General features: G+C 62.2%; 47 protein-coding genes and 1 tRNA gene (1 of these 48 running past the window's edge). 17 read left to right on the top strand and 31 right to left on the bottom strand.

Features of this window, described 5'->3' with window-relative positions; translation table 11 throughout:
- Window positions 1-143 precede the first annotated feature (143 nt).
- The 4 genes from clpB to rocF all read right to left on the bottom strand — a co-directional run bounded on the left by clpB (window position 144) and on the right by rocF (window position 5,908).
- Entirely contained in the window at window positions 144-2,741 is a 2,598-nt protein-coding gene (gene clpB / locus ACODTZ_RS25305) for an ATP-dependent chaperone ClpB (RefSeq protein ID WP_018901595.1), read from the bottom strand.
- Between the two features lie 292 nt (window positions 2,742-3,033).
- Window positions 3,034-3,513, bottom strand: coding sequence for a chemotaxis protein CheW (locus ACODTZ_RS25310; protein WP_047508497.1), 480 nt, complete (start codon window positions 3,511-3,513; stop codon window positions 3,034-3,036).
- 232 nt (window positions 3,514-3,745) lie between these two features.
- The gene (gene rocD, locus ACODTZ_RS25315) at window positions 3,746-4,945 is read right to left on the bottom strand and encodes an ornithine--oxo-acid transaminase (RefSeq protein WP_489029064.1); all 1,200 of its coding nucleotides are present in this window, start codon (window positions 4,943-4,945) and stop codon (window positions 3,746-3,748) included.
- Window positions 4,946-4,972: 27 nt separating this feature from the next.
- Window positions 4,973-5,908: an arginase gene (gene rocF, locus ACODTZ_RS25320; RefSeq protein WP_113197349.1), complete on the bottom strand. Its 936-nt coding sequence runs from the start codon at window positions 5,906-5,908 to the stop codon at window positions 4,973-4,975.
- Window positions 5,909-6,054: 146 nt separating this feature from the next.
- Between rocF and ACODTZ_RS25325 the strand changes: the two genes are divergently transcribed.
- Complete coding sequence (locus ACODTZ_RS25325) at window positions 6,055-6,483, top strand: Lrp/AsnC family transcriptional regulator (RefSeq protein WP_047508503.1); 429 nt, start codon at window positions 6,055-6,057, stop codon at window positions 6,481-6,483.
- A 265-nt stretch (window positions 6,484-6,748) separates the two neighbouring features.
- Here the strand turns inward: ACODTZ_RS25325 and ACODTZ_RS25330 are convergent, their stop codons facing one another.
- From ACODTZ_RS25330 to ACODTZ_RS25350, 5 genes are all read right to left on the bottom strand, one after another.
- Window positions 6,749-8,398 carry an AAA family ATPase gene (locus tag ACODTZ_RS25330; protein ID WP_052214023.1) on the bottom strand — a complete coding sequence of 550 codons (1,650 nt, stop codon included), beginning with the start codon at window positions 8,396-8,398 and terminating at the stop codon, window positions 6,749-6,751.
- A 554-nt stretch (window positions 8,399-8,952) separates the two neighbouring features.
- A complete protein-coding gene (locus tag ACODTZ_RS25335) occupies window positions 8,953-10,362 on the bottom strand; it encodes a sensor domain-containing diguanylate cyclase (protein WP_489029067.1) in 1,410 nt (469 codons plus the stop codon).
- Window positions 10,363-10,515: 153 nt separating this feature from the next.
- Complete coding sequence (locus ACODTZ_RS25340; RefSeq protein ID WP_489029069.1) at window positions 10,516-16,626, bottom strand: translocation/assembly module TamB domain-containing protein; 6,111 nt, start codon at window positions 16,624-16,626, stop codon at window positions 10,516-10,518.
- Window positions 16,627-16,688: 62 nt separating this feature from the next.
- Window positions 16,689-18,617, bottom strand: coding sequence for an autotransporter assembly complex protein TamA (locus ACODTZ_RS25345; RefSeq protein ID WP_489029070.1), 1,929 nt, complete (start codon window positions 18,615-18,617; stop codon window positions 16,689-16,691).
- 172 nt (window positions 18,618-18,789) lie between these two features.
- Window positions 18,790-19,047 carry a YMGG-like glycine zipper-containing protein gene (locus ACODTZ_RS25350; protein WP_018901584.1) on the bottom strand — a complete coding sequence of 86 codons (258 nt, stop codon included), beginning with the start codon at window positions 19,045-19,047 and terminating at the stop codon, window positions 18,790-18,792.
- A gap of 348 nt (window positions 19,048-19,395) precedes the next feature.
- Here ACODTZ_RS25350 and hemA point away from each other — a divergent pair, with 348 nt between their 5' ends.
- On the top strand, window positions 19,396-20,610 hold the full coding sequence (hemA, locus tag ACODTZ_RS25355; RefSeq protein ID WP_209234319.1) for a 5-aminolevulinate synthase: 1,215 nt from the start codon (window positions 19,396-19,398) through the stop codon (window positions 20,608-20,610).
- Window positions 20,611-21,493: 883 nt separating this feature from the next.
- Here the strand turns inward: hemA and dxr are convergent.
- Window positions 21,494-22,687: a 1-deoxy-D-xylulose-5-phosphate reductoisomerase gene (dxr, locus tag ACODTZ_RS25360; protein ID WP_489029072.1), complete on the bottom strand. Its 1,194-nt coding sequence runs from the start codon at window positions 22,685-22,687 to the stop codon at window positions 21,494-21,496.
- A gap of 356 nt (window positions 22,688-23,043) precedes the next feature.
- Between dxr and ACODTZ_RS25365 the strand changes: the two genes are divergently transcribed.
- The gene (locus ACODTZ_RS25365) at window positions 23,044-23,694 is read left to right on the top strand and encodes a hypothetical protein (protein WP_489029073.1); all 651 of its coding nucleotides are present in this window, start codon (window positions 23,044-23,046) and stop codon (window positions 23,692-23,694) included.
- Between the two features lie 104 nt (window positions 23,695-23,798).
- Window positions 23,799-24,044, top strand: coding sequence for a BON domain-containing protein (locus ACODTZ_RS25370; protein ID WP_489029075.1), 246 nt, complete (start codon window positions 23,799-23,801; stop codon window positions 24,042-24,044).
- Window positions 24,045-24,048: 4 nt separating this feature from the next.
- Here ACODTZ_RS25370 and ACODTZ_RS25375 read toward each other — a convergent pair whose 3' ends face one another.
- The 6 genes from ACODTZ_RS25375 to ACODTZ_RS25400 all read right to left on the bottom strand — a co-directional run bounded on the left by ACODTZ_RS25375 (window position 24,049) and on the right by ACODTZ_RS25400 (window position 30,302).
- A complete protein-coding gene (locus ACODTZ_RS25375; RefSeq protein WP_181459346.1) occupies window positions 24,049-24,198 on the bottom strand; it encodes a hypothetical protein in 150 nt (49 codons plus the stop codon).
- 140 nt (window positions 24,199-24,338) lie between these two features.
- A complete protein-coding gene (locus tag ACODTZ_RS25380; RefSeq protein ID WP_489029077.1) occupies window positions 24,339-24,851 on the bottom strand; it encodes a DUF992 domain-containing protein in 513 nt (170 codons plus the stop codon).
- A 302-nt stretch (window positions 24,852-25,153) separates the two neighbouring features.
- Window positions 25,154-25,507, bottom strand: coding sequence for a hypothetical protein (locus tag ACODTZ_RS25385; RefSeq protein ID WP_047508517.1), 354 nt, complete (start codon window positions 25,505-25,507; stop codon window positions 25,154-25,156).
- Between the two features lie 128 nt (window positions 25,508-25,635).
- Window positions 25,636-27,069 (bottom strand): endo-1,3-1,4-beta-glycanase EglC, encoded by a 1,434-nt coding sequence (gene eglC / locus ACODTZ_RS25390; RefSeq protein WP_489029079.1) that lies wholly within the window; start codon window positions 27,067-27,069, stop codon window positions 25,636-25,638.
- 144 nt (window positions 27,070-27,213) lie between these two features.
- Entirely contained in the window at window positions 27,214-28,533 is a 1,320-nt protein-coding gene (locus tag ACODTZ_RS25395) for an HlyD family type I secretion periplasmic adaptor subunit (RefSeq protein ID WP_489029081.1), read from the bottom strand.
- Window positions 28,530-30,302: a type I secretion system permease/ATPase gene (locus ACODTZ_RS25400; protein ID WP_489029083.1), complete on the bottom strand. Its 1,773-nt coding sequence runs from the start codon at window positions 30,300-30,302 to the stop codon at window positions 28,530-28,532. The genes ACODTZ_RS25395 and ACODTZ_RS25400 overlap by 4 nt, the downstream gene beginning before the upstream one ends.
- A gap of 311 nt (window positions 30,303-30,613) precedes the next feature.
- Between ACODTZ_RS25400 and ACODTZ_RS25405 the strand changes: the two genes are divergently transcribed.
- Window positions 30,614-30,690: transfer RNA gene (locus ACODTZ_RS25405), tRNA-Arg, on the top strand.
- A 104-nt stretch (window positions 30,691-30,794) separates the two neighbouring features.
- Here ACODTZ_RS25405 and ACODTZ_RS25410 read toward each other — a convergent pair.
- On the bottom strand, window positions 30,795-31,958 hold the full coding sequence (locus tag ACODTZ_RS25410) for a M20 aminoacylase family protein (protein WP_489029085.1): 1,164 nt from the start codon (window positions 31,956-31,958) through the stop codon (window positions 30,795-30,797).
- A 154-nt stretch (window positions 31,959-32,112) separates the two neighbouring features.
- On the opposite strand from ACODTZ_RS25410, the gene ACODTZ_RS25415 reads away from it, so the two are divergent.
- Both ACODTZ_RS25415 and ACODTZ_RS25420 read left to right on the top strand, forming a co-directional pair.
- Complete coding sequence (locus ACODTZ_RS25415; RefSeq protein WP_489029087.1) at window positions 32,113-33,237, top strand: D-alanyl-D-alanine carboxypeptidase family protein; 1,125 nt, start codon at window positions 32,113-32,115, stop codon at window positions 33,235-33,237.
- A gap of 45 nt (window positions 33,238-33,282) precedes the next feature.
- On the top strand, window positions 33,283-34,470 hold the full coding sequence (locus ACODTZ_RS25420) for a CobW family GTP-binding protein (RefSeq protein ID WP_489029089.1): 1,188 nt from the start codon (window positions 33,283-33,285) through the stop codon (window positions 34,468-34,470).
- A 2-nt stretch (window positions 34,471-34,472) separates the two neighbouring features.
- On the opposite strand, the gene ACODTZ_RS25425 is transcribed toward ACODTZ_RS25420, so the two are convergent.
- The 5 genes from ACODTZ_RS25425 to ACODTZ_RS25445 form a co-directional block, all read right to left on the bottom strand.
- Window positions 34,473-34,697 (bottom strand): sulfurtransferase TusA family protein, encoded by a 225-nt coding sequence (locus ACODTZ_RS25425; protein ID WP_111564860.1) that lies wholly within the window; start codon window positions 34,695-34,697, stop codon window positions 34,473-34,475.
- 6 nt (window positions 34,698-34,703) lie between these two features.
- Window positions 34,704-35,951, bottom strand: coding sequence for a L,D-transpeptidase family protein (locus tag ACODTZ_RS25430; RefSeq protein ID WP_112943791.1), 1,248 nt, complete (start codon window positions 35,949-35,951; stop codon window positions 34,704-34,706).
- Window positions 35,952-36,158: 207 nt separating this feature from the next.
- Window positions 36,159-37,112 (bottom strand): acetyl-CoA carboxylase carboxyltransferase subunit alpha, encoded by a 954-nt coding sequence (locus ACODTZ_RS25435; protein ID WP_018901567.1) that lies wholly within the window; start codon window positions 37,110-37,112, stop codon window positions 36,159-36,161.
- A 62-nt stretch (window positions 37,113-37,174) separates the two neighbouring features.
- A complete protein-coding gene (gene xerD, locus ACODTZ_RS25440) occupies window positions 37,175-38,128 on the bottom strand; it encodes a site-specific tyrosine recombinase XerD (protein WP_489029092.1) in 954 nt (317 codons plus the stop codon).
- A gap of 4 nt (window positions 38,129-38,132) precedes the next feature.
- Window positions 38,133-38,309, bottom strand: coding sequence for a hypothetical protein (locus ACODTZ_RS25445; protein WP_018901565.1), 177 nt, complete (start codon window positions 38,307-38,309; stop codon window positions 38,133-38,135).
- 146 nt (window positions 38,310-38,455) lie between these two features.
- Between ACODTZ_RS25445 and ACODTZ_RS25450 the strand changes: the two genes are divergently transcribed.
- The 4 genes from ACODTZ_RS25450 to ACODTZ_RS25465 all read left to right on the top strand — a co-directional run bounded on the left by ACODTZ_RS25450 (window position 38,456) and on the right by ACODTZ_RS25465 (window position 42,028).
- Window positions 38,456-39,043, top strand: a complete 588-nt coding sequence (locus tag ACODTZ_RS25450) for a shikimate kinase (protein WP_018901564.1) — start codon at window positions 38,456-38,458, stop codon at window positions 39,041-39,043.
- Complete coding sequence (gene aroB, locus ACODTZ_RS25455; protein WP_489029094.1) at window positions 39,043-40,173, top strand: 3-dehydroquinate synthase; 1,131 nt, start codon at window positions 39,043-39,045, stop codon at window positions 40,171-40,173. Before ACODTZ_RS25450 ends, aroB begins: the two co-directional genes overlap by 1 nt.
- The gene (locus ACODTZ_RS25460; protein ID WP_112982375.1) at window positions 40,170-41,480 is read left to right on the top strand and encodes an HlyC/CorC family transporter; all 1,311 of its coding nucleotides are present in this window, start codon (window positions 40,170-40,172) and stop codon (window positions 41,478-41,480) included. The genes aroB and ACODTZ_RS25460 overlap by 4 nt, the downstream gene beginning before the upstream one ends.
- A gap of 74 nt (window positions 41,481-41,554) precedes the next feature.
- Window positions 41,555-42,028 (top strand): DUF2938 domain-containing protein, encoded by a 474-nt coding sequence (locus ACODTZ_RS25465; protein ID WP_018901561.1) that lies wholly within the window; start codon window positions 41,555-41,557, stop codon window positions 42,026-42,028.
- 58 nt (window positions 42,029-42,086) lie between these two features.
- On the opposite strand, the gene ACODTZ_RS25470 is transcribed toward ACODTZ_RS25465, so the two are convergent.
- A complete protein-coding gene (locus ACODTZ_RS25470) occupies window positions 42,087-42,368 on the bottom strand; it encodes a BolA family protein (protein WP_047508549.1) in 282 nt (93 codons plus the stop codon).
- Window positions 42,369-42,473: 105 nt separating this feature from the next.
- Between ACODTZ_RS25470 and ACODTZ_RS25475 the strand changes: the two genes are divergently transcribed.
- The 4 genes from ACODTZ_RS25475 to ACODTZ_RS25490 all read left to right on the top strand — a co-directional run bounded on the left by ACODTZ_RS25475 (window position 42,474) and on the right by ACODTZ_RS25490 (window position 47,365).
- Window positions 42,474-43,088: a J domain-containing protein gene (locus tag ACODTZ_RS25475; protein ID WP_489029097.1), complete on the top strand. Its 615-nt coding sequence runs from the start codon at window positions 42,474-42,476 to the stop codon at window positions 43,086-43,088.
- Between the two features lie 308 nt (window positions 43,089-43,396).
- The gene (gene cobS / locus ACODTZ_RS25480) at window positions 43,397-44,389 is read left to right on the top strand and encodes a cobaltochelatase subunit CobS (RefSeq protein WP_018901558.1); all 993 of its coding nucleotides are present in this window, start codon (window positions 43,397-43,399) and stop codon (window positions 44,387-44,389) included.
- A 12-nt stretch (window positions 44,390-44,401) separates the two neighbouring features.
- The gene (cobT, locus tag ACODTZ_RS25485) at window positions 44,402-46,303 is read left to right on the top strand and encodes a cobaltochelatase subunit CobT (RefSeq protein WP_112982377.1); all 1,902 of its coding nucleotides are present in this window, start codon (window positions 44,402-44,404) and stop codon (window positions 46,301-46,303) included.
- Between the two features lie 6 nt (window positions 46,304-46,309).
- Window positions 46,310-47,365, top strand: a complete 1,056-nt coding sequence (locus ACODTZ_RS25490) for an esterase-like activity of phytase family protein (protein ID WP_489029099.1) — start codon at window positions 46,310-46,312, stop codon at window positions 47,363-47,365.
- 9 nt (window positions 47,366-47,374) lie between these two features.
- Here ACODTZ_RS25490 and ACODTZ_RS25495 read toward each other — a convergent pair whose 3' ends face one another.
- Window positions 47,375-48,265, bottom strand: coding sequence for an SDR family oxidoreductase (locus ACODTZ_RS25495; RefSeq protein ID WP_489029101.1), 891 nt, complete (start codon window positions 48,263-48,265; stop codon window positions 47,375-47,377).
- A 126-nt stretch (window positions 48,266-48,391) separates the two neighbouring features.
- On the opposite strand from ACODTZ_RS25495, the gene ACODTZ_RS25500 reads away from it, so the two are divergent.
- Window positions 48,392-49,324, top strand: coding sequence for an AraC family transcriptional regulator (locus ACODTZ_RS25500; RefSeq protein ID WP_489029103.1), 933 nt, complete (start codon window positions 48,392-48,394; stop codon window positions 49,322-49,324).
- Between the two features lie 30 nt (window positions 49,325-49,354).
- Here ACODTZ_RS25500 and ACODTZ_RS25505 read toward each other — a convergent pair whose 3' ends face one another.
- Window positions 49,355-49,993 carry a VUT family protein gene (locus ACODTZ_RS25505; RefSeq protein WP_489029105.1) on the bottom strand — a complete coding sequence of 213 codons (639 nt, stop codon included), beginning with the start codon at window positions 49,991-49,993 and terminating at the stop codon, window positions 49,355-49,357.
- Window positions 49,994-50,107: 114 nt separating this feature from the next.
- A complete protein-coding gene (gene rpmB, locus ACODTZ_RS25510; RefSeq protein WP_026283561.1) occupies window positions 50,108-50,407 on the bottom strand; it encodes a 50S ribosomal protein L28 in 300 nt (99 codons plus the stop codon).
- 259 nt (window positions 50,408-50,666) lie between these two features.
- Here rpmB and ACODTZ_RS25515 point away from each other — a divergent pair, with 259 nt between their 5' ends.
- Window positions 50,667-51,443, top strand: coding sequence for a DUF3108 domain-containing protein (locus ACODTZ_RS25515; protein ID WP_489029107.1), 777 nt, complete (start codon window positions 50,667-50,669; stop codon window positions 51,441-51,443).
- Window positions 51,444-51,650: 207 nt separating this feature from the next.
- Here ACODTZ_RS25515 and ACODTZ_RS25520 read toward each other — a convergent pair whose 3' ends face one another.
- From ACODTZ_RS25520 to prfA, 5 genes are all read right to left on the bottom strand, one after another.
- The gene (locus ACODTZ_RS25520) at window positions 51,651-52,373 is read right to left on the bottom strand and encodes a hypothetical protein (protein ID WP_111564849.1); all 723 of its coding nucleotides are present in this window, start codon (window positions 52,371-52,373) and stop codon (window positions 51,651-51,653) included.
- A 727-nt stretch (window positions 52,374-53,100) separates the two neighbouring features.
- Window positions 53,101-54,858: a methyl-accepting chemotaxis protein gene (locus ACODTZ_RS25525; protein ID WP_489029109.1), complete on the bottom strand. Its 1,758-nt coding sequence runs from the start codon at window positions 54,856-54,858 to the stop codon at window positions 53,101-53,103.
- Between the two features lie 325 nt (window positions 54,859-55,183).
- Entirely contained in the window at window positions 55,184-56,107 is a 924-nt protein-coding gene (locus tag ACODTZ_RS25530; RefSeq protein WP_489029111.1) for a DUF4167 domain-containing protein, read from the bottom strand.
- Between the two features lie 343 nt (window positions 56,108-56,450).
- Entirely contained in the window at window positions 56,451-57,332 is an 882-nt protein-coding gene (prmC, locus tag ACODTZ_RS25535; protein ID WP_489029113.1) for a peptide chain release factor N(5)-glutamine methyltransferase, read from the bottom strand.
- Window positions 57,329-57,671, bottom strand: the final stretch of a protein-coding gene (gene prfA / locus ACODTZ_RS25540) for a peptide chain release factor 1 (protein ID WP_047508567.1). Its footprint extends 740 nt past the window's final position; the window shows 343 of its 1,083 coding nt (coding positions 741-1,083); its start codon lies off the right edge, out of view; the stop codon is at window positions 57,329-57,331. Before prfA ends, prmC begins: the two co-directional genes overlap by 4 nt.

The raw sequence follows: 57,671 nt of genomic DNA on the forward strand, positions 1-57,671 counted from the left end.
GATCTCCCCCCTTGTGGGGGAGATGTCCGGCAGGACAGAGGGGGGTGCCACACGGGACAACGCCGGCGGCAGTGTCCGGGACGACCGCGCCAAACACAAAAACGGCGGCCGAAGCCGCCGTTTCCACTCACACACCAGTCCGCTTACGCCGCTTCGCTGACACCAGCACTCCTAGTGCGGAACAGCAGCCGATCGGTCCCGCCGGTGATCTTCACCGTCGAACCATCCGGCACCTGTCCGCCGAGGATCTGTTCGGCGAGCGGGTCCTGGACGTACTTCTGGATCACCCGCTTCAGCGGCCGCGCGCCGTAGACAGGATCGTAACCCTTGTTGGCGAGCCAATGCGTGGCCTCGTCGTCGAGCTCGATGGTGATCTTGCGCTCGGCCAAGAGCTTCACCAGACGCTGCAGCTGGATGTCGACGATCGCGCCCATCTCGTCCCGCTTCAGGCGGTGGAAGAGGATGATCTCGTCGATGCGGTTCAGGAACTCCGGCCGGAAGTGGCCGCGCACCATCTCCATCACCTGCTCGCGCACCAGATCGCTGTCGTCGCCGTCCTTCAGCTGCGTCAGATATTCGGCGCCAAGGTTCGACGTCATGATGATCATCGTGTTGCGGAAATCGACGGTGCGGCCCTGGCCATCGGTCAGGCGGCCGTCGTCGAGCACCTGCAGCAGCACGTTGAAGACATCCGGATGCGCCTTTTCGATCTCGTCGAACAGCACGACCTGATAGGGCCGGCGACGCACCGCTTCCGTCAGCGAACCGCCTTCCTCATAGCCGACATAGCCGGGAGGGGCACCGATCAGCCGGGCCACGGAGTGCTTCTCCATGTACTCGGACATGTCCATGCGCACCATCGCCGTCTCGTCGTCGAAGAGGAAGCGGGCCAATGCCTTGGTCAGCTCCGTCTTGCCGACGCCGGTCGGGCCGAGGAAGATGAACGAGCCGAGCGGCCGGTTCGGATCCTGCAGGCCGGCGCGCGCACGGCGCACCGCCCGCGACACGGCCTGAACCGCGTCGCCCTGGCCGATGACAGACTTCGCCAGCTCGTCTTCCATCCGCAGCAGCTTCTCGCGATCGCCTTCCAGCATCTTCTCGACCGGAATGCCGGTCCAGCGGGAGACGACATGCGCGATGTTGTCGGGGGTCACGACCTCCTGCACCATCGCACTGCGATCATTGTCCTGCGCTTCGGCTTCCGAAAGCTTCTTTTCAAGCTCCGGAATGACGCCGTAGGTCAGTTCGCCGGCGCGCTGGAATTCGCCCTTGCGCTGGGCGATCGCCAGATCGTTGCGGGCATCGTCGAGTTCCTTCTTCAGGTCGGCGGCAAGGCCGAGCTTCTGCTTTTCCGCCTGCCAGCGGGCCGTCAGCGCGTCGGCGCTCTCCTCCAGATCGGTGAGTTCGGTCTCGAGCCGGACAAGCCGGTCGGCCGAGGCGACATCGGTTTCCTTCTTCAGCGCTTCGCGCTCGATCTTGAGCTGCATGATGCGGCGATCGAGTTCGTCCAGCTCTTCCGGCTTGGAATCGACCTGCATGCGCAGGCGCGCAGCCGCCTCGTCCATCAGGTCGATCGCTTTATCGGGGAGAAAGCGATCGGTGATGTAGCGGTTCGACAGCGTGGCGGCCGCCACAAGCGACGAGTCCGAGATGCGGACCTTGTGGTGCTGCTCGTACTTCTCTTTCAGGCCGCGCAGGATCGAGATCGTGTCCTCGACCGTCGGCTCTTCGACGACGATCGGCTGGAAGCGACGGGCGAGCGCCGGGTCCTTCTCGACATGCTTGCGGTATTCGTCGAGCGTGGTCGCGCCGACGCAATGCAGTTCGCCGCGCGCAAGCGCCGGCTTCAACAGGTTCGAGGCATCCATCGCGCCGTCACCCTTGCCGGCACCGACGAGCGTATGCATCTCGTCGATGAACAGGATGATCTCGCCGTTTTCGGCCTGCACCTCGTTGAGCACGCTCTTCAGGCGCTCTTCGAACTCGCCGCGATATTTCGCGCCGGCAATCAGAGCGCCCATGTCGAGCGCCATCAGCTTCTTGTCTTTCAGCGATTCCGGCACGTCGCCATTGACGATGCGCAACGCCAGACCTTCGGCGATCGCCGTCTTGCCGACGCCGGGTTCACCGATGAGAACGGGGTTGTTCTTGGTACGGCGCGACAGCACCTGGATCGTGCGGCGGATTTCATCATCGCGGCCGATCACGGGATCGAGCCGGCCATCGCGGGCTTCCGCCGTCAGGTCGCGGGCAAATTTCTTCAGCGCGTCAAAGCCCTGTTCGGCATTGGCGCTGTCGGCCGTGCGGCCCTTGCGGATTTCATTGATGACCTGGTTGAGCGTCACCGCCGTCACGCCGGCATTCTTCAGCGTGATCGCGGTCGACGATTCCATCGCCAGCGCCTGCAACAGACGCTCGACCGTGACGAAGCTGTCGCCGGCCTTCTTCGATGCCTCTTCGGCGGTCGAGAGAACCTTGGCGAGCGGTGCGGCGAGATAGATCTGGCCGTTGCCGCCGGAGACCTTTGGCAGCTTGGCAAGGGCGGCATCATTGGCAAGGCGGGCGGCCTTGGCGTCGCCGCCGGCGCGCTCGATGAGAGACGCGGCCATGCCCTGGTCGTCGTCGAGCAGCACTTTCAGCACATGCTCGGGCGAGAACTGCTGATGACCCTGGGCCAGCGCATAGGTCTGCGCCGACTGGATGAAACCGCGCACCCGCTCGGAGTATTTTTCAATATTCATAAATAGACCTCCTTAAATCGCCCTGCCCTCATAAGGCACAGGCCGATGACTGAGATTGAGCTCCCTCAAGAGGCGAGCCATGTCTCCTCGCCGGCGGACGAAACCGCGGCGAAGAACTTGCTCAGGATATGGTGGGAAGCCGCGAAAGTTTAAAGAGGTGGCGCGCCCAAAAAACCACGCTTGGGAGCAAGCTGCGGCCGGCCCGCGAGCGGCAACCGGCAGGCCGAAAACGAGATCGCCCCGCCGGAGCGGCTGCTCGGGCGGGGCGGGATCGAATTGTATTGGATGGCGCTTACGCGGCGACCAGATCGTCCGTCTCGTTTTCCTTGAACATCTTGGCGAGGTTCAGGAAGCAGATCATGCCGTTTTCGGACGCGATGATGCCTTCGCAGAAGGCGCGGTCGAAGGACGCGGTAACCTCGGGAACCGGCTGCACCTGATCGGCCGAAATCGTCAGGATGTCGGAGACGCGGTCTACAAGCATGCCGATGACCATGTTGTGCACTTCGGCGACGACGATGGCGCTGCGCTCATTGGCGACGGTGCTCTTCATGCCGAGCTTGAAGGCGAGGTCGATGATCGGAATGACCGAGCCGCGCAGGTTCATGACGCCGATGACGTCGGCCGGCGAATGCGGGATCGGCGTCGAAGGCGCCCAGCCGCGGATTTCGCGGATGGTCGTCGTCTTCACGCAGAATTCCTGGTCGTGCAGGCGGAAGGCAATGATCTCAAGCGTATCGCCACTGAAGCTCGGAGAATTGATCGTCGTCATTAAAAATGTCCCAACTGTCGAAAGCCAGGGCAGAAGCAACCACGCCACCATTGGCGTCGATGCACTTTGCCTTCAAGCCGCCAGTTCTCTGAATATGAAGAGTACCGTTACGGTTACTGAGGACTGTAAAGAAAGAGTGTTTCCCAAATCTAAACCGGCCGGCAGGATTTTTCGCCCGGTGAGAAGGGAAAGGCGTTGAACGGATCATGGACCCGTTCAACGCGGCCAAGTCTCAGACGATGGTCTTGTCGATCTGCTCCACCGCCCACTCGACCTGATCCTTGGTGATCACAAGCGGTGGCGCCAGGCGGATGGTGTTTTCGTGGGTGTCCTTGGCGAGAAGCCCGAGGTCCTTGAGCGCGTAGCAATACTGCCGCGCGCCGCCCGCTTCCGGCACCAGTTCGACCGCCATCATCAACCCGCGCCCACGCACCTCTTTCACGATGTTCGAGCGGATCGACCGCAGACCTTCGAGGAAGTAGTCGCCCATCCGCTCGGCATTGCCGATCATGTCTTCTTCCGTCAGCACCTTCAACGCCGCGCGCGCCACGGCGCAGGCAAGCGGATTGCCGCCGAAGGTCGAGCCGTGCTGGCCAGGCTTCAACACGCCCAGCACCTCGGAATTCGAAAGCACGGCGGACACAGGATAGAAGCCGCCCGACAGCGCCTTGCCGATCAGCGTCACATCGGCCTCGATACCCTCATGCTCCTCTGCCAGCAGCTTGCCGGTGCGGCCGAGCCCGGTCTGGATCTCGTCGAGGATGAGCGTGACCTTGTTGTCGGTGCAGAGCTGGCGCACCGTCTTGAAATAGCCCGGCTGCGGGATGATGACGCCCGCCTCGCCCTGGATCGGCTCGATCAGCGCCGCCACAGTGTTCTCGTTGATCGCTGCGGCAAAGGCTTCCGCGTCACCGAAGGGAACGGTGCGGAAGCCCGGCGTATAGGGACCGAAGCCTGAGCGCGCATCCGGATCGGTGGAGAAGCTGATGATGCTGAGCGTACGGCCATGGAAATTGTCGGAGCAGACGATGATCTCGGCCTTGCCCTCGGGCACGCCCTTCACCTCGTATCCCCATTTGCGCACCGCCTTGATCGCTGTCTCGACAGCCTCGGCGCCGGAGTTCATCGGCAGGATCTTGTGCGACCCCGTCAGCGCTGCGAGCTCCTCGTAGAGATGCGCCAGCTGGTCGTTGCGGAAGGCGCGCGAGGTCAGCGTCAGCTTGCCCGCCTGCTCGACCATGGCCGAAAGGATCTTCGGGTGGCAATGCCCCTGGTTGACGGCCGAATAGGCAGACAGGCAATCGAGATAGCGCTTGCCATCCGTATCCCAGACATAAACGCCCTCGCCGCGCGTCAGGACGACGTCGAGCGGCTTGTAGTTATGGGCGCCCAGGCGCTGCTCTGTATCGATCAATCTGGCTGAACTGCTCATGGTCGTCCCTTCTTGTTATGCGGTTTCTTATGCGGCACGCGTCGGGCGGTCGAAGATGCGGCGGCCGAACAGGCTGGCCGTCAGCTCAACGAGAACGCGCGCGCTCTTGCCGCGATCGTCGAGAAACGGGTTGAGCTCGACCAGATCGAGAGAGGAGACGAGCCCGCTGTCGCAGAGCATCTCCATGATCAGATGCGCCTCGCGGAAAGTCGCTCCCCCGGGCACCGTCGTGCCGACGCCGGGCGCGACGTCAGGATCGAGGAAATCGACATCGAGGCTGACATGAAACAGCGCGTTCGCCGCTTCGACCTTGGAGAGAATGTCGCGCATGATCGCCGCCACCCCCTGCTCGTCGATTGAGCGCATGTCGAAGACGTTGACGCCGTGCTCCTTGATCAGCTCGCGCTCCGGCGCATCGACGGAGCGTATCCCGACCTGGAAGACATTCTTCGGATCGACCAGCGGCCGGTCGCGCGGCAGGATGTCGGAGAGATCGGCCTGGCCGCAATAATAAGCGACAGGCATGCCGTGAATATTGCCCGATGGTGACGTTTCCGGCGTGTTGAAATCCGAATGCGCATCAAGCCAGAGCACGAAAAGCGGCCGCTTCTGCTTGGCGGCATAGCGCGCCATGCCCGATACCGAGCCCATCGACAGGCTGTGGTCGCCGCCGAGAATGATCGGAAAACGACCGGCATCGGCGATCTCGTAGACGCCGGCTTCGAGCGCCCGCGTGAATGCGCCGACGGTGCGCAGATTGTGCGCCTTCGGATTGTTCGGCAGGTCACGGGCCGGCACGATCTGCACGTCCCCAGCATCGGCAACGTCATGGCCGAGATCGACAAGCGCGCGGTCGACGCCGGCGATTCTCAGCGCCGTCGGCCCCATCGCGGCCCCCCTGCGGCCGGAGCCCTCTTCCAAAGGCGCACCGATAAGGGTGACCGATCGCGACTGTGCCTGCATCTTGTTCTCCTGCTCACTGCTTCGGTTGAATATCTGCCATCGCCACGGCGACAAAAAGATGAAAAAGTGCCAGTTTCACAGCATGATTTGGCAGTTTGCCAAGTCCAGCCATACAAAGTGAAACCCCGCTCCTACAAAGTAAGACCATGGACGACCTCGATCAGGAACTTCTGAGCGCCCTGCGCCACAATGCCCGCACCCCCGTCTCCTCGCTTGCCGCCATGACCGGCGCCTCACGCGCCACCGTCGCCGCGCGCATTGACAGACTGGTCGCCAACGGCACCATCGCCGCCTTCACCATCCGCACCGGCCACGAGACCCGCGCCGCCGGCGTGCGCGCCATCGTCATGATCGAGGTGCTCGGCAAGCTGGCCGACAAGGTCGCCGACCAGCTGCGCGGCCTGCCGCAGGTGCGCGCGCTCCACAGCACCAACGGCAAATGGGACTTCATCGCCGAACTCGAAGACCGCGACCTCGTCTCCTTCGACGAAACCCTGCGCCGCATAAGACTGATCGACGGCATCAACACGACTGAGACGAACATATTGCTGAAGACGCGGAAGACCAGCTTTTAAGGCGAAAGCGGGGAAGGCAACCGGGGCGTCCGCCTTGCGCCAATAGGAGACATAAACCGCTTCGAGTTTAGAGGCTGGAATGGGGGCCGGAGTTGGCTTTTTCGTTCGCCTGACGGGTCTTCAGAAACTCTCACGACCTGCCACCGGTGCCTAGATCAGCAAGCAGATCGATGGCCTTGCGGTCACCGATTGGTAACGGCGTGGGTAATCGATCGGGGAGCGTTTCAGACATAGGAAAATGTAACTCGCCTCCGCACACTGAGCGTCAACGAGGTATCCCGCGTCGTGCCTTGTCCTTGATCCATGCGGCAACCTTGTCGAGAAATGCCCAGACATCGTCATTACCGGGATGAACATAGTTGGGGGCTTTCGGGTCGCTTCCCAGCGCCTCGAAGATGTTGCGCAGCCACCTTTTGCTTCTGGGAACATTCAATCCTGTTAGCCAGTGCTCGACTTCGCCATTCCTCAGAACGAACAAGCCATATTGATCGAGGCGGTCAAAAAGGTTCTCGGCCTTTTCCTTCGGAGCGCCATTGAGCAGGGCAATTCCGCCATCCGACTTGGGTTTCTTGCCGTCTGAGATAAGGTCTGACCAGACGCCTGCGCGCTCCAATTTTATAGGATCGTGTGGCTTAGGGTAATTTGTGGCTTCCAAGAGAACTGGGAAGTTGGTTTCGGGGTTGAGTGCATCAACGTCTAGAATGACGGCCACGGGTATCCCGAGTGCCCGAAGCGGACCGACGATCTTGTTCACAGAGTCCTTTCCGTTGGCGTTAAGGAAAAGGGTGTTCGGCGCGCCTCGTCCAGATTCCTCTGCAAGAAGTCGCTCGTTGAGCTCTTGGTAGAAGGCACGGTCCGCATCCGCTTCGGTAACCACGACGCCTTCGTAAAAAACGCCCGACAATGCATTTGCAGACCGCAAAAGTGGCTCTTGCATCATCACGCGGATGTCGTCGTTCGAAAGCATGCGAGCAGTAGAACTGCCTTGCTGATAGGTCAGGCGAACGACATTGACCTTCGCGCCCGACTGGATCGCGCCCATCAGGAACTGGCTGCTATGGGTCGATACAAAAACCTGCTTGTCGCCTTGGCTCGCAGTCTGTGCGATCTCGCGGCCAAGTTTGTAGGCCAGTGTGGGGTGCAGAAAGGCTTCCGGCTCGTCGATGATCATGATCTTCGGGTCGCCTGCGCGCAGTACCAACAGCATGCCCGTAAAGGCCTTCATTCCGTCGCTCCACTGATGGATGGGACGAGCATTCCTCATCCAGTCCAGCGTGGCGTCCTCTACGGTGCGCTCATTTGGTGGGGCCGTATTCCCATATCGCAGGTGGATTGACGCGCCTTCGGAAATGTCCATGCCTAGATAAAGGCCGAAGGCATCGAAAAGGACATCCCGTAGCGACTGGCGGCGAGGATCGTCCGTTAAAAGCCTAGCAAAAGTGCTTTGCGGGTCCTTCAGATCGCCTCTACCCTGTTCCGAGGTCAGGCCAATCCTGCTTGGCCCATCAAGAATGAGCATATGATGAGCCGCGAACAGTTGAGCGAAGCCATTTATGTTTCCATCAGGATTCTCCAGAACTTGGCGGAAACCTGGGACGTGGACTTGAGCCCGCCAGGGGCCAAACTTGAGGTATACGTGATCAGGGTGATCCACTTCTCCCGCATTGCGCCTGGGGTCTGCCCAGACTTCAATAATCGCGTCGACTTCTTCGGCAGTGTGTTTACGGAATTTGAGACCAGCAAGAATTGTACGATGCGTATCTCCCCTGCTGCTGAATTCGGCGATCTCGCGCAGCACCATACTCTTCCCTGAGTTGTTTGGCCCGACGAAAATGGTAACAGCAGGCTCGTCCAACACCAGTGGGTCTGCGCCTTGGCCAGCGCCAAAGCGAAACCTTACTTCCTCAATCAGCACCGAAATCTCCTCTAAGCCCCGATTGTCAGACAGCGGAGGTCGACCATCCGTGTCGACACCGTCGCATCCCACGCGTTTGACCGCAAGGTGATGTGTATCTGCCTCGACGTTCTTCCAAATAGGGGACCGTCAGCTTCCCAACCCAGATTGGGCATCTGGATTCATAGAGCGATTGGCAGCTTTAGCGAATGCCTACAGCAGGCTGAACGACCGTGATTGAGGCGCAAAGCCGTCCGGCTGCTTTCTACCTAAAATGGCGACTTCGGGCCGAAATCAGCGGCCAACAGGCGACGCCGGGCACGAATAGCTTGTCACATCTGCGTCAACATGGCTGATGTCGCACCTAACCGTTTTGCGGTAGTGCTCCCTCACGCTTGAAAGCGTCACGCAACAGCCTGGATTATTCGAAATGTGGGATTGGTTCCCGATCATCTTCTTTCCGCTCAAGATCATCGTGCTCGGCACGGGCATGTTCTTCGCCATCAAGTGGCATCGCGATCAAGAGAAGAATAAGTAGCAAGGACGGCGGACGGTCAGCGCCCGCCGGCTATGCTCTAGCCAACCGCAAGCGCCAGATCGTTCGCGGTCGACGAAACGACGTTCCCTCGGCCAGTTCCCTTTGCCTGATAGAGCGCCTGGTCCGCGCGCCGCAAAGCCTCTTCGCAGGTTTCGCCGCCACCGCTTGTCACGTCCGCAATTCCGAAGGATGCGCCGATCACCACTTTGCCGGCCGATAATGGATACGGCTGCGATAGAATCGAGGACAGTCGGCGGCAGTGCCATTCGGCGTCGGCGAGCGAGATATGCGGCATGAGGACGGCAAATTCGTCTCCGCCCAATCGGAATACGACGTCATCTTCCTTGCATCCGCCCTGAAGGCGAGCGGCAACCTGCTGCAGCAACTCGTCACCGGCCGCATGCCCGTGTCTGTCGTTGACGGATTTAAAGCCGTCGAGATCGATGCAGACCACCGTCATCGGCCGAGCCGAACTTAGTCGTGCGAATTCGGGGGCAAGCAGCGACCTGTTCGCCAGCCCGGTCAGGAAATCATGTGTCGCGGCATGGCGCATCTGCTTCTCGGATTCCAGGATCGAGGAAATCGCCTTCCGCGAAAGCCGCAGCGAAAACAGACCACCGAAGATGAGAACCACGGTCACCACGACCGCCAACGGCAGCGATTGACGCAGCAGATCCTTGGCGGGCGTTGGCGATCTCCATGAGAGCACCTCGGTCTCACCGTCAGGTCGCGTCGCTATTTCCACGCGCGCCCGGTCGGCGCCGACCGTCTTGAGCGGACCAACGGTCGCATCGTCGAGAACGAAACGATTGCCCAGGAATTCCGGCAGGCTGCCGGCGATCGGCACGGCGGATACGAGGATCGGCGCCCGGCTCCCGCGTGGTACGGATGTCTTGAAGTCCGATTGAAAAAGGCTTGCGGTAAGCAGAACCGCATCATTGTTGACGACCTCGACCCTGCTGAAGGCGATGGGGTTGGGAATTCCCTCGGGCCGCGTCTTTGCTTCCTCGGACCTGACGCGCTCGACAAGGGTGCGAGCATCACCGACGATGACCTCGGGACCGCGCACGAAGAATGCCCGATCCTTCATCTCGTCGGCGGTTCTCGAATAGATGAGAGCGTCATCGGAGTTGAGGATCGCGGCAAAACGCGTCCTAGACGTCCCGATCAGCGACTGGCCGATGTTCCTGTCCGCCCATTCGAAATCGAATGTGTTGTCGAGTTTCGCGATTGATTCATCCCAGATCGTCCAAGCTGTCAGCGCGAACTCGAGGTCGGATGTCCAGACCGCGATGTTGCGCTTGACCAAGGTCTCCTGGCGCTGGCGGCTCTCGGCATCCAGCCGGGCAACGCCGAACGACGGGATCGCAGCCAACCCCGCAATAACGATCGCCGTGAGAATGAGAGCCGGTCCTACCAGCTTGAGATGGGTAAAGCGTGTGGTCACTTTGGCGTCCTGGTCTTTTGTCGACACAGGTAGCTTCCGCCAGTTTCGGTTGCGTTATCGCAAAGCTCTTTTTGGTGAGCGCGGTTAATATCCCGTTGCGTCGGCCGATAGTCCGGGAGTGCCGTCAGGCGCCAACCATAGGCGCCCCCACCCTCAATATTCCTTCTCGTACACCACGCCCGCCTCGCCGGCACCATTGGCGCCGGCCGCCCCGCGCAGCTTCACGCCACGCCCGACATCGAGGTTGATGATCGCCTTGGCGCCATCCTTGGTGTTCTGCTGCAGCTCGATATAGGTGCGCTCGTTGAGATAGCGGCCGACGCCGACATTGGTCTGGCCGTTGGCATCGGTGCTGATATCGAAATCATCGACGCCAAGCTGGTTGCGCAATCCCTGGAACAGCGAGGTCGAGCGACCGCCCGCAAGCTGGCTGACGGCATCGGCAAGCTGGGCGATCTGGATCGCCGAGAGTTTCGACATCGACTGCCCGAAGATCAGCTGCGCCAAAACTTCGTCCTGCGGCAGCGCCGGCGAGGAGGAGAAGGTGATGGCCGGATCGGTCGCCAGCCCCGCCACGTCGACGGTCAGCGTCGTCGTGCCCGAGGTCGAGGTCGCCGCCATCTGCAGCGCCGGCGTCAGATCGCCGGCAAAGGTGATCCGGCTCTTGTCGGAGAAATCGAGACGACGGTTGAGAATGGTGAGACGCCCGCGCCGCATGGTGAAGCCGCCGGAAACCACAGGCACGGACGCCGTGCCCCGGATCGTCACGCTGCCACCGAGCTCGGCATCGATGCCGCGTCCACGCACGAAGATCTGCGAGGGCGCATCGACCTGGATATCGAGATTGAGCGTAGTCGATTTGCCCCTCGCGCCTTCCTGCGTCGTGTCGCGGATCTGGGCGAGAACGGCCTTCGGCGCGTTCTTGTGGCGGATGTCAATCTCGCGCAGCGATGTCGGAAGCTTTTCCGGAACGGTGATCGAGGCCTTTTCGAGCGTAAGCTTGCCGTTCAGCGTCGGATTGGCAAGAAGCGGCCCACGCAGGCCGATCGTGCCGTCAACCGTGGCAACGACGAGCGTGCCGTCGACATAGACGGCCTTGTTGAGACGGACATCGATATTGGCGGGGAAGTTCGCCGCCGGCTGGATACCGACATCGCCGGTGACCGCGATATTGCCGCCGCTCGCAAGCTGCCCGGTCAGGCGCGAGATCACCGCGCGCTGCCCGTCGAAGCGGATATCGGCCGTCAGGCTGTTGATTTCCAGATTGCGCCGGACGTCGATGACCTTGGCGCCGCTGGTGGCGACCGTTCCGTTGATCACGGGCGCCGCCGCGGTCCCGCCGACCTGCAGATTGAAGTTGGCGTTGCCTTCCGCGACGAACCCTTGCGCGGCTAGCTGCGCGCCGAGAACGGCGAAGGGCAGGTTGCCGGAAAAGCGCATGTCGAGCGCCCGGTTGCCCGAGATGGCGAGGTTGCCGCCGCCTCGCAGCGACAGGCCGGCATCGCCGGTAACTGTCGTGTCGATGGTGAGCCGGCCCGAAGCGAGCTTGCCGTTCGCACCGATCGCAAGCGGCGAGACACCCGCACCGCGCGTCTGGCTGGTCGCGGCATTGCGCCAATCGAGCTTGAAGTCGACATCCGGCATCGGCAGCTTGCCGGAAGCCGCGACCGTGCCCGAGATATTGCCCTCGGCGGCGAGCCCCGGAACGAAGGCGTTGGCCAGCCCCGCCGGCAGGTTCGATATGTCGGCCTTCACGGCAAGCGATTGCGCATTGGCGCCCGCGACCACGAAGTTACCCGCCGCCTTCAGTGCCACGTTGTTGCCGGTAAGATTGGTGGTGAAGTCGAGCTTGTTGTCAGCAAGCTTGCCATTGGCATTGGCCGACAGCGAGCCGACGCCCGCAGCCCGCGTCTGCGTCGTCGCCGCGTTCTTCCAATCGAGATTGAAGTCGATGACGGGATTGGCAGGCGTTCCCGATGTCTTCGCCCGGCCCGAAATCGTGCCCTCGGCGCCAAGGCCAGGTACGAAGCCATTAGCAAGGCTCGCCGGTAGATCGGTGATGTCAGCATCGACCGAAAGCCCCTGAATATTGGTCCCAACCAACGCCGCCGTCCCCTTGGCCTGCAGCAATGTCTTGCTGTTGCTGGCCAGATTGGCGTCGAAATTGATCTTGTTGTCGGCGAACTTTCCCGTCGCGTCGAGGCTGAGCGCCGAAAGGTTGGCGCTCTTGGTCTGCCGCGTCGTCGCATTCGCCCAGTTGAGCTTGAAATCGACGGATGGCAGCGGCAGCGCGCCGGAAACGTTGGCGGTGCCCGAGATCATGCCGCCGGCATCGAGATCGGGCACGAAGCTGCTGACAAGTGCTGCCGGCAGGTTGTTGAGCGTCGCATTGGCTTCGATCGTCGTCGGCTTGGTCCCCTCGATCCCGATCTTGCCGGCCGCCTCGAGCGCCGCACCGGCCTGACCGTCCAGCTTCGTGGTGAAATCGAGCGCCTTGTCCTCAAGCGTTCCTTTGAGCGCCAGCGCCATGGCCGGCAGCTTCGCTGCCTTCGTCTGGCTGGTCGCGACATCGGCCCAAGCGAGATCGAAACTGGCCTTCGGCTGCTGCAGCGTGCCTGATGCCGAAGCCGTGCCGGAAATCGTGCCGCTGGCGCCGAGCCCATCGACGAAGCCATTGGCGAGCCCGGCCGGAACCGCGCTCAACGTCGCATCGACCTTGAGATCGCCGACCGCCGAATCTTGAAGCTTGAGATTGCCCGCCGCCTTCACCGACATGCCGCCGTTGGCCGAAACGTTGCTGTCGAAGGTGAGCGTGTTGTCCGTAAACGTCCCGTTCACCGAAGCACCGACGCCCGAAAGGCCGGCCGCCTTGAGCTGGCTGGTCGAGGCGTTCTTCCAATCCAGCTGGAACTGCGCGGCCGGCATCGGCAGCTTGCCGGATGCGCCGAAGCTTCCCGATATCATGCCCTGCGCGGCAAGATCGGGCATGAAGGCGTTGGCGAGCGCCGCCGGAATATTGGCAAGCGTCCCGTCCACCTTCAGCGTCTGCGCGTCAGTGCCGGTGACGACGAAGCTGCCATCGGCCTTGATCGCAAACCCGCCGCTGCCGCCGGCATTCGCGTTGAAATTGAGGATGTTGTTTTCCAGCTTGCCGCTCGCCGTCAGCCCGAGCGAGGAGAGCTTGGCGACCTTGGTCTGGCTGGTGGCCGCGTTCTTCCAGTTCAGCTTGAAATCGAGCGCCGGCGCCGGCAGCTTGCCCGAAGCGGTGACGCTGCCGGTGATGGCGCCTTCGGCGTTCAGCCCAGGCACAAAGGCATTGGCCAATCCGGCGGGAATATTGACGATATCGGCATCGACCTGCAGCGACTGCGCATTCGGCCCCGCCGTGACGAAATTGCCGGCAGCCTTCAGCGAAACGCCGCCCTTGCCGCTCAAATCCGTTTTGAAATCGAGCTTGTTGTCCGCGAACTTGCCATCCGCACCGATCGAAAGCGCGGAAAGCCCGGCCCCCTTCGTCTGGCTAGTCGCGGCGTTCTTCCAATCGAGCGTGAAATCGGCCACGGGTGCTGCCGGCGTACCCGTCACAGAAACCTTGCCCGAAATCGCACCCGCGGCATCGAGATCGGGCACGAAGCTGTTGGCAAGGCTCGCTGGCAATTGCTTGACCACGGCGTTGATATCGAGCGTTTCGCCGGCCGAGCCGGTTACGTTGATCGCGCCGTCGCCGGTCTTGATCTCGAGACCATCGAGCGTCACCGTGCCATCAGTAATCGACAGCTGCGACGGCGCGGCAAGATCCACCGCAATGTCATGCGGCTTGGCCGAGAAGCGGTCGAGCTGAACGAGCGTCGTGCCGGCATTGGCTTCGACACCGCCGCCCGCCACCAGCGGGTGGTTGTCGTAATAGCCGTCGAGGCTGAAATTCGTGCGGTTGCCGAGCTGCGTGAAATTCACCGCCAGGCTGTCGATCTTGTTGGTGCCGGATGCGACCTCGTCGGCCTTGATCGCTCCCGTTGCTGCTAATGCCGAGAGATCGGTGACGGTGACATCGACATTGGGGCTGACGATCGCGAAGTTGCCCTGCTTCAGGCCACTGCCCGTCGCCGCCACCTTCAGGCCGATCTTGCCGGCATCGTTGCTGATGTCGACCGACCCCTTGAGATCGCCCTCCGCCTTCTGGCCGGCCAGCGCCGCGATGAGGCTGAGATCGGGCAGGTCGAATGTCAGAGCGCCCGTCGGCGCGAAGCTTTCGGACAGCGCGACGTGACCCGTCAGGCTGTTATTACCGACATTGGCCTTGATCGACGGCAGCGTCGTCTGCCCGCCCTCGGACAACACGTCGGTGCTGATGTCGATCGCCTGGCCATCGATCTTGCCGGTCGCCTTCACCTGCGCCTTGGGCGCCTTCGGATCGGCGGTCGCGGTCAATGCCACAGCGAGATCGCTCAGCCCGCGCCCAGCCATGTCGATCGCGGGAGCGTTGAGATTGGCCGAAAGCGCCAGCGCGGAGAGATCGCCGCCGGCCTTCAGACTGTAGGTCACGGCACCCGAGGCGGTGTCGAGCAACGGCTTGATATCGGGCACGCGGCCGGCAAGCGTCGCATCGAGCGTCGTGCCGTCGAGAACGATATTGCCTGTCGCAACCGTGAGGTCCGACTTGATGCTGAGGTTCGACAGGTTGATCTTGTCGGGAATGGTGCCTGCCACTTGGCCCTCGATCGTGACAGGCGTCTTGAACCGCGCCGCGACGGCCGGCGGCATTGCCGGCGGCTCGACGGTCAGCTTGGCATTACCGGTGAGCGAATTGTCGGTGAGCTGATACGCACCATTGAGGCTGGCATTCGCCGATGCGCTCTCGATCGTCGCGCCATTGAAGCCGATCGCCGCCGGCGAAATCTGCAGCGGCAGAACGATCGTCACCGGCCCCTGAACCGCCCGGTTGATATCGGGGTTGGCAAAGGTCATGTCGCCGGCGACAAGGCGGATCTGCACGGCGCCGGAGCGGCCGCTAAGATTGAAGTTGTCGCTCTTGGCGGTCAGCTTCACATTGCCGATCGTCGCCTGCGGCAGCACGGCGGTATCGAGCGAGGCGCTGGCATTCAGCCGCGACGCCTTGGCATCCCCCGTCAGCGCCAGATTGACGCCCGTGATCATGAAGCGTGCTTCGCCTTCCGCCAGCGGCCAGCGGAAATCGACCGGGCCGGATGTCCCGAGCAGATTGGCGTTCAGGCTGTTCTTGCCCTTCGGGTCCAGCGTGCCGGAGGCGGCGATGACGACGGCGCCCGTCGCCACATTGCCGGTCTGGATATCGATCTTGCCGGCATTATCGAAATTGGCCGCGAGATCGATGTTCGTCTGTCCGGCGAAAAGCGGCCGGAACGCCGCCGGCATCAGCGAGCTCAGATCGCCGCCGCCCTTGAGCTCGACATGATGCAGAGCCTGGTCCGGCGTCAGCGTGTGATGCGCTTCGATCGCGGCGCGCTGCTGGCCATCGAGCGAGGCCTGCAATTTGGCTTTCCAGTCGGAGATCGGGCCATCGCCATTGAGGCTGATCTCGACGGCCGGGTTGTTCGGCAAGGCAAGCACACCGGCGAGCAACCCGCCCTTCGGTTCGTTGAGCTTGGCTTTGACCGTAAGCTGGCTGTTTTCAGGCAGGAAGGCGACATCGGCCGTCAGCTTGGCATCCGGCACGTCGTGGCGGTGTACCGTGATATTGGCATCGCCGCCCTTCGAGTCGGCACGCACGCTGCCATCGGCCGAGAGCGTGAAGGCGCGCCCGATCAGCGGCTGTGACAGGCTGATCTTCGGCAGCGATATCTGATCGATATCGATCTTGATCGGAAGCGAGAACCCGCCGCTGGCCTCCCCTTCCGCAGCCGGCCGCGACGGCAATGTGCGGACCGGCTTACGCAGAACGCGGATGGCATCCGCCTCCAGGCGCGTCGCATGGAAGCGCCCGGTGAAAAGCGCCAGCGGATTCCAATTGATCGACAGGCCGTCGACATCGGCAAACGTGCCGCGCGTATCTGAAAGCACGATGCGGGTCGCGCCGAGGCCACCGGTGAGCAGCCCCTGCGGGTCCATCACCCGGATGGTCATGTCGCGATTGGAGATGGTCGACGTCACCTTGTCGACCAGAATGCGGGCGCCGAAGCCGGTGAAGCCGAAGATGCCGATGGCCACGGCAAGCAGGATAACGACGACGCCGGCTCCGTAACCGAGCAGTCGTGCAATCCACTTGAAGATGTTCGTCAGCGTAAGCATGGACCCGGAGCTATCCCGTTTTCTGCGCGGCTATCGCAATCTCGCTGCGAGCCTGAACCTCGTTAGAACGACTGACCGATGCCAGCGTAAATGCCGTAATCCGTCCCACCCTCGAACTTGTTGAGGGGAACGGCGAAATCAAGCCGGATCGGCCCGAATGGGGTGGCGTAGCGCAGGCCGATACCGGCGCCTGCCCTGATATCCGAAAAATCGGGCGCAACATCGGCGGAAACCACCCCGACATCGATAAACGGCACAATGCCGATCGTGTCGGTGATCTTCACGCGCGTCTCGAACGACGCCGTCATGAAGGAAGCACCACCGGTCGCCTCGTTGGCGGCGTTATAGGGAGAGATTTCCTGATAGCCGTAACCGCGCACCGAACCGCCGCCGCCGGCAAAGAAGCGGCGGGTGGCGGGAATGTTCTCAAGATCGTCGGCGCCAAGCAGGAACCCGGCCGAAAGCTTGCCGGCAAGCACGATCCTGTCTTCGGCGCCAAGACCGTAATAGCCGGAGACCGAGCCCTCGAAGGCGGAGAAGAACGTGCCGTTATAGGCTTCGTAGCTCGGCGTCACCTTGCCCATCAGCCGGTAGCCCGATGTCGGGTCGAGCTTGTTGTCGCGCGCGTCGCGATCGAACTGCAGGGGAGCCGCGAAGGTCAGGTAGGTGTTGTTCCCGAACGCGTCGTCATCCTTTTCCCAGCTCACTTCGCCCGCGCCGGTAAACGTGTCGGTATCGTTGAGTTCGTAGGAATAGCCGAGCGATGCCGTGACCAGCTTGGCGCTATAGGCATCGGGATTTTCGGTCTTGGCGAGAATACTGGCGATCAGCGTCCCCGATGGCACGAAGGCGCCGGGCTTGGTGAAGGTGATACCCGCCGAGAAATCGAGATCGCCCAGAGCCGTCGCATCCCCGAGGCGGCCGACCGCACCCTCGACGCGCAACCCTTCCGCTCCACCGAACAGATTGCGATGGCCCCAATAGCCATTGACCCCGAAACCGTCGATCGTCGAATACTGCGCGCCGACGCCGAAATAGCGTTGCTTGCCCTCCGACACCTCGATGATCATCGGCAGGCTGCCGTCGCCGGCCAGCCGGTCTCCCTCGTGAATGGTAACGCTCGAGAATACGCCAAGCGCCCGCAGCCGCTCGCCGGCCTTCTTCAGCGCCTCCGGAGAATAGCGATCACCCTTGTTGATGCGCGAATAGCGCTCAATGAAATCGGACCGCACCGCCTTGGCGCCGGTGACGCCCACCGTCCCGATCGGCGCGACCGGCCCGCCCTCGGCGGCAAGCACGACGTCGACAGTATCGGTCCTGTGATCGGCCACCACCTTGCGCGTCGTCAGCTTCGCCAGCGGCCGCCCCTCGCTCTTCAACTGCTCAACGATCTTGTCGCCGGCCTTGATGATCGTCAGCGATCCGGCCGAAGCACCGGATCCGAGATCGTAATCGGCGGGATTTCGGTTAGCCGCATCGCCGCCGAATTGCACTTCGCGCACGTGAAACACCGGCCCGGCCGCAACGCTGACATTGACGGGCACCGGGCGCGAGCGATTGAACGTGGGGTTCGGCGGCAGGTCGTCGATATTGCGGCCATCGACGGTGATGGTCACGACGCCGCCATAGCGCGCCTTTTCATAGAGAGCCGCGATCAGCCGTTCGCGATCGTCGCGCGCCTTGACGACGACACCGAGATCACCCGAAACCGGCTGCTCCTTGTCTCCGACCAGACGCGAGCTGTTCTCAAGCGCCTCCTTGAGGTCGGGATCATCAGCATCCGATGTCAGCGTCACCTCATAGCGAACGGGGTCGGGCACCTGGTTGGCGTCCGTATCGTCCTTGCCGAAGAAGTTGATCCCGAAAAGCTTGAAGGCGTATGCATTCGACACGAGTGCCGGTGACAAGGCAGTCGCCACCGCGACCATTGTCACGATGCCTGCTCGCCGATACGCAATACCCGGTTTCGGTGCCTTCCGTCTAATCTGCATCCGCCGCTTTTTGGTTACACTGGATTTAAGCTCTGCGCCCCCCGGCCTGATGCGACCTTAGCGGCAAAATTCATTTTGTTGTACCGTTTTAAACCGCATGATTGCTGATTTAGCGGAAAAAAACAAAAATCCCGGGCCAGAGACCCGGGATTTGAAAGGTTGTGGCGAAGGATCAGCCGCGGCAATCGTCGATATAGCGGCGACCATATTCGTCGCGGTAGTAGCACTGGCCTGGCTGTTCGGACACACGGCCGATCAGCGCGCCGGACACACCGCCGACGGCAGCACCGACAGCCGCGCCACGAACATTGCCGGTAACCGCGCCGCCGATGACAGCGCCGGATGCCGCACCGATGCCCGCACCCTGTTGTGTCGGCGTGCAGCTTGCAATCGATAGGCCGATAAAGGCGAGCGCAATAATCTTTTTCATCAATAACTCCTGATTGTTCGCCCGAGCGGGCGGTGGCCGTCCCTGATTCCTGTCTTTTTTGTAACCTAGACCGCAAACTATGGCGCAAAAAGGGGCAAGCAACTGCTCCAACCGATTTCAATTGGTCTGAAGCCATGAAAATCGACTGGCAAATCGGTCACCAAGAACCATGCGAAGCACTGCGCGCAGGGCTGCAATGCACGATTGATCTGGTCAAGCACGCCAATTTCAAATTAAAGTAATTCGAAACTAGGGACGATTTGACGCACATGGTGCTAAATCGGACCAAATGGGTTGACGTGCAGTCGTCATTGGGCGGAGAACGCCTGCACGATACTGGAGCATGAGATGGATTTCGAAGCATTCTTCAAGAGCGAGCTGGAAGGCCTTCACAACGAAGGTCGTTACCGCGTGTTCGCCGATCTTGAACGTCACCGCGGCAATTTCCCGCGTGCCACGCGCCACACCCCCGAGGGGCCGAAGGATGTGACCGTCTGGTGTTCCAACGACTATCTCGGCATGGGCCAGAACCCCAAGGTGATCGAGGCGATGAAGAACGCCATTGACCACTGTGGCGCGGGTGCGGGAGGCACCCGGAATATTTCTGGCACCACGCACTACCACGTTCTGCTCGAGCGCGAGCTCGCAGATCTGCACGGCAAGGAATCGGCCCTGGTCTTCACCTCGGGTTACGTCTCCAACTGGGCAGCCCTCGGCACGCTCGGCGCCAAGATCCCCGGCATGATCATCTTCTCGGATGCGCTGAACCACGCCTCGATGATCGAGGGCATTCGCTACGCCAAGTGCGACCGCGTCATCTGGAAGCACAACGACCTGCAGGATCTCGAAGCCAAGCTCGCCGCCGCCGATCCGAAGGCGCCGAAGATGATCGCCTTCGAGAGCGTCTACTCGATGGACGGCGATATCGCGCCGATCAAGGAAATCTGTGATCTCGCCGACAAGTACGGCGCCATGACCTATCTCGACGAAGTCCACGCTGTCGGCATGTACGGCCCGCGCGGCGGCGGCATCGCCGAACGCGAAGGCCTGATGGACCGCCTGACTGTTATCGAAGGCACGCTCGGCAAGGCCTTCGGCGTCATGGGCGGCTATATCGCGGCATCCACCGCGCTCTGCGACTTCATCCGCTCCTTCGCATCCGGCTTCATCTTCACCACGGCGCTGCCGCCAGCGCTCGCCGCCGGCGCGGTTGCCTCGATCCAGCACCTGAAGGTCAGCCCCTTCGAGCGCGCCCGTCACCAGGACCGCGTTCGCCTGCTCCGCGCGCAGCTCGACAAGGCCGGCATCCCGCACATGCCGAACCCGAGCCACATCGTCCCCGTGATGGTCGGCGACGCCGCCAAGTGCAAGTGGATTTCGGACCTGTTGCTCGACAACTGCAACGTCTATGTCCAGCCGATCAACTACCCGACGGTTCCGGTCAAGACCGAACGCTTGCGAATCACGCCCACGCCGCTGCACACCGATGCCGACATCGAGCACCTTGTGGAAGCGCTGCATTCGCTCTGGTCGCGCTGCGCATTGGCCCGGCACGTCGCGTAACCTCACGCGCGACGGCGCTGCAGTCTCGGCTTGGAGCCTACGGCAGACAGCGAGAGTCATAAGCTATTGAAAGAACGCGGAAACTCCACTCGCCGCGTCATCCTCGGGCTCGTCCCGAGGATCTAAGCACGGTGCCCGGAATTCAACGGTGCTGGGTGCATGGAAGAGCGAAGCAAGCTCTTCACTCTACCGCCAACCCGCGTCTCCCGCCTCGCCAAGTCTCCATCCACGTCGAGCAAGTTGGCCGCTCAGCAGATGCTCGGCACAAGACCGAGCATGACGGTCGTGGGCTTGGGGTGGCTGCGGATAGAGTGGGCATAACCTGTTGAACGAAAACGGCGCCCCACTCTCGGCGTCATCCTCGGCCAACGAGCCGAGGATCTAAGCACGTGGCCAAGAGTGCAACGGTGCTGGGTGCATAGAAGGGCGAAGCAAGCTCTCCGCTCTATCGCCAACCCGCGTCTCGCGCCTCTCCAAGTATCCACTCGCGTCGAGCAAGTTGGCCGCTCAGCAGATGCACGGCACAAGACCGAGCATGACGGCGGCGGGTTTGGGAACGGCTGCGGATAGAGTGGCATAACCTGTTGAAACAAGGCGCCAATCCCACTCTCGACGTCATCCTCGGCCAACGAGCCGAGGATCTAAGCACGTCGCCGAGAATGCAACGGTGCTGGGTGCATAAAAGGGGCAAAGTCTTCATTCCACCGCCAACCCGCGTCTCCCGCCTCGCCAAGTGTCCATCCACGTCCAGCAAGTTGGCCGCTCAGCAGATGCTCGGCACAAGACCGAGCATGACGGTCGTGGGTTTGGGAACGCCGTAACCTATTCGACGAAAACAGTGCCGCACACTCGCGTACGTCGCGGACCGTCCGCAACCAACCCTTCAGGCAGCTTTCTCCCGGCTCGCCACCAAGACCGCAGCCCGCTGCCGGGCTTCCTTGTCGACGCTAAACACGTCGTCCATCGTCGCGGCCTCGGGCAGATGCGCCAGCTGGTCCATCACCGTCTCGGTCACATCGGCCATGGCGAGGAACGACAGGCGCCCGGCGATGAAGGCTTCGAGCGCCACTTCCTTGGCCGCATTCAAAACCGCACCCTGCACGCCGCCGCGCGTCATCGCAAGGCGAGCGAGCCGCAGCGCCGGGAAGCGCGTCTCGTCGGGTGCCTCGAAATCCAGCCGCGCCAGCTTGGCGAAATCGAGCCGCTCGATCGGCAGGTTCGGCCGGCGGGGATGCGCCAACGCGTAACCGATCGCGGTGCGCATATCAGGCGCGCCGAGCTGCGCCAGCACCGAGCCGTCGGTATAACCCACCATCGAATGGATCACCGATTGCGGATGCACGATGACCTCGATCTGCTCAGGCGTCAGCCCGAACAGGTGCTTGGCCTCGATCATCTCGAGCGCCTTGTTGAACATCGAGGCGCTGTCGATCGAAATCTTCAGCCCCATCGACCAGTTCGGATGCGCGCGCGCCGTCTCGACGGTCACACCTGCCATCTCCTCCAGCGAGGCGTTGCGGAACGGTCCGCCCGACGCCGTCAGGATGATGCGCTCCACGGCGTGGCGCTGGTTCTCTTCCAGCACTTGGAAGATCGCATTGTGCTCGCTGTCGACGGGCAACAGCTTGCCGCCGCCACGGCGCACGGACTGCACGAAGAGATCACCGGCGGAAACCAGGCATTCCTTGTTGGCAAGCGCGATATCGGCGCCCTTGCGGGCCGCGGCCAGCGTCGGCGCAAGGCCCGCCGTGCCGACGATCGCCGCCATCACCCATTCGGCCTCAAGATCGGCGGCTTCCATCAGGCCTGACTGACCGGCGGCAACCGCGATCCCGCTTCCAGACAGCGCGCTCTTCAGCGCTTCGTAATGGCTGTCACTCGCCGTCACCGCGAGTTTGGCACCGGTCGCGCGAGCCTGCTTTGCCAGCAGATCGACGTTCTCGTTGCCCGTCAGCACGGAGATTTCGAAGTTTTCGAGACCGCCGAGATGCTTCACCACATCGAGCGTGTTCTGCCCGATCGAGCCGGTCGAACCGAAGATGGAGAGGCGCCGAGGCCCGTTTCTGCCCGTGATCATGCGCGATTTTGCCTGCGTTCCGTCATTTCCCTCGGCTCTACAGGGGATTGGAATGACCGGCAAGTGTGCAGTGCAGCAGATTTTTGAGCCCGAGGGGTTTACATCTCCGCCGGTCGATGTGATCCTGACAACAATCCTCAGGGATAGGAGCATTGGCAATCGTATCGGTTGCAATTTTCAAGCTCCGGCGGCGCCAATTTCGCGCCCGCTTCCGTATCCGCGCCAAAGGCCGGACGCGATAGAAACCAGAACGAGATGTCGGGTTTGCAAGGCGAAATCCTGCGCGCTTTCGTGCGTTTCCGCTTCAAGCCCGCATCGACCAGAAGACCCTGACCGTTACGAAGGGACAAATGGCCATGAAAGCGACAAGCAGTTTATTGCTTCTGCCCGCCGCGCTCATTTCATTCGCACCGCGCGTCCACGCAGAAAACCTCGTCATCTGGACACCCGTGAAAGTGTCCGAACGATCCTACAAGGCAACGATGGGCTTTCGCCTGCCGGCCGAATGGGAAACCAGCGCCGGCGCCGATATCGGCCTCGCGGCATCGAAGGGCGGCGTGCTGCTCGGCGGCTCCGAACAGGCCTCGCTCTGGGGCAAGATCACCAAGGTCAGCGTCACGCCTGCAGCCCGCGCCGAGCGGTCCGCCAGCGTGCGCATCGACACGTTGCGGGGCAGCGGCGCACTGATGCTCAGCCGCTCCCGCAGCCGGATCTTTTCCGATTCGCTGGACATGGTCTCGACCCGCTTCGTGCAGGTCCGTTACGACGCCGTCGACACCCGCCAGACATTTGTCGATACCTCGCAGGCGCTGAAGCTGATCCAGCCCTGGACAGGAACCTCGTTTTCGGCCGCCGCTACGGTGTCTGGCTTCAATGGCGATGTGACGAGTTCGCTGGCGCTGAACCAGCTGATCCTCCCCGACCTTAATTTGAGCGCAACAATCAGCAATCCTGGCTCCTCCACCCGCTCGGGAAGCATCAACCTGAACTACCGGGTCAGTTGGTGACCGCGCACGCGACGCCGGCGACGAAAGGTTTCTTAATCGGATGGGAGGAAGGAAGGCATGAGATGGCAAGTTACGAAATATCACCGTCCTCACGAAAGACGGATATGAGCGAAGAAGCGGCGCTGAAGGCGGATGTATCCACCGCGCTGGCGGTCGCCAGCGGCTTCGACGCCTCGCACATCGCGGTGTCAGTCGAGCAAGATGAAATCGTTCTCACCGGATTGGTCGCGACCAAGGCGGACCTCGCCAGTGCCATCATCGTCGCCGAGACGACGGCAAGCGACCACACGGTCCGCAACCGCATCGTTGTCGCCCAATCCGTGCTCGACAACCTTGGCGAAGCCGTCTGAGCGATCAGCCGGCAAAGCGTTCCGTCAGGAAGCCAGTGGCGACACGATCGGTCTTCTGCGTCGTAATGGGGCCGCTCGGCTGATAGCTGACGGCGATGAGAAGGCCGCCGATCAAGAGATAGGCAACCGCGAGCATCGAGAGTTTCATGGTCATGAGCTTGGTCTCCTTTGACCAGAACAACGCGACGATCGGCTGTAGGTTCCTTTCCCGAAATGAGCCACCCACACGGCACCCACGAAACGAAAAAGCCGCCCCTGACGGGACGGCTTTTCCATTGAAATCAAATGCTAAAATCAGCCGGCAGGCGTAAGCGTAACCGAGGTGCCGGTTGCAGCGACGTTGAGGCCAAGCTGGCCGGTGACGCTGATGGTCTGCAGCTGGATCGAGCCAACCGTGCCGCCGAACAGCACGTTGGCGCCGACGCCGCCAGCAAGCGTGGCTTCAGCGGTGATGCCCTGATAGAGGCCGCCGAGCGAACCGCGATGATAGCCGGCGGTCGGAGCAAAGACTGCCCAGACGAGACGGCCGCGCGTGGTGAAGCCGAGGTCGACGCCCATCTTGCGGATGGTGCCGCTGTAGTGATCGACGGAGCCGCGCGTACCGTTGAAGACGCAATCGACGGACTTCGCCGAACCCAAGACGTAGCCGACACCGCCGCCGACGTCGCAGGTCAGAACGCCGATCTTGACGCCATCGCGCTGATCCGGCTCTTCATAAGTCGTCACGAGATCCGCTGCCGCCACCGAAGTAGCGAAGACTTGAGCCAGCGAGGCTGCTGCGACGATCGATGCGATTGTCTTGTTCATTGTGGTCTCCTTAGTATCCTGACGAAAAACATAGTGCCTTGTTATAACTTACCAACCCCGGCTGTATGAACAAAATTAACAAATGCTCAAAAGCAAATGTGTGGGGTTTGATTCGCTACATGCATCCCGATTTCTGGCTGATTTCGGGCACCATTCGGGCGGCGCCTGAATAAATCCCTGTCATCGCCTGTTGTTCCACCGTCATCACGCGTTCTTGTCTTCGTAAACAATGTGCGTTGCCGGTTTCAGCTCACAAAAAAGGACCCCGGGCTGCGCCGGGATCCTTGATCGCAATGCGATGATTACTTGAAGTCAGGGCATGCCTCGCTCTCGGAAGCGCCGCTATTGCCGCCCTGGGCGGCGGTCGTACCCGGCATCGGCTGCGCCGGGCAGCGCGTGCGGTCGACGGTCCCTGTCGTATTGGTGTTCGGCCCCGTGCTCATCGTGCCGGGGGTAGTGCTGTAGGTGGCGTTCGGATCGACCACCGTTGGCGATGTTCCAGTCGTATTCGGAGCATCCGCGTTTGCGCCACCGCCGCTATCGACCGTGCTGCTGCCGATCGTCGATCCAGCCGGGCTCGGGTTTGACTGGGCCATTGCCCCGCCTGTTGCCAGACCAAGTGCCAGGATCGATGCCGCGATCAGTTTCGCTTTCATGATGCTTCTCCTTCTTTCGTATCGACATGGGGTCAACGACAGAGGGCTTTCATCGTTCCCAAAAAAGCGGACCAAAAAATACGGGCGCATCTCAGCGCCCGTATCCGAAAGCATCCGACAGGACCGCCTCAGGTCTGCCAGTCGTCCGTCGCCGTATGCGCGGTTGAAGCAACCGGGCTGTCGGCAAGCGAATAGGCGTGAATGTAGTCGATCTTCATTTCCGAGCCATTGGGCAGACCATCCGCCGGCGATCCGGCAATCCCTCCGACGGCAAGATTGACGATCATGTACATCGGGTCGTGCATGTCGTCAGGCGTATCCGCATGGGCGATCGCCACATCGTCGAAGTACCAGACGATCTGGTCCTGGTCCCAGAGCACACCATAAGTATGGAAGCCCTCGGTGCTCGCGACATTGACCGCCGTCTGGTCCATCGTATGGCTGCCGCTCGCCGCCGAATGCGCCGTCACATGAACGGTGTTGGGGTCCTGCCCGCGTATTTCCACCACGTCGAGCTCCGGCGGCCAGGAGCCGTCCTCCGGCAGCAGCCAGAAGGCCGGCCAGACACCTTGGTCAGTCGGCATGTCGGCGCGGATCTCGAAGTACCCGTAGGTCTGCGCAAAGGTGGAGTGGGTGTTGAGCATCCCCGACGTATAGTCGAAGCCCTCGAGCTGGCCTGCAAGCGCCGCCGGCGTTTGCGCCGCCGTGATCGTCAGCACGCCGTCATGAACGGAGAATGGGTTGACCGACGCCGTGCCGGCATAAGACGGGTTGATGTACCATTGCTCCTCGGCGTTATCGGGCAATGTACTGCCCTTCTCGGACGCCCACCAGAACTTGGCATCCCAGGTTCCCTGACCGCCACTATGGAGCGACAGGCTGTCGAACTCGTCGGCGAAGGTCATCGTCAGCGCCGAGCGATCGAGCGTCAGCTGGAACTGATCGGCATGCAGCGCCGAAGCAGTCGTATTGGCCAGCACGAGGCTTTCGCCACCGCCAAGATCGATCCGGAGGTTGGCCCCTTCCTGTGTCGAGTGGCTGACAACCTGATCGAAGCTCGTCAGCGAATAGCCGTTGAAGCGGATCGTGTCGTCGCTGCTGAAATCGACGATGAGGTCGCTGCCATTGCCGCGCGTGAAGAGGAAGGTATCCGCCCCGCCGCCACCGATCAGCACGTCGTTGCCCGCGCCGCCATCGATCGTCTGGCTGCCCGCGGCACCGGAGATGATGTTGTCGGCGCTGTTGCCGAAGGCATAACGCCCGGCGCCTGTTACCGTCAGGTTCTCGAAGTTTTCAGGCAGCGTATAGCTCATCCAGGTGTTGATCGTATCGATCCCGCCACCCGGCTCTTCGACCGCGCGGTTGATGGCGGAGTAGAGATAATAGATGTCGTCACCCGCACCGCCCTGCATGGTCACGTTGACCGAGCTGTCACCCCATATGCTGTCATTGCCGGCTGTGCCGTTGAGCACCGGTCCGGATCCTGTCGCCGACAGCCAGGCGGTTGAAGCGCCGCTGTAGAACAGGCTTGTGCCGACTGCGTTCTGAATCGACTGTGGCATGGTTCATCTCCTAGGGTTTTCGTGATTGAAACATTGCCAAGGGCATCCACACGATGCCCTGATGGCCGAACGCTCCTCCCTTGCCCGACGCGCCTCCTCCCAGACGCCATCAGGCACAGGCCCCTTATTCCTCCCTGAAAGCCCTTATTCCTCCCTAAAGGCACGGGCCGCCTGATCGGTGAACGGCTTGGCGAGATAGGCCAGCGCCGTTCGTTCCCCCGTTTCGATGAAAGCCTCCACCGGCATGCCGGCCACCGGCGTCAGCTTTCCAAGCCTTCGCCATTCGCCGTCCTCGATATGAACGCGCACGCCGTAGTAGCTCTGGCCGGTTTTCTGATCGGTGGTGAGATCGGCCGCGATGCGCTCCACACGGCCATTGAGCTCCATGGTGGTGCGCTGGTTGAAGGCAGACAGCCGCAACACCACTACCTGGCCCACCGCGACCTGATCGATATCTCCAGGCGAAAGCCTGAGATCGGGCGTCAATGCGTCGCCATCGGGCACGATCTCCATGATCGCCGCTCCGGCCTGCACCACGGCACCGGGTGCATGCACCGAAAGCTGGTGAACGATGCCCGCCTGCGGCGCGCGGATATCGATATGCTTGAGATCGTCCTCGACCGCGACCAGCCTCTCGGCATATTCGCCGGTATCGCTTTGCGCCTGCCGCAGCTGGTCCGAGACCTCGCTGCGCCTGTCGTCGCCAAGCTGGATGATCTGCAGTTCGGTCTCCGCGATCTTGCCCTTCACCTCGGCTGCTGACGCCACGAGGTTACCGAGCTCGCCGGTGAGATCAGCCGCGTCGCGCTGCAGCGCATAGACACGCGTTGCCGGAATGATGCCCTGCTTCAGCAGCGGCTCGAGGCTCGCCAGCTCCTTGCCGATGATCTCGATCGCCTGCCGCTTGCCGTCCTGCTGCGCCACCAGGCCATCTGCCTGCTGGCCGAGCTGGCGGATGCGCTCGCGCAGCTGCGCCACCTGCCCGCTAAGCGAAGCCCGCCGGTCTTCGAACAACCGCTGCTCGCCCTGCATCAGCGTCTCCCGCTCCTCCGGGGGCGCTTGTTTCACAAGATCGGGAAACGCAAACGTCTCCCGCCCGTCCCGCTCGGCCGATAGTCGTGCCGTTCGCGCAGCCAGCTGCCGCAGGCGCCGCGAGACGATCGAAACCGTCGCCCGCGCCTGCGTGTCGTCGAGCCGCAGTAGCACCTGCCCCGCCTCCACCTTATCGCCATTGCGAACGAGGATCTCGCCGACCGTCCCGCCCTTCAGATGCTGGATCGGCTTCACGTAGCTGTCGACGACGAGTGTGCCCGAGGCGATCACCGCGCCGTTGAGATGGACGGTCGCCGCGAGACTGCCGAGCACGCCGACGAGAACGATAACCGCCGCCAGCGCCACAAGCGCCAGCCGCCGGATGGCCCGTTCGGCGATCGGTGCGCCCGCACCATTTGCAAGAGACTTCATCGCGCCGCCCTCCCCTCGCTCACCCGCCCGAAGCGCACTGGCGAGAACGCCGCCGACACCGCCGCCACCGGCCTCCCAAGCACTTCTTCCTTCGGCCCGAAGCCGCGCACCTGGCCCTCGGCCAGCACCAGCACCTTGTCGATACCGGCAAGCGCGCTCGGCCGGTGCGCGATGACGATCACCACCCCGCCGCGCTCCCGCACGCCCTCGATGGCGCGGGTCAGCGCCGCATCGCCCTCGGCGTCGAGATTGGCATTCGGCTCGTCGAGCACGACGAGAAAGGGATCGCCGTAAAGCGCGCGCGCCAGTGCCAGCCGCTGCCGCTGTCCGGCGGAAAGCACCGCCCCCTCTTCGCCGATCTCGGTATCGAAGCCATCGGGCATCCGCACGATCATCTCATAGATGCCCGCGGCCCTTGCGGCCGCGATCACGGCATCCGACGAGGCCGTCGGATCAAACCGGGCGATATTGTCGGCGATCGTTCCGTCGAAGAGCCCGATCTCCTGCGGCAGGTAGCCGATGTGCCGCCCCAGCGCCTCCGGCTCCCATTGCGATAGCGACGCATCGTCGAGCCGCACCGCGCCCATGCGCGCCGCCCATATCCCGACCAGCCCGCGCGCCAGCGACGACTTGCCTGATGCACTCGGCCCGACGATCCCGATCGCCTCGCCGGCCCTGGCTTCAAACGAGATGCCGCGCAGCAGCGGCACGGCCGAACCGGGTGCCGAAAGATGCAGGTTCTCCACCTTCAGCCCTTTGACCGGCGCAGGCAGCCGCACATCGGGGTCGCTGACCTCATCCGCCTCGCTCAACCGAAGAAGCCGCGCCCAGCTCTGGCGCGCAGCCGCAAAGCCCCGCCACTGGCCGATCGCCAGTTCCACAGGTGCCAGCGCTCGGCTGATCAGGATCGAGCTTGCGATCATGATCCCGCCCGTCGCCTCCTGGCGAATGACGAGAACGGCGCCGACAGCCAGCACGCCCGACTGCAGCACCAGCCGTACGACGCGCGACAGTGTCGACAGCGACACGGTGATACCGGTCGCCTTAAACTGCGTGTCGCGGTAGCGCAGATTGATCGCCGACCAGCGCTCCTCCAGCCGCCGCGCGAAACCCATCGACGCCACCGTCTCGGCATTGCGGCGGGTGGCTTCCGCAAGCGCCGTCCGCTCCAGCCCGATCCGCGCCGCGGCCTGCGTCGGCGCCCGCGTGCGGATCTCGGCGATGATGGTCAGGCAAATGAGAACAAGCGCCCCTGCCAGCGCCACCGCCCCGATCCAGACATGAAACAGGAAGCAAAGCCCGAGATAGAACGGCATCCAGGGCAGGTCGAACAGCGCCGTCGGCCCCGGCCCGGAGAGAAAGCCGCGCACCATGTCGATATCGCGCATCGGCTGCAGCCCGTTTTCCTCGACGCTGCGCCGCGACGGCGCGGTGGCGAAGGAGCGGAAGACAATCGGCCCGAAACGCTCGTCGATCGACTGCCCCAGCCGCGCAAGCACCAGCGAGCGCAAAAGCTCGAGCAGCCCCAGGAAGGCGAAAAGCGTCAGCGTGATCATGCCGAGCCCGACCAGCGTCGGCAGGCTGCGGGCGGGAATGACGCGGTCATAGACCTGCAGCATGAAGAACGAGCCGGTCAACGCCAGGATATTGATGAAGCAGCTCGTCATTCCGATCCCGATCAGCGTGCCCCGCACGGACGAGACGGCGGAAATCAGAAACGGCGCGGATGTTTTCGCCTTGAATTGGGACAAATGGCCTCTCGATCGCATGAAACTGGGGCAGTGATGTCCCGAACATGGATCACAACAGTGACGAGAGCTTGCTCTTTCTATGGTTGTGCAAAACTAATAAATCTCACTGTTAACGCGATTTTTGCATCGCAACATGACCCTGTCCCGCCATGACGCAACACCGTCCCCCGATGAGACAGCTGCCCAAAATTTGCGTTTGCCCGACATCGCTCGGGTCAGTGACACCGAACGGACCAACGCAGGATTGGACAGGTGAGGCATGGCGAAGAGGAGAATGTCGTCAAAAGCTTGTTGATCGACACGGGCAGTCAAGCTATGCAGGGGACGTTGTCCACGTAGCTCAGCAGGATAGAGCACAGGATTCCTAATCCTGGGGTCGGAGGTTCGAATCCTCTCGTGGACACCATTTTCCTGTACATTCAATCTCTTGCCACGGCCTTGGCCGGGCTCCGCCGCGTCGTGCGCGATGCGGGGAAGACCCGGGAGACCCGGGTCTTCGATATCAGCCGATCATTCGCCCAGCCGCTGCTCGGCCAGACGCACCCAGTAGGAGATGCCGTGGCTGATGACGTCGTCGTTGAAGTCGTAGGCCGGATTGTGCAGGCCGGCGGTATCGCCATTGCCGATGAAGATGAAGGCGCCGGGGCGGGCGTTCAGCATGTAGGAGAAATCCTCGCCGCCCATCATCGGATCGATATCGGGATTGACGTTGCCGGCACCCGCGATGTCGGTCGCCACCGCCGTCGCATGCTCCGTCTCGTTCGCATGATTGGATGTGACGGGATAGTTGCGCTGGAAATGGATATCGGCCTCCGCTTCATGCGCCTCGGCCACGCCGGCAACGATCTGCCGGAAGCGCTTCTCGGCGAGATCGCGCACGGCCTCGTCGAGCGTGCGCACGGTGCCGGCAAACGTCGCCTCGTTGGGGATGACGTTATGCGCGAAGCCGGCATTGAACTTGGTGACCGACACCACGACCGAGCGCAGCGGATCGACATTGCGGGATGCGATCATCTGCAGGTTGGTGATGATCTGCGTGCCGATCGCGATCGGGTCGATCGTGCGGTTTGGCTGCGCCGCATGGCCGCCGCGCCCCTTGACCGTGACGGTGAACTCGTCGGTCGCGGCCATGATCGGCCCCTTGCGGATGGCGAAATGGCCGACGGGCAGGCCGGGCATGTTGTGCATGCCGTAGACCTCCTGGATGCCGAAGCGCTCCATCATGCCGTCCTTGACCATCAGGTCGCCGCCGGCGCCACCTTCTTCCGCCGGCTGGAAGATGACAGCGACATTGCCGTTGAAATTGCGGGTCTCGGCCAGATACTTCGCGGCCCCGAGCAGCATCGCCGTGTGGCCGTCATGGCCGCAGGCGTGCATCTTGCCCGCTATTTTCGATGCCCATGGCTTGCCCGAGATTTCGGTGAGCGGCAGCGCGTCCATGTCGGCGCGAAGGCCGATCGTGCGCGATCCCGCGCCATTGCCCTTGATCAGGCCGACGACGCCGGTGCGGCCGATGCCGGTGACGATCTCGTCGACGCCGAATTCCTTGAGCTTTTCAGCCACGAAGGCGGCCGTCTCCTCCACCGCGTAGAGCAGGCCCGGCCGCTCGTGAATGTGCCGGCGCCACTCGGTCACTTCGTCCTGAAGTTCGGCGGCTCTGTTCAAAATCGGCATGCTTGCTTCCCTGCTGAAAATCGAAAACGGCGGCAATAACGGGATTGATACCACGGCTCGCAAATAAGTTAGACAATGACCTTTGCCATGTCATGGCCATATACGTTAAATAGGGGAAACTTTCGAGACATCAGGACATCTTTAAGGACAAACCGTGTCGACGCGCCAGAAACGCCTGCTTGCCGCCTTGCGGCCGATCACCATCGCCGCTTCCGCAGCCGCCATCGCTTTTTCCGCGACGTCGCAGGCCTATGCCAATCCGCATATCCTGGTCGATGTACAGAGCGGCCGCGTGCTCGAGCATGAGGATGCCTTCCGCAAGTGGTATCCGGCTTCGCTGACCAAGCTGATGACCATCTACACCACCTTCGACGCGATCCGCTCCGGCCAGATCAGCGTCGATACGCCGATCGTCATGAGCAAGACCGCCGCCGCCCAGCCGCCGGCCAAGATGTATTTCAAGCCGGGCCAGAAGCTGACGCTCGACAGCGCGCTGAAAATCCTGATCGTCAAGTCCGCCAATGATATCGCGGTCGCCGTCGCCGAAGCAGTCGGCGGCACGCAGGACGCCTTCGTTCTCAGAATGAACGCCGAAGCCGCCAAGCTCGGCATGAGCGACACCCACTTCGTCAATCCGAACGGCCTGCCCGGCAAGGGCCAGTACACGACGGCGCGCGATCTCGCCATCCTGTCGGTCGCGCTGCGCCGCGATTTCCCGCAATATGCGAGCTACTTCTCGCTGGAGGGGATCACGACCGGAAAGCAGAACATCCCCGCCATCAACATGCTGATCGGCCGCTTCGCCGGCGCCGATGGCATGAAGACCGGCTTCATCTGCGCATCGGGCTTCAACCAGATCAGCTCGGCCACCCGCAACGGCCGTACGCTCGTTTCCGTCGTGCTCGGCACCGATAGCCTTGCCGCCCGTGCGGACGCCTCCGCCGACATGCTGCAGCGCGGCTTCACCACGCAGCCGACAGGCACCGACACGCTTGGCTCGCTGAAGCCCTATGGCGAAACCCAGGAAGTCGCCGACCTCACGGCCGAGATCTGCAGCGCCAAGGGCGCCAAGATCCGCAGCGAAACGCGCGACGAGGTGGGCCGCATGAAGATCCACTCGCCCTATATCCAGGAAATGGACCACGAGCCGAACTTCGTCTATGCCGGCCTGATCCCCGGCCAGAACGAGCCGCAGCCTGAAAAGCTGGCGACGACTGATGGCGTCGGCGACATCGCCAATGTGCCGATCCCGACACCACGCCCGACATCTGGCTTCTAAGGCTTACAGACCTCCAAGGCATAAATACATCCAAGGCATACAGGCATGAGCGCAGTTGCGGATCGCATTCCGGTCACCATCCTCACCGGCTTTCTCGGCGCGGGCAAATCGACCCTTCTGAACCGCATCCTCAAGGATCCGGCCATGAAGGACGCCGCCGTGATCATCAACGAGTTCGGCGATGTCGGCATCGACCATTTGCTTGTCGAAAGCTCCGGCGACGCGATCATCGAGCTGTCGGATGGTTGCCTGTGCTGCACCGTGCGCGGTGAACTTGTGGATACGCTCGCCAACCTGATGGACGCCATCCAAACCGGCCGCGTCAAGCCGGTAAAGCGCGTCGTCGTCGAGACCACGGGCCTTGCCGATCCGGCGCCGGTCATGCAGGCGATCATGGGCAATCCGATCATCGCCGAAAGCTTCTCGCTCGATGGCGTCGTCACCGTCGTCGATGCCGCCAACGGGCTGCAGACGCTCGACAACCACGTGGAAGCCGTCAAGCAGGCCGCCGTCGCCGATCGCCTGATCATCTCGAAGAAGACGCTGGCTTCTCCCGCTATCTTGGAAAAGCTCGAAGCCCGCCTGCGCGCGCTCAACCCACGCGCCGCCCTGATGGACGCGGACGACGCCGAAACCGGCACCGCCGCCACCCTCGTCAACGGCATTTACGATCCCGCCACCAAGAGCGCCGATGTCGGCCGCTGGCTGCGTGACGAAGACGCCCACGGTCACGGTCATGATCATGACCACCATGGGCATGATCACGGGCATCATCACCACGATCATGGACATCACCACCATGATCATGATGACCACCATCACCACCATCAGCACGCGCACGACATCAACCGTCACGACGCCTCGATCCGCTCCTTCTCGATCGTCGAGGACAAGCCGATCGATCCGATGGCGCTCGACATGTTCGTCGATCTCCTGCGCTCGGCCCATGGCGAAAAGCTGCTGCGGATGAAGGCGATCGTCGCGATGTCGGATCGTCCCGACCGGCCGCTGGTACTGCATGGCGTGCAGAGCATCTTCCACCCGCCGATCCGCCTGCCCGCCTGGCCGGATCCCGAAGACCGGCGCACCCGCATGGTGCTGATCACCAAGGATTTGCCGGAAGCCTTCGTCAAGGACCTGTTCGACGCCTTTATCGGCAAGCCGCGCATCGACACCGCCGACCGCACGGCCCTCAACGACAACCCGCTAGCGATTCCCGGAATGCGTTTTTAGAGCTATCGCTTGCGGATCAGGAAGCGGTGACCGCTCTCGGTCTTCTCGGTCTCGATCAGCTCGTGACCATCCTCATGGCAAAAATGCGGAATATCGATCCCCGCCAAGGGATCGGTCGTCTCGACACGGATCGTTGCGCCTGAAGGCAGCGACGACATCTTCTTGCGCGTCTTGATGACAGGCAGCGGGCACTTCAGCCCGCGCAGATCGTAGGAAGTGGCGCTCACGCGCGATCAATCCCGGCCCCAGAACTTCCAGAACGGCTTCTTGGAGGCGACCTCGACAGATTCAGGCTGCTCGACAGGCGCGAAAGCCGTCGCGGTAGTGGGAGCGGATTCCATCGGGTTCGGCGTCGGCACCGGCACGGATGCCGGGTTGACGATCGCGGCATCCGCGGTCTTCACGCCAGCGGTGGCATCTGAGGGTGTCGAGCCGGTTACCGTGTTGGCCGCAACCGTGGTCGCGGTCTTGGCGGCCGCCATGCCTTCGAGATCGGCGACCTTCATCATCTTGCCGGCTTCCAGCGAAGTGCCGGTCGGCGCATAGGCGAGCTCGCGGCCCTTGCGCTGCTTGGCAACGACGGCCTTGCGCTCGGCTTCCGAAGGATCGTACCACGCCATGCCGTCGAATTCCTTCGACGCCTTGGTGTAGGCCAGCTCATAGGTCTTGTCGTAGGAGGCGAGCGCTGCGGTCAGCGCCGGCGGCGTCGACATCTCGGGGCACTTGCCGCCAGGATTGAACGCGCCCGAAGACTGCTGGTTGAAGACGTATTTCTTCTCGCAGAAGTTCACTTCCGGCGGACGCTTGGTGACTTCGAAATTGTCGTAGCCGACCTTCAGCATCTTCCAGAAATCGAAGTTCTCGTTCATCCGGTGCTTGAACATGTTCTCGGCCGTCATCCGGAACGGGAAGGCCTGCAGCTGCACGCCCGTCTGGCCGCCCTTGAAGGCGTCGCGTGCGAAAGCGTAGATCTCGAGCACCTGCTCGTCCGTCATCGAATAGCAGCCCGACGACGAGCATGCGCCGTGGATCATCAGATCCGTGCCGGTGCGGCCGTTGGCGGCGTCGTAGCGGTTCGGAAAGCCGGTATTGATGGCGAGATAATATTTCGAGTTCGGGTTCAGGTTCGCCTTGGTCAGGTTGTAGAAACCTTCCGGCGCCTGCCGGTCACCCTGTTTCACCTTGGGACCGAGACGGCCCGACCAGGCGCAGATCTTGTAGCTGGCGATCTTGTCGTAACGGTTGTCCGTCTTCGCCTTCCAGATCTCGAGCTGGCCTTCTTCCTTGAAGATGCGGATCAGGATCGGCGAATTGCGATCCATGCTCTTGGCGGCCATTTCGTTGAGGATGCGCGGCGGAAGCGGCTGTTCGACCTTGTTCTTGACCTTGGACAGGTCGATCTGCGTGGTTTCCAACGCGTCGTTGCAGCCGGCCAAAGCCAGCGCCATCAGGGAAACATAGGCAAAATGACGAAAGCGCATTCAATCTAGCCCAATTACGAGATGCGACCCAATCCGTTGAACGGGTTCGAAGTGAAGCGAATCATTGGCCCAATCTGGTTTATAAAACCTTAACGACCATGCCGCGCACCCACGACCCCCGCAAGCACAAAAGCTATTGATAACACTAATGTGGCCAAGGTTTGGCCGCAATCCGCGGCCTCCCCCAAGCCTGCTTCGCAGCCCCCCTTAGAGGTTGCGGCCCATGTTCAGGAACTTCTGGCGACGATCGTTGCGGATCTGCTCGCCGGTGCGGCTTGCCATTTCGCCGAGCGCATTGGCGATGACATCGCCGGTCGATGCGATCACGCTGTCAGGATCGCGATGCGCGCCGCCGAGCGGCTCACCGATGATGCCGTCGATGATCCCGAGCGCCTTCAGGTCGTCCGAGGTGATCTTCATGTTGGTGGCCGCTTCCTTGGCGCGCGCGGAATCGCGCCACAGGATGGAGGCTGCACCTTCAGGCGAGATCACGCTGTAGATCGCATGTTCGAGCATGTAGACCCGGTTGCCGGTCGCGATCGCGATCGCACCGCCCGAACCGCCTTCGCCGATGACGACGGAGATGATCGGAACCTTGAGGCCGAGGCACATTTCCGTCGAGCGGGCGATGGCTTCCGCCTGGCCGCGCTCTTCGGCGCCGACGCCGGGATAGGCGCCTGCCGTATCGACCAGCGTGATGACGGGCAGACCGAAGCGGTCGGCCATCTCAAGCACGCGGATCGCCTTGCGGTAGCCCTCGGGGCGCGCACTGCCGAAATTGTGCTTCAGGCGGCTCTTCGTGTCGTTGCCCTTTTCCTGGCCGATGACGGCAACAGGCTGGCCGCGGAAGCGTGCCAGACCTGCCTGGATCGCGGCATCCTCGGAAAACTTGCGGTCGCCGGCCAGCGGCGTGAATTCCTGGAACAGCGTCTTGGCGTAATCGACGAAGTGCGGCCGCTGCGGATGACGCGCGACCTGGGTCTTCTGCCAGGCGTTGAGCTTCGAATAGATTTCGACCGTCGCTTCGCGAACACGAACTTCGAGCCTGCCGATTTCATCGGATGTGTCGATGCTCTCGTCTTCCGAGGCAATCTTCTTCAATTCGATGATCTTGCCTTCGAGGTCGGAGATCGGCTTTTCGAAGTCGAGATAATTGTGCATGAGGTGCGTTTCCGTTCCTTGTGCCCGGGGCATTTGTCTTTTGGCTGCCCTTGTCGCCGGTCCTAATCCTGCTTTTTCGCCTGTTTGGCAAGGGGGTGATGCGTTTGGACCAGTTGCTGGAGCCTTTCTTCCAGCACATGCGTGTAGATTTGCGTGGTGGAAATGTCCGAATGGCCAAGCAGTTCCTGCACCACGCGCAGATCGGCGCCGTTGGCCAGCAGATGGCTGGCAAAGGCGTGCCGCATCACGTGCGGCGAGATCATCGATGGTGTCAGCCCCGCCCGGATCGCCAGGTTCTTGAGGTCGCGGGCAAAGACCTGCCGGGCAAGATACCCCTCTTTCGACGCCGCCGGAAACAGCCACGGGCTTTCCTGTGGATTTTCGGCTTTTGCCGCCTCCTCAGCCAGCATCCGGCCGTAAAGCTTCAGCGCTGCGATCGCCGATTGCGACAGCGGCACCAGCCGCTCCTTGTTGCCCTTGCCGCGAATGATCAGAAAGCGCCCTTCCTGATCGAGCACGCGGGCGGGAAGCGACACCAGCTCGCTGACGCGCATGCCGGTGGCGTAAAGCAGTTCAAGCAGCGCCAGCATGCGCAACCGCTGCAATTGCCCGGGCGCCTCGTCCTGCGCCTCCTCTTCGGCCTTTTCCAAGAGCCGCCCGACTTCGTCGATACCCATCGTCTTCGGCAGCGCCCGCCCCTTCTTCGGCGCGTCGAGAATGCCGGTCGGATCGTCGGTGCGCAGCCCCTCGGCATAGAGGAACTTGTAGAACTGCCGCATCGCCGCCAATCGACGGGCCTGCGACGAGGGCTTGAAGCCTTGCGCGGCAAGCGATGCCAGATAGGCCGAGAGATCGGCGGACGCCGCCTCGGTCAGCCGCACGCTTCTGCCGTTCAGGAAGGAATGAAGATCGTCGAGATCGCGCTCGTAGGAGGAAAGCGTATTGGCCGCGGCACCCCGCTCGGCGCTCATCATTTCGAGAAAGGACTCGACCTGAACGCGGCTGAGATCCCTCATCGCGTTACTTCTTCGCCGGGCTGATCGCGCCGGTGGCGGGCGGGTTGATCCGCTCGGATGGAATGCGGATCGTCACGTCGCGCTCCTTCGGCTCGACGAAAGTCACGAGCGCCCACATCGTTCCGTATATCGCTCCGGCGATGACCGCCAATATGGCGAGAAATCGGAACAGGCTCGGCATTCAACAACTCCATGGCTTTGCTTCTTTATGAAGAAGCGCGTTTGCAAGTGCAAGAACCAGCTTTTGAACCATGATTCCCTTACCTCTGACTTGACGCTACACCTGCATTTGTTGATACCGTTCGCAAACAAAGTGTGAATGGACCAATGAACGACCCAGTTCTGATCGTTGCCGATAGCCTGAGGGACAGAGCTCGTGCTGCGCTCGGTTCGCGCAATCTGATCCTCGTTGGTCTGATGGGCGCCGGCAAGTCGTCGGTGGGCCGCATCGTCGCCACCCAGCTGGGCATCCCCTTCATCGACAGCGATGCGGAAATCGAGCGCGTGTCGCGCATGTCGATCAGCGAGCTTTTCGCAGCCTATGGCGAGGACGAGTTCCGCGCGCTCGAGGGCAGGGTGATGAAGCGGCTGCTGAAGGGCGGCCCGCGCCTCGTCTCCACCGGCGGCGGTGCCTTCATCAACGACCGCACCCGCAAGCATATCAAGAGAGGCGGCCTGTCGGTCTGGCTGAAGGCCGATCTCGACGTGCTCTGGGAGCGCGTGAACAAGCGCGACACCCGCCCGCTGCTGAAGACCGAAAATCCGAAGCAGACGCTCGAAAACCTGATGAACGCAAGATACCCGATCTACGAGCAGGCAGACCTCACCGTCCTCTCGCGCGATGTGCGCAAGGAAGTGATGGCCGACGAAGTGCTGAAAGCCGTGATCGACAGCAGAACCGAAAGTGCAGCCTGATGAATGCGATTGCCGCCTCTGCCGAATGCAAGGTTCACGTGCCGTTGGGCGACCGCGCCTACGACATCCTGATCGGCCCCGGCCTGATCGCGCGCGCCGGCGCCGAGATCGCCGCTCGCCTCAAGGGCCGCAAGGCCGCCATCATCACCGACGAGAACGTCGCGCCGCTCTATCTCAACGCCCTGACCGAGAGCCTGACTGCCTCGGGCATCGCCTCGTCTTCGCTGGTCCTGCCGGCCGGCGAAAAGACCAAGAGCTTCGAGCATCTGATCACCGCCTGCGACAAGGTTCTGGAAGCCCGCGTCGAGCGTAACGATTACGTGATCGCGCTCGGCGGTGGCGTCATCGGCGACCTCTCCGGCTTCGTGGCCGGCATTATCAGGCGTGGCGTGCGCTTCGTGCAGATCCCGACATCGCTGCTGTCGCAGGTCGACAGTTCCGTCGGCGGCAAGACCGGCATCAACAGCCGCCACGGCAAGAACCTGATCGGCGTCTTCCACCAGCCCGACCTCGTGCTGGCCGATAGCGATGTGCTGAACACGCTCTCCGAACGCGAATTCCGTGCCGGTTACGCCGAAGTCGCCAAATACGGCCTGATCGACAAGCCCGATTTCTTCGCCTGGCTCGAGAAAAACTGGCAGTCCGTCTTCTCCGGCGGTTCAGCCCGTATCGAGGCGATTGCCGCAAGCTGCCAGGCGAAATCGGACGTGGTCGTCGCCGACGAGCATGAAAACGGCCAGCGCGCCTTGCTCAATCTCGGCCATACCTTCGGCCACGCGCTGGAAGCTGCGACCGCCTATGACAGCAGCCGCCTCGTCCATGGCGAAGGCGTCGCGATCGGCATGGTGCTCGCCCACGAATTCTCGGCCCGCATGAACCTCGCAAGCCCTGACGACGCAAAGCGCGTCGAGCACCATCTGAAAGAAGTCGGCCTCCCGACCCGCATGTCGCAGATCCCGGGCGCGCTGCCGCCGGCCGAAGTGCTCATGGACGCGATCGCCCAGGACAAGAAGGTCAAGGGCGGCAAGCTCACCTTCATCCTCACCCGCGGCATCGGCCAGTCCTTCGTCGCCGATGACGTCCCGGCATCCGAAGTATTGAGCTTCCTCAAGGAAAAACACCCGCAATGACCCTCGAAGGCACGCTGGCATTTCTTTCCGCATATTGGCCGGAAATCGTTTCCATCGTGGCCCTCGTCCTCATGTCCGCCTTCTTCTCCGGCTCCGAGACGGCGCTGACCGCCGTATCGCGCAGCCGCATCCATACGCTTGAGGCCAACGGCGAGGAACGCGCCGGGATAGTGCGCGAACTGATCGAACGCCGCGACCGGCTGATCGGCGCGCTGCTGATCGGCAACAATCTCGCCAACATCCTGTCGTCCTCGATCGCCACCAGCGTCTTTCTCGGCCTGTTCGGCAACTCCGGCGTGGCGCTGGCGACGCTGGCGATGACGGTCATTCTCGTCATCTTCGCCGAAGTGCTGCCGAAGAGCTGGGCGATCTCGATCCCCGAGCGTTTCGCACTCGCAGTCGCCAAGGCCGTCAAGGCCTTCGTCACCGTCGTCGGCCCGGTCTCCTCCTTCGTAAACCTCATCGTCCGCTGGATCCTCGCCCGCTTCGGCATCAACCTGTCGCGCGAGGTGTCGATGCTGTCGGCGCACGAGGAACTGCGCGGCGCCGTCGATCTCTTGCATCGCGAGGGATCGGTGGTGAAGGCCGATCGCGACCGCCTCGGCGGCGTGCTCGATCTCGGCGAACTCGAACTCTCCGACATCATGGTCCACCGCATGGCCATGCGCTGCATCAATGCCGACGACCCGCCCGAAGTGGTCGTGCGCACCATTCTCGACAGCCCGTTTACCCGCATGCCGCTCTGGCGCGGCACGACCGACAACATCATCGGCGTCGTACACTCCAAGGACCTGCTGAGAGCGCTCGCCGAGCGCAACGCCGAGCCCGAGCAGCTCGACATCATCAAGATCGCCCAAAAGCCCTGGTTCGTGCCCGACAGCACCAATCTCGAAGCCCAGCTCAACGCCTTCCTGCGTCGCAAGCAGCATTTCGCCGTCGTGGTCGACGAATATGGCGAGGTGCAGGGCATCGTCACGCTGGAAGATATCCTCGAGGAAATCGTCGGCGATATCTCTGACGAGCACGACATCGAGATGCAGGGCGTGCGCCAGGAGGCGGACGGCTCGGTGGTGGTCGACGGCAACGTGCCGATCCGCGACCTCAACCGCGCGCTCGACTGGCAGCTGCCCGACGAGGAAGCGACAACGATCGCCGGCCTCGTCATCCACGAATCCATGACCATTCCCGAAGAGCGCCAGGCCTTCACCTTCTACGGCAAGCGCTTCATCGTCATGAAACGCGACAAGAACCGCATCACCAGACTGCGTATCCGCCCGGCGGAGGAGAACGAAAACAACCCCGCCTGATCTCCCGTCACCCCCTTGTCACCCATTGCGCGTTGCGGGAGGAGCCCGGCGAGCAGCATCATTATGGATTTGATATGTTTGATCTTCTCTGGCGCTCGATCGCCATCGGCATTGGCGCCACCATCCTCATGGACATCTGGTCGATCGCGCTTGCCAAGGGCGCGATACCGAATTGGGGACCGCCCGGCCGCTGGCTCTGGCATCTCTTCGCCAAGGGCACCGTCTTTCACGACGATATCGGCAAGGCCGAACCCTATAAGCATGAAGTCGCGCTCGGCTGGGTCTTCCACTACGCCGTCGGCATCATCTACGGCATCATGCTGGTGATCCTGACCGGCCCTTACTGGCTGATCGCGCCGACCTTCCTGCCCGCCTGGATCTGGGGCATCGTCACCATCGCCGGCGGCTGGTTCCTGTTGCAGCCGGGCCTCGGCATCGGCTGGGCGGCATCGAAGACGCCGAACCCCAACAAGGTCCGCTTCCTCGGCCTCGTCGCCCACACCGTTTTCGGCTTCGGCCTCTACGCGACGGCACTTCTGATTCGTTAGAGGCGACCCGCCATCCTTGCGAAACCGCCGCACCGCGCCCATATGACGCGGTGTCGGCTTACCAGCGCACCGGCTCTCCGGGCGCCGCCGGCTCCACTGCCAGCGCATGCAACCCCGCATCCAGTTCAGGTTTCAGAAGCTCCGTGATCGCCCGGTGACGCGCCAGCCGTGTCATGCCGGCAAACGATGCGGAGACGATCCTGACCCGCATATGGGTCTCGCCTTCCCCTGTAACGTCAGGGTGATGGCCGGCATGCAGATGGCTTTCGTTGATGACATCAAGCCGCTCCGGCGCGAATGCCGCGGTGAGCTTTTCTTCGATGGAGGATTGAACTGTCATGAGCCGATCTTGCTGCCTTGAGAAAAAGGTTCCCACCAAGCCAGCAACATTCCCGTTTGTCAATTCTTGTCCTCACCCATTCTGAGCCCCATAATTAGCGCCGTCATGAGACTTGATTCCAAATATTTCGATCGCATCCGCACCCGCCGCAAACGCGAGCAGGAACCCGAACAGGCTCCCCCGTCCTGTCAGTGGGACGGCTGCGACAAGAAAGGCGTGCATCGCGCTCCCGTCGGACGCAATGCCGAGGGGCAGTTCTTTCTCTTCTGCTTCGAGCACGTCAAAGAGTACAACAAGGGCTACAACTATTTCTCCGGCCTCTCGGACGGCGAGATCGCGCGTTACCAGAAGGAAGCGATCACCGGCCATCGTCCGACCTGGACCGTCGGCGTCAACAAATCGGCCAAGGATAGCCCGATCCAGTCGGACATCCGCTCCGGCGCCTATACGCGGGTTCGCGATCCCTTCGGCTTCGTCAAGGAAAACAAGAGCAGCGGCCCGCGCTTTCCCGAGCAGCGCAAGCTGAAGAGCCTGGAAGCCAAGGCCTTCGACACCTTGAACCTTGCGGCCAACGCCACATCGTCCGAGATCAAGAGCCGCTACAAGGAACTGGTGAAGAAACACCATCCCGACGCAAACGGCGGCGACCGTGGTTCCGAAGAGCGCTTCCGCGCCGTGATCCAGGCCTATCAATTATTGAAGCAGAACGGTTTTTGTTAATTCCCGTCCTTGCTCTTGGTCTTCAATCGGGTATGGTCCAAATCGGCTGAGGCCGCAGGCAACCGCGGCACCTTTTTCCGCGTTTGTCTCACAGGCGCCTCGGCCACTTCCGGACGCGGCGTTTCTTGTCCGGGACTATCGTCAAGAATGCTCGCAGGCGGTGATTTGATCGTCCCCGAGGTTTCGTTTCAGTCCCGGAGAAGCATCGCCGACGTTCAGACATGAGCGCGTGGGATACCACAACGCCATGATCGCGAAACGAGCTGAGACAGTATGGCAGGGTGTCGGCCACCCGCCTTGGAGACATGATGAGCAAGATTGACCTTGATATCTCGGAACTTCCGGACACCACCGTTTCGGTCAGGGAGGTCTTCGGCATCGATTCCGACATCCGCGTTCCGGCCTACAGCCAGGGCAGCGCCTATGTTCCGGATCTCGATCCCGACTATCTCTTCGATCGTGAAACCACGCTCGCCATCATTGCCGGCTTCGCTCATAACCGACGCGTGATGATCTCCGGCTACCACGGCACCGGCAAGTCCTCTCATATCGAGCAGGTCGCCGCCCGCCTCAACTGGCCTTGCGTGCGTATCAACCTCGACAGCCACGTCAGCCGTATCGATCTCGTCGGCAAGGACGCCATCGTCGTCAAGGACGGCCTGCAGGTCACCGAATTCAAGGACGGCATCCTGCCTTGGGCCTACCAGCACAACGTCGCGCTGGTCTTCGACGAATACGACGCCGGCCGCCCTGACGTCATGTTCGTCATCCAGCGCGTTCTGGAATCCTCTGGCCGCCTGACGCTGCTCGACCAGAGCCGCGTCATCCGCCCGCACCCGGCCTTCCGCCTGTTCGCGACCGCCAACACGATCGGCCTCGGCGACACGACCGGCCTCTATCACGGCACGCAGCAGATCAACCAGGCGCAGATGGACCGCTGGTCGATCATCTCGACGCTGAACTACCTGCCGCACGAGCACGAAGTGAACATCGTCGCCGCCAAGGTGAAGAGCTTCGGCAAGGACAAGAATGGCCGCGATACCGTCTCCAAGATGGTCCGCGTCGCCGATCTCACCCGCGCCTCCTTCATGAACGGCGATCTCTCGACCGTCATGAGCCCGCGTACCGTCATCACCTGGGCAGAGAATGCCGAGATCTTCGGTGACCTCGCCTTCGCCTTCCGCGTCACCTTCCTCAACAAGTGCGACGAACTGGAGCGTCCGCTGGTTGCCGAGCACTATCAGCGCGCCTTCGGCGTCGAGCTGAAGGAAAGCGCCGCCAACATCGTCCTGGAGGCCTGAGGCTAACGGATCATGGCAGCGCGTGGTGACAATTCGAAAGCAAAGCCCGGAGCACCCGTCGACGTGGAGCCGCTGCGCCGGGCGATAACCGGCAGCGTGCGCGCGATCGCCGGCGACGGCGAGGTCGAGGTGACCTTCGCCAACGAGCGGCCGGGCATGACCGCCGAGCGCATCCGCCTGCCGGAACTGTCCAAGCGCCCGACGATGCACGAGCTTGCGGTGACCCGCGGGCTCGGCGATTCGATGGCGCTGCGTCTCGCCTGCCATGACGAGAAGGTGCACGCGACGATGGCGCCGCAGGGCTCCGACGCCCGCGCCATCTTCGACGCCGTCGAGCAGGCGCGCGTGGAATCGATCGGCGCGCTGCGCATGGAAGGCGTCGCCAGCAATCTGCGCTCGATGACGACGGAAAAATACGCCAAGGCGAACTTCTCCGGCATCGAACGCCAGGAAGACGCGCCCGTCGGCGAAGCCGTCGCCATGATGGTGCGCGAAAAGCTGACAGGCGAAAAGCCGCCGGAATCGGCCGGCAAGGTGCTCGATCTCTGGCGCTCCTTCATCGAGGACAAGGCCGGCAAGGATCTCGAGAACCTGACCGGCGTCATCAACGACCAGCAGGCCTTCTCCAAGGTCATCCGCAACATGCTCACGGCAATGGAAATGGCCGAGGAGTATGGCGACGACGACAGCGATCCTGACTCTGACGACCAGCAGGACGAGGAAGACAAGCCGAGCGGCGAAGACCAGAACGACGACGATGTCGAGGACGATGCCGGTTCGGATGCCGCCCCCGTCGAGGACAGCGAAGTCGCCGACGAGCAGATGGAGGACGGCGAGACCGAAGGCGCCGAGATCTCCGACGACGACATGCAGGAAGAGGGCGAGGACGACAGCGAGACGCCGGGCGAAACCCGCCGTCCGAACACGCCCTTCGACGATTTCAACGAGAAGGTCGACTACCACGTCTTCACCGAGGAGTTCGACGAGACGATCACCGCCGAGGAACTGTGCGACGCCGCCGAGCTGGAGCGCCTGCGCGCCTTCCTCGACAAGCAGCTCGCCCATCTCCAGGGCGCCGTCGGCCGTCTTGCCAACCGCCTGCAGCGCCGCCTGATGGCGCAGCAGAACCGCTCCTGGGACTTCGACCTGGAAGAGGGCTATCTCGATCCGGCCCGCCTGACGCGCCTGATCATCGACCCCACCCAGGCGCTCTCCTTCAAGAAGGAGCGCGACACGCAGTTCCGCGATACGGTCGTGACGCTGCTGATCGACAATTCCGGCTCCATGCGCGGCCGCCCGATCACCGTTGCCGCCACCTGCGCCGACATTCTGGCCCGCACGCTGGAGCGCTGCGGCGTCAAGGTCGAAATCCTGGGCTTCACCACCAAGGCCTGGAAGGGCGGACAGGCGCGTGAACAGTGGCTGGCAAACGGCAAGCCACAGACGCCGGGCCGCCTGAACGACCTGCGCCACATCATCTACAAGTCCGCCGACGCCCCGTGGCGCCGCTCGCGCACCAATCTCGGCCTGATGATGCGCGAAGGCCTGCTCAAGGAAAACATCGACGGCGAAGCGCTGATGTGGGCGCACAACCGCCTGATCGCGCGGCGCGAGCAGCGCAAGATCCTGATGATGATCTCCGACGGCGCGCCGGTCGACGATTCGACGCTCTCGGTCAATCCGGGCAACTATCTGGAGCGCCACCTGCGCGCGGTCATCGAGCGTATCGAGACCCGCTCTCCGGTGGAGCTCCTCGCCATCGGTATCGGCCACGACGTCACGCGCTATTATCGCCGCGCCGTCACCATCGTCGATGCCGATGAACTCGCAGGCGCGATGACCGAGCAGCTGGCCTCGCTCTTCGAGGATCAGGCTTCCCAGCCGCGAGGCGGACGCACCCGCCGTGCAGGCTGATCGCCCATGAAGCAACTGGCTCCGGCGTTCCGACCTTGTTTCGCTGGAGCCCTCTTGCTGGCCGCCTCACTTGCGGCCGGCACATCCGCCTTGGCCGAAACGCCGGCGGCGGAAGTGAGAAGCAGCATCATCTCGAACTTCAAGATCGGCTCCGACGAGAAGCGCTTCGGGCCCTTCGAATTCATCGGCGGCCTGGAAATGGTCTCCCCGAACCGCCTCTTCGGCTCGCTGTCCTCCATCCGTTTCCGCGATGACCAGAAGCATTTCGTCGGCGTCCTCGATACGGGCCACTGGATGACCGGCCGCATCGAGCGCGGCGCGGACGGCAGCCTGAGCGGGCTTGCCGATGTCGAGATCACCCCAATGCGCGACCGCGTCGGCAAGATCCTCGAGGGCAAGGCGTTGATGGATGCGGAGGGCGTCGCGCTGAAGGACGGCAAGGTTCTGGTCTCATATGAGCAATTCCACCGCGTCGATCTCTATCCCGACCCCGGTTTCGAGACCTCGCGCGCGCTCGACACGCTTCCCATCCCCTTCGAAAAGAAGCAACTGCGCGCCAACCGCGGCTTCGAAACGATCGCCGTCTCGCCGCCATCGAGCCCGCTCAAAGGCGGCACGCTGATCGTCGCCGAGCGCAGCCTTGACGATGACGGCAACGCCTATGCCGCGATCCTGGACGGACCTCTGAAGGGTAAGCTGGCGCTTGCCCACTACGGCGATTTCGACGCCACCGACGGCGCCTTCCTGCCGAATGGCGATCTCCTGCTGCTGGAGCGCCGCTTCAACATGGCTGAGGGTATCGGCATGCGCATCCGCCGCATCAAGTCGGCCGATATCAAGCCCGGCAGCGTCATGGATGGCGAGATCCTCATCCAAGGCGATTTCGGCTACCAGATCGACAACATGGAAGGCCTCGACACCTTCACCGCCGCCGACGGCAGCACCCATGTCATCATCGTCTCCGACGACAACCACTCGATCCTCCAGCGCAATCTGATGCTGGAATTCAAGCTGGACGAGCGGCGGCCCGATCCCTCGACCGACACCGCCGCCTCTCATTAGCGGGGCGCGTCAGTCCCCGAAGTAGGCCGGCCGGTCGAGATCCGCGATCAGCCCCTGATGTGTCGGCTCCCAGCCGAGCGTCTCACGCGTCCAGGCACTGGACGCCCGGTTGTTGATCGACGCGAAATGCGTGAACCAGCCGAAATGCTCGGCCGCTTCTTCCGGCGACTTTGAGACGACAGGCAGGCCCAGCCGCTTGCCGATGACGGCGGCGATCTCGCGAAACGGTATCCCCTCCTCCGCCACGCCATGGTAACGCGCGCCCGCCTGCGCCTTCTCCAGCGCCAGCCGGTAGAGGCGGCCGGTATCGAGGCGATGCACCGCCGGCCAATGGTTCATGCCGTCGCCAATATAGGCCGAGCCGCCTTTCTCGCGCGCGAGGCCGATAACGATCGGCACGAAGCCATGGTCGCCATCGCCATGCACCGAGGGCGGAAGACGGACCACCGAGGCGCTGAGGCCATCCGGCACCATGGAGAGCGCCGCCTTCTCCGAGACGCGCGGAATGGCCGCCGACGAGGGTGCCGCCATCTCTTCCGTGGCGACCGCGCCCGGCGCCAGCAGACCCGTGCCCGATGTCACGACCATATGCCGCCCGGAGCCGGAGAGCACCTTGCCCATCGCCTCGATGGCGCGCCCGTCGATCTCGCAATTCTCCTTGAACTTGGAGAAGTCGTGGATGAAACCCGTATGGATCACGCCGTCGCAGGCATCAGCCCCCCGGCGCAGACTGTCGAGATCCTCAAGATGGCCGCGATGGACCTCAGCCCCCGTAGCCTCCAGCGACGCGGCCGAAGCATCCGAGCGGGCGAGACCGAGCACCTGATGGCCGGCCTGAATGAGATCCTGAACGACGGCCGAGCCGACAAAGCCGGTGGCACCGGTAACGAAAACGCGCATGGTCATCTCCTTGCTTGCTGCAACGCGCCCGCCGATGCGGACGTGTCAAAGAGAAGCTAGGGCCTTGAGGCGATACGGACCATGCTATATTGTCCGGAATATCTTCGTGATCGTCCGGAGTTTTCAATGGATCCTCTATCAAACGTGCTTTCGCTGCTGAAGCCACAAAACTACCTCTCCGCCGGCATGGAAGCAGGCGGCGATTGGGCGATCCAGTTTCCAGACCAGCAAGGCGGCATCAAGTGCGGCGCCATCGTGTCGGGCTCCTGCTGGCTCAGTGTCGAGGGTATTGAGGATCCAGTACATCTGCGCCCCGGCGACAGCTTTCTGCTCCCACGCGGCCGGCCGTTCAGGCTCGCCACCGATCTCGCGCTAGAGCCAATCCCCGCCGCCACGATCTTCCTCGGCCCACGCAAGGATGGCATTGTCTCGTTGAACGGCGGCCGAGACTTCTCGATCGTCAGCTGCCGCTTCGGCCTTGCCGGTAGTCACGCCGATATCCTGCTGAAAATGCTGCCGCCGATCGTGCTCCTGCGCGACGAGCAGAGCCAGGCGGCCTTGCGCTTTGCTGTGGAGCAGATGATGCAGGAACTGCGCGCACCGCAGCCGGGCGGCTTCCTGATCGTTGAGCACCTCGCCCACATGATCCTCGTGCAGGCCTTGCGGCTGCATCTGGCGGATCGCTCGAACACCGGCGTCGGCTGGCTCTTCGCGCTCGCCGACAGACAGATGAGTGCGGCGATATCGGCGATCCACGACAGCCCGGCCGAACGCTGGACGCTGCAGGCGCTTGCCTCGCGCGCCGGCATGTCGCGCTCCACATTCGCGCAGAAATTCAGGGAAACGGTCGGCACTTCGCCGATGGAGTATCTGGCGCAATGGCGCATGCTGCTGGCAGGCAACCGGCTGGAGAACTCCCGCGACCCGATCTCGGTCATCGCGCCATCGCTCGGATATGAGTCCGAGGCGGCCTTCAGCACGGCATTCAAGCGGATCATGGGCTGCTCGCCCCGGCAATATGTCCGCGACCGCCCGAAAATGGCGACGGCGCTTTCATGATGAAGCGCCGCCGTTAGACTTTATGAAGGATCAGCTGGCCGCGCGTGCGCCCTGCATCGGCCTGAGCACGCTCATCAGCGCGCCGTAGGGCAGAAGCATCACGAGACCGACCAGAAGCTTCACCCAGAAATCGCCGGTCGCCCAGGAAATCCAGCGCGGCGCCTCGGCGGCGAAAACGCCGAGCACAGGCGACGCCTCAAGCGCGAACGGCTCGTTCGGACCGAGGAAGACGAAGAAGGCCGCGAACGACAGCGAGAAGAAGATCGCCGTGTCGAGCATCGAGCCCAGCAGCGAGCCGACCAGCGGCGCGCGCCACCAGGCCTGCCGGCGCAGCCGGTTGAACAGCGCGATATCGAGCAGCTGGCCGGCGAGATACGCCGTACCGGACGCGATCGCGATGCGCGGCACCGAGGTGAAGAAGGAGAGCGCCACGCCAACGAGGAAGCCGGCAAACACCACCTTGCGCGCCGCCTGCGGCCCGAACTGACGGTTGGTGAGATCGGTGATCAGGAAGGCGACCGGATAGGTGAAGGCACCCCAGGTCAAGAGATCGGCGAGATTGACGCCTGCGAACGTGACGTTCAGCGGGAACTGCACGAGGAAGTTCGACGAGACGACGACAAGCGTCATCAGGGCGACGTAGATAAAGGTATAGCGCGTCTGAAGCATTTTTTTATCCTGGGGTATGCCACCAGTTGGAGGGATCTTCCGGCAAAGCAAAAGGCTTGAACGGGATTACCGTGCAAGCCTTTTGAAGCCGTATAGCTTGAAGTCGGTTATTGCTTAGGCAGCAACAGCCGTTTCAGCGGTCTTCTTGACGATCTGGCGGCGCAGCAGACGAGCGCGCATCGACAGTTCGTTTTCGCTTGCCTTGATCAGGAAAGCATCGAGACCACCGCGATGCTCGACGGTACGCAGAGCAGCAGCCGAAACGCGAAGACGGTAACGCTGGCCGAGCGCGTCGGAGATCAGCGTAACCTGGCACAGGTTCGGGAGGAACCGGCGCTTGGTCTTGTTGTTGGCATGGCTGACATTGTTGCCAACGAGGACTGCCTTGCCGGTCAATTCGCACATGCGGGACATGGGACACCTATTCTTGTTTTTCTCGGCCATCGATTGCCGACCCGCGCAAAGTCGAGCTTGCAATCCATCAGGCCATGATTGGAAAGTTGCGGTTCTATAATCAGACAGACCGTGCACGTCAAGCCAAACCTTGGTCTTTCCGGCGATTCAGTCCAAAAGCCTCGCAATTCCGTCAAAAAGCTTTTGTTCTCTAAAGGCCACGACAGGCGTATAGACCGTATCTCGCGACCTGACCAGCGCACCGAACAAGGTTCAATTCATGGCTCATTGGGGCAAACGCATTTTCATTTCCGCCTTGGCGGGCCTGATGGCCATTCCGGCAGGCGCCGCCGAAGTCGTGCATCACACCGAATACAAGGTCGCGCTCGGCATCATCACCATCGCCCGCGCCGCCTTCATGACGCGTATCGAGGACGACAAGACCTACCGCGTCTCCGGCGATATCAGCTCCGCCGGCCTCGCCGATCTCGTCACCACCATCTCGGCCAAGACAAGCGTCGACGGCCGGCTGCGCGGCAACCGCATGCAGGCAGACCATTATCTGCTCTATTACAAGAGCGGCAAGCGCGCCCGCACCTATGATGTCCGCTATTCCAACGGCAACATCACCTCGACAACAGTGAAGCCGCCACGCCAGCCGCCGAAGAACTGGGTCAACGTCCCCGCAAGCGACATGCGCGCCGTGCTCGATCCCATTTCCGGCCTGATCTTCCCCGCCGATACCAATGTCTGCGCGCAGAAACTGCCGATCTACGACGGCGAGATGCGCATGGACCTCGTGCTGTCGCCGAGCGGATCGAAAGATTTCTCCACGCAGGGCTTCAACGGCAAGGCCACTGTCTGCAACGTGCGCTTCGTGCCGCGCTCGGGCTACAAGAAGGGCCGCAGCGACATCGAGTATCTGAGCAAGAGCAGCCGCATGGAAATCTGGTTTGCCAAGGCCGATGCGGCCAACGTCATAGCGCCTGTCTTCGTTCGCATCCCGACCCAATACGGACCGGTGACCATCACGGCCGTGAAGTACAGCGCAAGCTGACCGCGCGGCTTGGACCGCATTAGCTGCGATCCACAAATGAAAAGTGCGGCAATGATGCCGCACCCATGTTTCTAGCGTCGATCCCGACGATCCCGAACTTGCGGAACCCAGCAGGCGTATCGCGCACGCCTGCCTGTTGGTGATTAGGCGGCGCGATACTCGCTGCTTGGGAGACATCTCGCAACCGGATCGCCGGGCGAGCGCCGCTTAGCGCATCGCGATGACCATCTTGCAGAGCTTGACGAGGCTGCCATCGAAGCCGCCACCGCCACCGGCCAGGATATCCTTGCAGCGAACCTTCATCTTCGCCCGGTCACCCGATGACATGTCGTTGAAGGCCTGGAGCTGCCGGCTATTCATGTTGTTGGTGCTGTTGCGCCCGTTGGTTCCGTTGGTGCCGTTGGTACCATTGGTCGGGTTGTTCGGGTTCTGCGGATCATCGGTACCCGGCAGACCGAGATTGAGGTTCAGCAGCGTGTTGGTGCCGAGAGCCACCTTGGCCTTCGCGCCCAGCAGGCTGGAGCCGCCGACATTGGCGTTGACACCCGTGTTGAGCCCGCGCGATCCGCCGACGCTCGCGGTATTGCTGACGCCGAGGCCGCCACCACTGCCACCACCTATAGAGGTGTTCGTGCCGACACCGCTGGAGCCGCCGACCGACGCCGAGACGCCGAGGCCACCACTGGAGTTGCTACCGACGTTTGCATTGACGCCACTGGCGCCGCCGACCGATGCGGTTGCAACATTGCCGTTTCCGCCGACATTCGCATTGACGCCATTGGCGCCGCCGAGCGATACGCTCAGCCCATTGCTGGTCCCGATGCTGAGACCATTGCTGCCGCCGACGTCAAAGGCGCTCGCGGGCAGCGGAGCCAGCAAAGCGGCGCAACTTACTGCCAGGACAGCATATTTCGATGCACTATAGTTCATTCCAACCTCCACGAGATGCTGCCGGACCCAATGCCCAGGCAGTCGAAACCAATGAAGGGAAGCGCGCATTCCCGAAGCGGCGGTCTGTAACCGAGAGTGGAAGCCAGCCCGCCTCTACATGAAAACAAGAATATGCGTAAATTCTAACATTTCAATGTGTTTCGCGTATAGGTTTTGTAAGCCTCGCAAGACGGATAACATATTATGAATAGCTAATGCAAAATACATACACAACCGGAGACATATGCCTCCTTAAATGGGACGGATTGCAGCAGGATGAGACGGCCAGGTGGAATGAGGCGAAACAGGGGCGTGCGATGTGTACCCGTTCTGGAATATAAGCGTCGATTTATGCAATCAATGATATGCATTCCATCGTTTACCTCGCGCGCCAAAATGAAACGGCCGGCACCGCGTTTAGAGCCTTTCCTGGTTAGATTGAAGCATTCTGCCGGAGCAGGTTTTCGTCAGGGCAAAGGCGATTGGCGAAGGGCATACCCCAGGTACGGTCGAGCCGATCGCCTTTGATCCTGGCGGAAAGATGCCCGGCCCTGCGGGTTGGCTGAAACGGGCCGCCTGATCGTTCGGCCGGCTTGGCCGTATGCGTTGGCTACGACGCGCGCCGGCCGAACGACCATTCGACTCCGTTTGAGGCAACAGAATGCTTCAATCTAACCAGGAAAGGCTCTGAGCGATGCCGGCCGTCTCGATCATTCTGATATGACGATCAGAATTCTTCCCAGCTGTCCGCTACTGGCGCCGCCATGCCGTGGGCTCTCGCCACGCGCGACACCAGATGCAGGGCCGGCGAGCTCTGCGCTGCCCTGGATGGCGGCCTGATGGCATAGGCCTCGCTTAGCTTGAACTGCGCGATCAGCCCGCGCAGCGTCTCGGCCTCCGCCGCCAGCTTGTGGCTTGCAGCGGTGCTCTCCTCGACCATCGCCGCATTCTGCTGCGTCGATTGGTCGAGCTGGTTGACCGCCTGATTGATCTCCTTCAGCCCCGTCGCTTGCTCCTTCGAGCCCTCGACGATCGCCACGACATTGACATTGATGTCGTTGACCTGGCTGACGATGGTCTCCAGCGCCTTGCCAGTCTGCCCGACCAGATCGACCCCGTTGCGCACCAGCTCGCTGGATTTGGTGATCAGAGACTTGATCTCCTTGGCCGCACTGGCGGAGCGCTGCGCCAGTTCGCGCACCTCCTGCGCCACGACCGCGAAGCCCTTGCCCGCCTCGCCCGCCCGCGCCGCCTCGACACCGGCGTTCAGCGCGAGAAGATTGGTCTGGAACGCGATGTCGTCGATCACGCCGATGATATTGGTGATCTCGCGCGACGACTGTTCGATCTGGTCCATCGCCGCCACGGCGCTGCGAACGACCTGGCCGGATTGCTCGGCCCCCTTCTTGGTCTGGGAAACCAGCTTGCCGGCCTCGTCGGCGCGGTGGCTGGAATCGTTGACCGTCGTGGTGATCTCCTCCAGCGCCGCCGCCGTCTCCTCGACGGAGGCCGCCTGCTGCTCCGTGCGCTTGGAGAAGGAATCGGCCGTCGAGCCGATCTCGCGGGAGCCGGCGGCGATCGCATGCGCGTTCTCGCCGACGGTCTTCATCGTCTCCGAGAGCCGGGCGATCGTCGCGTTGAAGTCATGCCGCAGCTGCTCCATCGAGGGCACGAAGGCGGTCTCCACCGTCTTCGTCAGATCGCCCTCGGAAAGCCCGCGCAGCGCCTGCCCAAGCAGGCTGATGGCGCTCATGCGTTGCGTCACGTCGGTGGCGAACTTCACCACCTTGTAGACCCGGCCATTGGCATCCGTGATCGGGTTATAGGCCGCCTGGATCCAGATCTCCTTGCCGCCCTTGCCATAGCGAACGAACTCGTTGGCGATAAACTCGCCAGCCGCCAGCCGGCGCCAGAAGTTGGCGTATTCCTCGGTGCGCGCATAAGAGGGCTCGCAGAACATGCTGTGATGCTTCCCGACGATCTCATTCAGCGAATAGCCGAGGCCGTTGCAGAAGTTTTCGTTGGCCGTGATGATCTCGCCTGTCGGCTTGAATTCGATGACCGCCTGCGAACGCGAGATCGCGTCCAGCTTGCCGGCATCCTCGACCGCCTTGTTCTTGGCATCCGTGATGTCGGACGCGAGCTTCACCACCTTGAACGGCTTGCCGTGCTTGAAAACAGGGTTGTAGGAGGCCTGGATCCAGATCTCACGGCCACCCTTCGCCAGCCGTTTGTAGGCGCCGGCATCATATTCGCCGCGGCCAAGCCGGGCCCAGAAGTCGCGATACTCCTGCGATGCCGCCAGCGCCGGCTCGCAGAACATGGCGTGGTGCTTGCCGACAATGTCGGAAAGGCTATAGCCGAGAGCATTGCAGAAATTCTCGTTCGCCTTCAGCACATTGCCTTTCAGATCGAACTCGATGATTGCTTGCGATTTTGCAATCGCACCGAGGATATATCCCGCATCAGATGCCAGACCGAACATTCCCATCCCCTTGCCTGCGACGCCAGCCATTGGCGTTGCGCGTTGTTAGGAGAGGCATCGGGAACGCGTTCCTTCGAATATCTATGGGGCAAATCCTGACAGCAAATAACAACTATCTCAGATCGCATCCACCGAAGCCCTCACAACCGATGATCATACCGCGAGAGTTAACGCCGGGTATACAACCAATATCTAATTTAAGGTCGGAACCCTACGAAAACTCATAGTGGATTTCTTATATTTCATGGACCTCGAGACCGCCCAATTAAAAAGGGCGCCCCGAGGGACGCCCTTTTGAACATGTCTTCTTTCAAGCCGTAACGGCTTATTCCGAAGCCGCATCAGCCATGGCAGGCGCTTCGCCGGCGCCAGCATCGCCTTCAGCTGCCGCTTCGCCTTCAGCGCGACGCGGACGACGCGGACGCGGGGTGGCGGCGCGACGGCGCGGCTGGCGGGTCGTTGCGGCACCGCTTTCCTCGTCCATCGATACCTCGGCCGGAATGCCTTCGATCTCCGGCTGCGGGCCGGTACCGTCGATCACTTCAGGCTGGGGCTGAGCTGCTGCTGCAACCGGTGCCGGACGCTCTTCACGACGGCGCGGCTGGCGAGCCGGGCGCTCTTCGCGAGGCTGCTCCTCGGCGCGCGGCTGCGGCTGGGGCTGCTCTTCGCTGCGCGGCTGCTCGTCGTTCTGACGGCGCGGCTGCTCTTCGTCGCGGCGCTGGCGCTGCTCGTTGTTGAAGCGGCGCTCGTCCGAACGGCGGCCCTGCTGCTCGTCATTCTGACGGCGCGGCTGCTCATCGTTGTTGCGGCGCTGCTGGTGCTCCTGCTGCTGGCGCGGAGGCTGAACGACCACGACGTCGTCATTGTCGCCGCCATCCATCTCGTCGCCATCGCGCTCACTGCCGTCGCGGTCGAATTCGCCGCGGTCGTCGCGCTGGAAGCGTTCCTGCATCTGCGCCTGTGCGGCGGCAATGATGCGGTAGTAGTGTTCGGCGTGCTGCAGGTAGTTTTCAGCCATGACACGGTCGCCGGAGCTCTGCGCGTCGCGACCGAGCTGCGAGTACTTTTCAGCGATGTGCTGCGCGGTGCCGCGGATCTTCACGTCTGGGCCGGAGCTGTCGTAGGTCCGCGTCAGCGGATTGCCGCCCTTGCGGTTGAAATTGTTGTTATTGTTGTTGTTATTTCCGCCGCCGCCGCCGTTATTGTTGGTACGCCCGCGACCGCGTTTGTTCTGCTGTCCTGGCCTCATCGATCGTTCACCTGAATTCTCTGTTTGTGTGGAGTGATGGCACCGTCAACCGTGGTCGTTCGTCCGACTCAGGGTATTCGTGCCGCAAGCATAATGCGCCTTTGCGCCAACCTGCCGCTTGTTCTCAAGTCAGTTTGACTGATTCACGCATTGGGTCGTCTTCAACCTTTGAAACTCTCGTTTAAGAGAGTGGACCCCCGAGGCCGAGCTAGCTTCGAACGAACAATCGTTCTGACCTATCTCTCCAATACGTGGGGGCAACCTATATTGCTTCCCGTTTAAATCCAAGCCTTTTCTTCGCAATGACACCAATGGACTAGTCTATTCAGCCGCTTGTTGCCGATCAGCTACGCGCGAATATGAGCACACGGTCGTTGTGGCCGTAATCCTTCACCGATTCCAAGCATTTGAAGCCTTCAGCCTCAAAAACTTCGGTCACTTCCGTTCGCTGATCGTAGCCTATCTCGAGCCCTATAACACCGTCTGGATGCATGAACCTTGCGGCATCCTTGGCAATGGAACGGTAGGCGTCAAGCCCATCCATGCCGCCATCCAGTGCGGCGGCCGGATCAAATTTTGTCACTTCGGGAGCAAGAGTGTCAACGACACTGGACGCTATATAGGGCGGATTTGAGACAATAGCGTGAAACTTCCCGTCTATGGCCTGAAACCAGCTGGATCGCACCGCCTTGAAGCGCTGCTGCAGCCCGTTTCTTTCCGCGTTGGATTGCGCCGTCTTCAGCGCGTCAACGGAGATGTCGCTGCCGATGCCCGATGCCTCGGGACATTCCTTGAGCAGCGCGAGGCATATCGCCCCGGTTCCCGTTCCCATATCCAGTATATGGAGATCGCCATGCTCGCCCGCAAGGTCTCTCATATAAGGAAGCATGGTATCGACGAGGATTTCCGTATCCGGCCTCGGCTCCAGCGTCTCCGCCGAAAGCGACAAAGGCAGGCCGTAGAACTCGCGCTCGCCCAGAATGCGATGCACTGGCTCATGCGCCAGCCTGCGGGTGATCGCGTCCTCGATACGCACGACGGCCGCATCCTCGACGACGTCGCCACCCCGTGTCAGCATCTCGGTCGTCGTCAGCTTGAGCAGCCCCGAGATCAGCACCCGCGCGTCGGCGGCCGGATCGGCCACGCCGGCCTCGGTGAAGCGTCGCCGCGCCTCGGCCAGAAGCTGGGAAACCGTCGCGCCGACCTGTTTCCCTTGATCGCTCATGGTTGCTGCTCGCCGAGCTGCGACAGCTGGCTCGCCTGGTAGTCGGCCATCAGCGCATCGACGATCTCGTCGATTTCGCCGACCATCATACGGTCGAGCTTGTAGAGCGTCAGGTTGATGCGGTGGTCGGTCACGCGGCCCTGCGGGAAATTATAGGTGCGGATACGCTCGGAGCGGTCGCCGGAGCCGACCTGGCTCTTGCGATCGGCGGAACGCTCGCTGTCGGCGCGCTGGCGTTCGGCGTCGTAGAGACGCGACCGCAGGACCTGCATCGCCTTGGCGCGGTTCTGGTGCTGCGATTTCTCGGAACTGGTGACGACGATGCCCGTCGGCAAGTGG

This window comes from Rhizobium sp. FG113, from assembly GCF_057809895.1.

Coding starts and splice junctions, on each gene's coding strand:
- aroB (WP_489029094.1), top strand. CDS start 39,043: ATGAATGCGATTGCCGCCTCTGCCGAATGCAAGGTTCACGTGCCGTTG.
- ACODTZ_RS25380 (WP_489029077.1), bottom strand. CDS start 24,851: ATGAACAAGACAATCGCATCGATCGTCGCAGCAGCCTCGCTGGCTCAA.
- ACODTZ_RS25430 (WP_112943791.1), bottom strand. CDS start 35,951: ATGCGCTTTCGTCATTTTGCCTATGTTTCCCTGATGGCGCTGGCTTTG.
- rpmB (WP_026283561.1), bottom strand. CDS start 50,407: ATGTCCCGCATGTGCGAATTGACCGGCAAGGCAGTCCTCGTTGGCAAC.
- ACODTZ_RS25470 (WP_047508549.1), bottom strand. CDS start 42,368: ATGACAGTTCAATCCTCCATCGAAGAAAAGCTCACCGCGGCATTCGCG.
- ACODTZ_RS25395 (WP_489029081.1), bottom strand. CDS start 28,533: ATGAAGTCTCTTGCAAATGGTGCGGGCGCACCGATCGCCGAACGGGCC.
- clpB (WP_018901595.1), bottom strand. CDS start 2,741: ATGAATATTGAAAAATACTCCGAGCGGGTGCGCGGTTTCATCCAGTCG.
- ACODTZ_RS25325 (WP_047508503.1), top strand. CDS start 6,055: ATGGACGACCTCGATCAGGAACTTCTGAGCGCCCTGCGCCACAATGCC.
- ACODTZ_RS25410 (WP_489029085.1), bottom strand. CDS start 31,958: ATGCCGATTTTGAACAGAGCCGCCGAACTTCAGGACGAAGTGACCGAG.
- ACODTZ_RS25365 (WP_489029073.1), top strand. CDS start 23,044: ATGAAAGCGACAAGCAGTTTATTGCTTCTGCCCGCCGCGCTCATTTCA.
- hemA (WP_209234319.1), top strand. CDS start 19,396: ATGGATTTCGAAGCATTCTTCAAGAGCGAGCTGGAAGGCCTTCACAAC.
- ACODTZ_RS25525 (WP_489029109.1), bottom strand. CDS start 54,858: ATGTTCGGTCTGGCATCTGATGCGGGATATATCCTCGGTGCGATTGCA.
- ACODTZ_RS25370 (WP_489029075.1), top strand. CDS start 23,799: ATGAGCGAAGAAGCGGCGCTGAAGGCGGATGTATCCACCGCGCTGGCG.
- ACODTZ_RS25475 (WP_489029097.1), top strand. CDS start 42,474: ATGAGACTTGATTCCAAATATTTCGATCGCATCCGCACCCGCCGCAAA.
- ACODTZ_RS25435 (WP_018901567.1), bottom strand. CDS start 37,112: ATGCACAATTATCTCGACTTCGAAAAGCCGATCTCCGACCTCGAAGGC.
- ACODTZ_RS25310 (WP_047508497.1), bottom strand. CDS start 3,513: ATGACGACGATCAATTCTCCGAGCTTCAGTGGCGATACGCTTGAGATC.
- ACODTZ_RS25515 (WP_489029107.1), top strand. CDS start 50,667: ATGGCTCATTGGGGCAAACGCATTTTCATTTCCGCCTTGGCGGGCCTG.
- ACODTZ_RS25495 (WP_489029101.1), bottom strand. CDS start 48,265: ATGCGCGTTTTCGTTACCGGTGCCACCGGCTTTGTCGGCTCGGCCGTC.
- xerD (WP_489029092.1), bottom strand. CDS start 38,128: ATGAGGGATCTCAGCCGCGTTCAGGTCGAGTCCTTTCTCGAAATGATG.
- ACODTZ_RS25530 (WP_489029111.1), bottom strand. CDS start 56,107: ATGAGGCCAGGACAGCAGAACAAACGCGGTCGCGGGCGTACCAACAAT.
- ACODTZ_RS25450 (WP_018901564.1), top strand. CDS start 38,456: ATGAACGACCCAGTTCTGATCGTTGCCGATAGCCTGAGGGACAGAGCT.
- ACODTZ_RS25345 (WP_489029070.1), bottom strand. CDS start 18,617: ATGCAGATTAGACGGAAGGCACCGAAACCGGGTATTGCGTATCGGCGA.
- cobT (WP_112982377.1), top strand. CDS start 44,402: ATGGCAGCGCGTGGTGACAATTCGAAAGCAAAGCCCGGAGCACCCGTC.
- ACODTZ_RS25385 (WP_047508517.1), bottom strand. CDS start 25,507: ATGAAAGCGAAACTGATCGCGGCATCGATCCTGGCACTTGGTCTGGCA.
- ACODTZ_RS25465 (WP_018901561.1), top strand. CDS start 41,555: ATGTTTGATCTTCTCTGGCGCTCGATCGCCATCGGCATTGGCGCCACC.
- ACODTZ_RS25460 (WP_112982375.1), top strand. CDS start 40,170: ATGACCCTCGAAGGCACGCTGGCATTTCTTTCCGCATATTGGCCGGAA.
- ACODTZ_RS25400 (WP_489029083.1), bottom strand. CDS start 30,302: ATGCGATCGAGAGGCCATTTGTCCCAATTCAAGGCGAAAACATCCGCG.
- cobS (WP_018901558.1), top strand. CDS start 43,397: ATGAGCAAGATTGACCTTGATATCTCGGAACTTCCGGACACCACCGTT.
- ACODTZ_RS25505 (WP_489029105.1), bottom strand. CDS start 49,993: ATGCTTCAGACGCGCTATACCTTTATCTACGTCGCCCTGATGACGCTT.
- ACODTZ_RS25490 (WP_489029099.1), top strand. CDS start 46,310: ATGAAGCAACTGGCTCCGGCGTTCCGACCTTGTTTCGCTGGAGCCCTC.
- dxr (WP_489029072.1), bottom strand. CDS start 22,687: ATGATCACGGGCAGAAACGGGCCTCGGCGCCTCTCCATCTTCGGTTCG.
- rocD (WP_489029064.1), bottom strand. CDS start 4,945: ATGAGCAGTTCAGCCAGATTGATCGATACAGAGCAGCGCCTGGGCGCC.
- rocF (WP_113197349.1), bottom strand. CDS start 5,908: ATGCAGGCACAGTCGCGATCGGTCACCCTTATCGGTGCGCCTTTGGAA.
- ACODTZ_RS25420 (WP_489029089.1), top strand. CDS start 33,283: ATGAGCGCAGTTGCGGATCGCATTCCGGTCACCATCCTCACCGGCTTT.
- prmC (WP_489029113.1), bottom strand. CDS start 57,332: ATGAGCGATCAAGGGAAACAGGTCGGCGCGACGGTTTCCCAGCTTCTG.
- ACODTZ_RS25445 (WP_018901565.1), bottom strand. CDS start 38,309: ATGCCGAGCCTGTTCCGATTTCTCGCCATATTGGCGGTCATCGCCGGA.
- ACODTZ_RS25500 (WP_489029103.1), top strand. CDS start 48,392: ATGGATCCTCTATCAAACGTGCTTTCGCTGCTGAAGCCACAAAACTAC.
- ACODTZ_RS25350 (WP_018901584.1), bottom strand. CDS start 19,047: ATGAAAAAGATTATTGCGCTCGCCTTTATCGGCCTATCGATTGCAAGC.
- ACODTZ_RS25375 (WP_181459346.1), bottom strand. CDS start 24,198: ATGACCATGAAACTCTCGATGCTCGCGGTTGCCTATCTCTTGATCGGC.
- ACODTZ_RS25520 (WP_111564849.1), bottom strand. CDS start 52,373: ATGAACTATAGTGCATCGAAATATGCTGTCCTGGCAGTAAGTTGCGCC.
- eglC (WP_489029079.1), bottom strand. CDS start 27,069: ATGCCACAGTCGATTCAGAACGCAGTCGGCACAAGCCTGTTCTACAGC.
- ACODTZ_RS25340 (WP_489029069.1), bottom strand. CDS start 16,626: ATGCTTACGCTGACGAACATCTTCAAGTGGATTGCACGACTGCTCGGT.